52 protein-coding genes (1 of these 52 cut by a window edge) are annotated in these 55910 nt (G+C 73.0%); 16 read left to right on the top strand and 36 right to left on the bottom strand.

Annotation, left to right across the window (positions count from 1 at the left end; genetic code table 11):
- Positions 1 to 754 carry the 5' portion of a glycerate kinase gene (locus tag ABZT14_RS00970; RefSeq protein ID WP_356294960.1) on the bottom strand. The gene continues 416 nt to the left of window position 1, outside the view, so 754 of the gene's 1170 nt are visible here — the first part of the coding sequence; the start codon lies at positions 752 to 754; its stop codon lies beyond the left edge, outside the window.
- A 192-nt stretch (positions 755 to 946) separates the two neighbouring features.
- On the opposite strand from ABZT14_RS00970, the gene ABZT14_RS00965 reads away from it, so the two are divergent.
- The 3 genes from ABZT14_RS00965 (at position 947) to ABZT14_RS00955 (ending at position 4675) form a co-directional block, all read left to right on the top strand.
- Positions 947 to 1597 (top strand): GntR family transcriptional regulator, encoded by a 651-nt coding sequence (locus ABZT14_RS00965; protein WP_356294957.1) that lies wholly within the window; start codon positions 947 to 949, stop codon positions 1595 to 1597.
- A 354-nt stretch (positions 1598 to 1951) separates the two neighbouring features.
- Entirely contained in the window at positions 1952 to 3397 is a 1446-nt protein-coding gene (locus tag ABZT14_RS00960) for an MFS transporter (protein WP_356294954.1), read from the top strand.
- A gap of 447 nt (positions 3398 to 3844) precedes the next feature.
- Positions 3845 to 4675, top strand: coding sequence for an aldo/keto reductase (locus tag ABZT14_RS00955; RefSeq protein WP_356294951.1), 831 nt, complete (start codon positions 3845 to 3847; stop codon positions 4673 to 4675).
- A 65-nt stretch (positions 4676 to 4740) separates the two neighbouring features.
- On the opposite strand, the gene ABZT14_RS00950 is transcribed toward ABZT14_RS00955, so the two are convergent.
- From ABZT14_RS00950 to ABZT14_RS00910, 9 genes are all read right to left on the bottom strand, one after another.
- Positions 4741 to 5199, bottom strand: a complete 459-nt coding sequence (locus ABZT14_RS00950; RefSeq protein WP_356294948.1) for a hypothetical protein — start codon at positions 5197 to 5199, stop codon at positions 4741 to 4743.
- Entirely contained in the window at positions 5148 to 5609 is a 462-nt protein-coding gene (locus tag ABZT14_RS00945) for a 4'-phosphopantetheinyl transferase superfamily protein (protein WP_356296970.1), read from the bottom strand. Before ABZT14_RS00945 ends, ABZT14_RS00950 begins: the two co-directional genes overlap by 52 nt.
- Positions 5610 to 5652: 43 nt before the next feature.
- A complete protein-coding gene (locus ABZT14_RS00940; protein WP_356294946.1) occupies positions 5653 to 5886 on the bottom strand; it encodes an acyl carrier protein in 234 nt (77 codons plus the stop codon).
- Positions 5887 to 5923: 37 nt separating this feature from the next.
- Positions 5924 to 7162, bottom strand: coding sequence for a beta-ketoacyl-[acyl-carrier-protein] synthase family protein (locus ABZT14_RS00935; RefSeq protein ID WP_356294945.1), 1239 nt, complete (start codon positions 7160 to 7162; stop codon positions 5924 to 5926).
- A 56-nt stretch (positions 7163 to 7218) separates the two neighbouring features.
- Positions 7219 to 8094, bottom strand: a complete 876-nt coding sequence (locus ABZT14_RS00930) for an MBL fold metallo-hydrolase (protein WP_356294942.1) — start codon at positions 8092 to 8094, stop codon at positions 7219 to 7221.
- Positions 8087 to 8545 carry an SRPBCC family protein gene (locus ABZT14_RS00925; RefSeq protein WP_356294939.1) on the bottom strand — a complete coding sequence of 153 codons (459 nt, stop codon included), beginning with the start codon at positions 8543 to 8545 and terminating at the stop codon, positions 8087 to 8089. Before ABZT14_RS00925 ends, ABZT14_RS00930 begins: the two co-directional genes overlap by 8 nt.
- Before the next feature lie 77 nt (positions 8546 to 8622).
- On the bottom strand, positions 8623 to 10263 hold the full coding sequence (locus ABZT14_RS00920; RefSeq protein WP_356294936.1) for an AMP-binding protein: 1641 nt from the start codon (positions 10261 to 10263) through the stop codon (positions 8623 to 8625).
- Position 10264: 1 nt separating this feature from the next.
- Complete coding sequence (locus ABZT14_RS00915) at positions 10265 to 12331, bottom strand: alpha/beta fold hydrolase (RefSeq protein ID WP_356294933.1); 2067 nt, start codon at positions 12329 to 12331, stop codon at positions 10265 to 10267.
- The gene (locus ABZT14_RS00910; RefSeq protein ID WP_356294930.1) at positions 12328 to 13698 is read right to left on the bottom strand and encodes a salicylate synthase; all 1371 of its coding nucleotides are present in this window, start codon (positions 13696 to 13698) and stop codon (positions 12328 to 12330) included. The genes ABZT14_RS00915 and ABZT14_RS00910 overlap by 4 nt, the downstream gene beginning before the upstream one ends.
- A 486-nt stretch (positions 13699 to 14184) precedes the next feature.
- Here ABZT14_RS00910 and ABZT14_RS00905 point away from each other — a divergent pair, with 486 nt between their 5' ends.
- From ABZT14_RS00905 to ABZT14_RS00890, 4 genes are all read left to right on the top strand, one after another.
- Positions 14185 to 14802, top strand: a complete 618-nt coding sequence (locus tag ABZT14_RS00905) for a TetR/AcrR family transcriptional regulator (RefSeq protein WP_356294927.1) — start codon at positions 14185 to 14187, stop codon at positions 14800 to 14802.
- Positions 14799 to 16283 (top strand): MFS transporter, encoded by a 1485-nt coding sequence (locus tag ABZT14_RS00900; protein ID WP_356294924.1) that lies wholly within the window; start codon positions 14799 to 14801, stop codon positions 16281 to 16283. The genes ABZT14_RS00905 and ABZT14_RS00900 overlap by 4 nt, the downstream gene beginning before the upstream one ends.
- Positions 16284 to 16470: 187 nt before the next feature.
- Entirely contained in the window at positions 16471 to 17127 is a 657-nt protein-coding gene (locus tag ABZT14_RS00895; protein ID WP_356294921.1) for a response regulator transcription factor, read from the top strand.
- Between the two features lie 223 nt (positions 17128 to 17350).
- Positions 17351 to 18301 (top strand): sensor histidine kinase, encoded by a 951-nt coding sequence (locus ABZT14_RS00890; protein WP_356294919.1) that lies wholly within the window; start codon positions 17351 to 17353, stop codon positions 18299 to 18301.
- Between the two features lie 62 nt (positions 18302 to 18363).
- Here the strand turns inward: ABZT14_RS00890 and ABZT14_RS00885 are convergent, their stop codons facing one another.
- The 3 genes from ABZT14_RS00885 to ABZT14_RS00875 form a co-directional block, all read right to left on the bottom strand.
- On the bottom strand, positions 18364 to 19584 hold the full coding sequence (locus ABZT14_RS00885; RefSeq protein ID WP_356294917.1) for a cytochrome P450: 1221 nt from the start codon (positions 19582 to 19584) through the stop codon (positions 18364 to 18366).
- 128 nt (positions 19585 to 19712) lie between these two features.
- Positions 19713 to 20387: a class I SAM-dependent methyltransferase gene (locus ABZT14_RS00880; protein WP_356294914.1), complete on the bottom strand. Its 675-nt coding sequence runs from the start codon at positions 20385 to 20387 to the stop codon at positions 19713 to 19715.
- 5 nt (positions 20388 to 20392) lie between these two features.
- On the bottom strand, positions 20393 to 21421 hold the full coding sequence (locus ABZT14_RS00875) for a methyltransferase (protein WP_356294911.1): 1029 nt from the start codon (positions 21419 to 21421) through the stop codon (positions 20393 to 20395).
- Between the two features lie 249 nt (positions 21422 to 21670).
- Here ABZT14_RS00875 and ABZT14_RS00870 point away from each other — a divergent pair, with 249 nt between their 5' ends.
- The 4 genes from ABZT14_RS00870 to ABZT14_RS00855 all read left to right on the top strand — a co-directional run bounded on the left by ABZT14_RS00870 (position 21671) and on the right by ABZT14_RS00855 (position 25115).
- Complete coding sequence (locus ABZT14_RS00870; RefSeq protein WP_356294908.1) at positions 21671 to 22084, top strand: ester cyclase; 414 nt, start codon at positions 21671 to 21673, stop codon at positions 22082 to 22084.
- 228 nt (positions 22085 to 22312) lie between these two features.
- A complete protein-coding gene (locus tag ABZT14_RS00865) occupies positions 22313 to 22738 on the top strand; it encodes a YjdF family protein (RefSeq protein ID WP_356294904.1) in 426 nt (141 codons plus the stop codon).
- A gap of 1031 nt (positions 22739 to 23769) precedes the next feature.
- On the top strand, positions 23770 to 24117 hold the full coding sequence (locus tag ABZT14_RS00860) for a PadR family transcriptional regulator (protein WP_356294901.1): 348 nt from the start codon (positions 23770 to 23772) through the stop codon (positions 24115 to 24117).
- The gene (locus ABZT14_RS00855; RefSeq protein WP_356294898.1) at positions 24114 to 25115 is read left to right on the top strand and encodes a hypothetical protein; all 1002 of its coding nucleotides are present in this window, start codon (positions 24114 to 24116) and stop codon (positions 25113 to 25115) included. Before ABZT14_RS00860 ends, ABZT14_RS00855 begins: the two co-directional genes overlap by 4 nt.
- 132 nt (positions 25116 to 25247) lie before the next feature.
- Here ABZT14_RS00855 and ABZT14_RS00850 read toward each other — a convergent pair whose 3' ends face one another.
- Positions 25248 to 26429: an amidase gene (locus ABZT14_RS00850; RefSeq protein ID WP_356294895.1), complete on the bottom strand. Its 1182-nt coding sequence runs from the start codon at positions 26427 to 26429 to the stop codon at positions 25248 to 25250.
- 149 nt (positions 26430 to 26578) lie between these two features.
- On the opposite strand from ABZT14_RS00850, the gene ABZT14_RS00845 reads away from it, so the two are divergent.
- Positions 26579 to 27031: a hypothetical protein gene (locus tag ABZT14_RS00845; protein ID WP_356294892.1), complete on the top strand. Its 453-nt coding sequence runs from the start codon at positions 26579 to 26581 to the stop codon at positions 27029 to 27031.
- A 377-nt stretch (positions 27032 to 27408) separates the two neighbouring features.
- Here ABZT14_RS00845 and ABZT14_RS00840 read toward each other — a convergent pair whose 3' ends face one another.
- The 4 genes from ABZT14_RS00840 to ABZT14_RS00825 all read right to left on the bottom strand — a co-directional run bounded on the left by ABZT14_RS00840 (position 27409) and on the right by ABZT14_RS00825 (position 32458).
- Complete coding sequence (locus ABZT14_RS00840; protein WP_356294889.1) at positions 27409 to 27600, bottom strand: hypothetical protein; 192 nt, start codon at positions 27598 to 27600, stop codon at positions 27409 to 27411.
- Positions 27601 to 29560: 1960 nt separating this feature from the next.
- On the bottom strand, positions 29561 to 30217 hold the full coding sequence (locus ABZT14_RS00835) for a response regulator transcription factor (RefSeq protein ID WP_356294886.1): 657 nt from the start codon (positions 30215 to 30217) through the stop codon (positions 29561 to 29563).
- Complete coding sequence (locus ABZT14_RS00830; RefSeq protein ID WP_356294883.1) at positions 30196 to 31290, bottom strand: hypothetical protein; 1095 nt, start codon at positions 31288 to 31290, stop codon at positions 30196 to 30198. The genes ABZT14_RS00835 and ABZT14_RS00830 overlap by 22 nt, the downstream gene beginning before the upstream one ends.
- Positions 31283 to 32458, bottom strand: a complete 1176-nt coding sequence (locus tag ABZT14_RS00825; protein WP_356294880.1) for an ATP-binding protein — start codon at positions 32456 to 32458, stop codon at positions 31283 to 31285. The genes ABZT14_RS00830 and ABZT14_RS00825 overlap by 8 nt, the downstream gene beginning before the upstream one ends.
- A gap of 731 nt (positions 32459 to 33189) precedes the next feature.
- Here ABZT14_RS00825 and ABZT14_RS00820 point away from each other — a divergent pair.
- Complete coding sequence (locus tag ABZT14_RS00820) at positions 33190 to 34101, top strand: peptidoglycan-binding protein (protein WP_356294878.1); 912 nt, start codon at positions 33190 to 33192, stop codon at positions 34099 to 34101.
- 250 nt (positions 34102 to 34351) lie between these two features.
- Here ABZT14_RS00820 and ABZT14_RS00815 read toward each other — a convergent pair whose 3' ends face one another.
- From ABZT14_RS00815 to ABZT14_RS00805, 3 genes are all read right to left on the bottom strand, one after another.
- Entirely contained in the window at positions 34352 to 35803 is a 1452-nt protein-coding gene (locus ABZT14_RS00815; protein ID WP_356294875.1) for an aromatic amino acid ammonia-lyase, read from the bottom strand.
- Between the two features lie 250 nt (positions 35804 to 36053).
- A complete protein-coding gene (locus ABZT14_RS00810; RefSeq protein WP_356294872.1) occupies positions 36054 to 36362 on the bottom strand; it encodes a hypothetical protein in 309 nt (102 codons plus the stop codon).
- A gap of 851 nt (positions 36363 to 37213) precedes the next feature.
- Positions 37214 to 37909, bottom strand: coding sequence for a M24 family metallopeptidase (locus ABZT14_RS00805; RefSeq protein WP_356296967.1), 696 nt, complete (start codon positions 37907 to 37909; stop codon positions 37214 to 37216).
- Positions 37910 to 38373: 464 nt separating this feature from the next.
- Here ABZT14_RS00805 and ABZT14_RS00800 point away from each other — a divergent pair, with 464 nt between their 5' ends.
- Positions 38374 to 39558 (top strand): macrolide family glycosyltransferase, encoded by a 1185-nt coding sequence (locus ABZT14_RS00800; RefSeq protein ID WP_356294869.1) that lies wholly within the window; start codon positions 38374 to 38376, stop codon positions 39556 to 39558.
- Between the two features lie 226 nt (positions 39559 to 39784).
- Complete coding sequence (locus tag ABZT14_RS00795) at positions 39785 to 40762, top strand: UDP-glucuronic acid decarboxylase family protein (RefSeq protein ID WP_356294867.1); 978 nt, start codon at positions 39785 to 39787, stop codon at positions 40760 to 40762.
- 30 nt (positions 40763 to 40792) lie between these two features.
- Here ABZT14_RS00795 and ABZT14_RS00790 read toward each other — a convergent pair whose 3' ends face one another.
- Together ABZT14_RS00790 and ABZT14_RS00785 are read right to left on the bottom strand one after the other, a co-directional pair.
- Entirely contained in the window at positions 40793 to 41899 is a 1107-nt protein-coding gene (locus ABZT14_RS00790) for an FAD-dependent oxidoreductase (protein WP_356294865.1), read from the bottom strand.
- The gene (locus ABZT14_RS00785; protein ID WP_356294862.1) at positions 41892 to 42596 is read right to left on the bottom strand and encodes an SDR family oxidoreductase; all 705 of its coding nucleotides are present in this window, start codon (positions 42594 to 42596) and stop codon (positions 41892 to 41894) included. Before ABZT14_RS00785 ends, ABZT14_RS00790 begins: the two co-directional genes overlap by 8 nt.
- A 356-nt stretch (positions 42597 to 42952) precedes the next feature.
- Here ABZT14_RS00785 and ABZT14_RS00780 point away from each other — a divergent pair, with 356 nt between their 5' ends.
- On the top strand, positions 42953 to 43981 hold the full coding sequence (locus ABZT14_RS00780; RefSeq protein ID WP_356294859.1) for a methyltransferase domain-containing protein: 1029 nt from the start codon (positions 42953 to 42955) through the stop codon (positions 43979 to 43981).
- Here ABZT14_RS00780 and ABZT14_RS00775 read toward each other — a convergent pair.
- The 13 genes from ABZT14_RS00775 to lanL all read right to left on the bottom strand — a co-directional run bounded on the left by ABZT14_RS00775 (position 43940) and on the right by lanL (position 55828).
- Complete coding sequence (locus tag ABZT14_RS00775; protein WP_356294856.1) at positions 43940 to 45157, bottom strand: phospholipase D-like domain-containing protein; 1218 nt, start codon at positions 45155 to 45157, stop codon at positions 43940 to 43942. The two genes, ABZT14_RS00780 and ABZT14_RS00775, sit on opposite strands and share 42 nt — an antisense overlap.
- Positions 45158 to 45229: 72 nt before the next feature.
- The gene (locus ABZT14_RS00770; protein ID WP_356294853.1) at positions 45230 to 45358 is read right to left on the bottom strand and encodes an LPFR motif small protein; all 129 of its coding nucleotides are present in this window, start codon (positions 45356 to 45358) and stop codon (positions 45230 to 45232) included.
- 371 nt (positions 45359 to 45729) lie between these two features.
- Entirely contained in the window at positions 45730 to 47655 is a 1926-nt protein-coding gene (locus tag ABZT14_RS00765; RefSeq protein WP_356294850.1) for an ABC transporter ATP-binding protein, read from the bottom strand.
- Positions 47640 to 49361, bottom strand: a complete 1722-nt coding sequence (locus ABZT14_RS00760; protein ID WP_356294848.1) for an ABC transporter ATP-binding protein — start codon at positions 49359 to 49361, stop codon at positions 47640 to 47642. The genes ABZT14_RS00765 and ABZT14_RS00760 overlap by 16 nt, the downstream gene beginning before the upstream one ends.
- A gap of 256 nt (positions 49362 to 49617) precedes the next feature.
- Positions 49618 to 49734 carry an ALQxL family class IV lanthipeptide gene (locus ABZT14_RS00755; RefSeq protein WP_356294845.1) on the bottom strand — a complete coding sequence of 39 codons (117 nt, stop codon included), beginning with the start codon at positions 49732 to 49734 and terminating at the stop codon, positions 49618 to 49620.
- Between the two features lie 132 nt (positions 49735 to 49866).
- The gene (locus tag ABZT14_RS00750; RefSeq protein WP_356294842.1) at positions 49867 to 49983 is read right to left on the bottom strand and encodes an ALQxL family class IV lanthipeptide; all 117 of its coding nucleotides are present in this window, start codon (positions 49981 to 49983) and stop codon (positions 49867 to 49869) included.
- Between the two features lie 129 nt (positions 49984 to 50112).
- On the bottom strand, positions 50113 to 50232 hold the full coding sequence (locus ABZT14_RS00745; RefSeq protein ID WP_356294839.1) for an ALQxL family class IV lanthipeptide: 120 nt from the start codon (positions 50230 to 50232) through the stop codon (positions 50113 to 50115).
- A 134-nt stretch (positions 50233 to 50366) separates the two neighbouring features.
- Positions 50367 to 50483: an ALQxL family class IV lanthipeptide gene (locus ABZT14_RS00740; RefSeq protein WP_356294836.1), complete on the bottom strand. Its 117-nt coding sequence runs from the start codon at positions 50481 to 50483 to the stop codon at positions 50367 to 50369.
- Between the two features lie 62 nt (positions 50484 to 50545).
- Positions 50546 to 50662, bottom strand: coding sequence for an ALQxL family class IV lanthipeptide (locus tag ABZT14_RS00735; protein ID WP_356294834.1), 117 nt, complete (start codon positions 50660 to 50662; stop codon positions 50546 to 50548).
- Positions 50663 to 50775: 113 nt separating this feature from the next.
- Entirely contained in the window at positions 50776 to 50898 is a 123-nt protein-coding gene (locus ABZT14_RS00730; protein ID WP_356294832.1) for an ALQxL family class IV lanthipeptide, read from the bottom strand.
- Between the two features lie 75 nt (positions 50899 to 50973).
- Positions 50974 to 51090 (bottom strand): ALQxL family class IV lanthipeptide, encoded by a 117-nt coding sequence (locus tag ABZT14_RS00725; RefSeq protein WP_356294830.1) that lies wholly within the window; start codon positions 51088 to 51090, stop codon positions 50974 to 50976.
- A gap of 98 nt (positions 51091 to 51188) precedes the next feature.
- Positions 51189 to 52949, bottom strand: coding sequence for a prolyl oligopeptidase family serine peptidase (locus tag ABZT14_RS00720; RefSeq protein ID WP_356294828.1), 1761 nt, complete (start codon positions 52947 to 52949; stop codon positions 51189 to 51191).
- Positions 52946 to 55828, bottom strand: a complete 2883-nt coding sequence (gene lanL, locus ABZT14_RS00715; protein WP_356294826.1) for a class IV lanthionine synthetase LanL — start codon at positions 55826 to 55828, stop codon at positions 52946 to 52948. Before lanL ends, ABZT14_RS00720 begins: the two co-directional genes overlap by 4 nt.
- Positions 55829 to 55910: the final 82 nt, after the last annotated feature.

The raw sequence follows: 55910 nt of genomic DNA, 5'->3' as shown, positions 1-55910 counted from the left end.
CCCCGCCGGGGCTGCGCGCGGTGCCGGGGGCGGCGAAGGCGCGTTCCAGTACGGGTGCCACGTGGGCCAGTCCGGCGGAGAGGCGCGCCGTCGTCGCGTCGTCGGCGCCTTTCTGCCGCCCGAACATCTCGGCCGACCCGTCCGGCCCGACCATTGGGGTGTCCACGTCGCAGGCCAGCGTCAACCGCAGCCCCCGCACGGCCGGGTGCAGCTCCTCGGTGGTCACCCGCGTCACGTCCACCAGGGCGGCGCCGCCGGGGGCCGGGGGCCGGCCGTCGGCGGCGACCAGGCGGACGCCGAGCGCCGCCAGCATCCCGGTACCGCCGTCCGTCGAGGCGCTGCCCCCGAGGGCCAGGGTGAGGTCGTCGACCCCGTCCTCCAGCAGCGCCAGGACGACCTGGCCGACGCCGTACGTGGTGGCGGTGGCCGCCTCCACCGGGCTGGGGCGGCGGGCGCCGAGCCCGCAGACGGCGGCCACCTCGACGATCGCCCGGCCGCCCCTGCGGGCCACCGGTACGGCAAGGGGGGCGCCCCAGGCGTCCGAGGCCGGTACGGACCCGGCGGACCAGCCCGCCGACAGCGCGGCGGCGACGCTGCCGTCGCCGCCGTCCGCGACCGGCAGGGGCGTGACCGCCGTACGGCCGTCGCTCTCGGCGACCGCGGCGGCCATCAGCTCGACGAGACGCTGTGCCGTCACGGTGCCCTTGAACTTGTCGGGAGCGAGGACCACTCGCCGGAAGCCGTCTACCTGCATTTTCCCGCCTATCCCCAAAATTGTTCGTCAAGTTATCTCACCAACTTGTCCGCTTGTCCATAGTCGGCTCGCTATCCTTCTCCCGGAGCCTCACGCCGGATCGGTCACGTCGAGGAGCGGCGCACGCCGGCCGGCCCGCCCCACCGGCTGGGAGGTCCCGCTGAGGCAGCCCTACGACACGAAGGACCGCACATGCCGATCCGGCTCGCGACCCAGTCCATCGGCGACGCCCTGGTCTCGTCGCTGCGTGAACGGATACTCACCGACGAGGTCCCCGTGGGCGCTCCGCTGACCGAGGCGTCGGTCAGCGCCGAGTACGACGTGGCCCGCCAGACGGCGAAGGCCGCCATCGAACGGCTGGTCGGCGAGGGGCTGCTGGAACGCACCGCGCACCGCAGCGCGCGGGTCCCGAAGCTGGACGAGGCGCGGGTGCGGGACCTGTACTTCGCCCGGGGCGTGGTGGAGGTGCGTTCCTACCAACTGCTCGCGGAGAAGCGGCTGTTGACGGAGGGTGCCACCCAGGCACACGAGGCCTTCGGGTCAGCGGCGGCCGGTACGGACGTCGCCGCGATCGTCCAGACGGACGTGGAGTTCCACCGGGCGCTGATCGACAGCCTGGAGAGCGAGCGCCTCTCCCGGGCCCACGGGCTCATCATCAACGAGATCCGGCTCTGTCTCGCCCAGGTCCAGAACGCCCACCTGCTGGGCCCGGAGAAGATCATGCAGGAACACGAGGCCATCCTCGCCGCCATCCGCGACGGCGACGCCGGCCGCGCCGGCGACGTCGGGCAGGAACACCTGGACCACGCCGAACGGAAACTCCTCGCCCACATCGGAAGTTGACGCCCAGCCAGCCACCCCGGGGGGCCACTCCCCCGCCCGTCCCCAGGCCCCCGTTACGGGCCACCGGCGCCGGGAACCGCAGCCGCCCGGTGCCGGGGTACCGAACCGGCACGTCCGCCGGTGGAGGCGGGAACCCCCCGGTCCCCACCCTCCGCAGCGTCGGGAACGCTACCGCCCGGGTGGGCATCCCCAGCCGTGGGGAACGGCGCCGAAGCCCCGCCCCCCACCGGTCGGGCCGCACCCCCACCCCACGAGCCGCCGACGTAAGGCCGCGCCCCCGAGGCCGACCCCGGAGCACCCCCACCCCAGTGGACGGGACCGGGAGCCACGGCCCAGCTGGCCCGGACGGTACGAGTGCGCCCCAGGCGTTACGAGTGCGCCGGCGCACAGGGGACCGGGAGCCACGGCCCCCCGGGTGGACGGGAACCGTCTCGGTTGCGGGTGGCGGGCCAGTGGGGCACCGCTAGCGGCACCGGTCCCCGGTCCACGGGTGGGCGTGCACGGCGTCCCGGCGAGCGGGACGGGAATTCCGCGCGGGCCTACCGCACCCGGAAAACCGGTGTCGGCGTTCCGGGGCGGTCGGCATCCTTGGCGCCCATGCGAAAGCTGCTGCGGTACTTCGTCGCCGCTCGCGCCCTGAGCATCCTGGGCGACCGGATCGCCGATGTGGCGCTGCCGCTCGCCGTGTTGACGGTGTCGGGTTCGGCGTTCACGGCGGGGCTGGTCGGGGCGGCGGCTCAACTGCCGCAGGTACTGCTGGCACTGCCGGTCGGCGCCCTGGTGGACCGTCGGGAACGTCGGGGGCTGATGGTGACGGCGGACCTCGTCCGCGCGGTCGCCTTCGTGGCGATCGGTGCGGAGGTGGCGTTCGGCGGGGCACGGCCGGTGTCCCTGGTGCCGCTCGCGCTCCTCGTCGGCCTGGCCGACGCGGTGTTCCACACGGCGGCCGGCAGTTGTCTGCCGCACCTCGTCACCGACCGGGACCTCATGCGCGCCAACGGCTACGTGGAGGGGTCGGACGCCGCGGCGACACTCACCGGACCGGCGGCAGGCGGTTGGCTGTTGCAGTCCCTGGGGCCGCTGGCCGCCTTCGCTGTCAACGCGGCGAGCTTCCTGGGCTCGGCCCTGCTGCTCGTCCGGCTGCCGAGGAACTCCCCCACACGGGACGGTTCCGGGGCGGACCCGTCCGTACTGGCCGGTTTGCGCCTGGTGTGCCGGGACCCCGAGCAACGCGCCCTGCTGGGAGGCGCCTGCTACGCGCACCTGCTCGCGGCGACGGCCTTCCTGCCGTTGCTGGTACGCGCCGACGGCGAGTTGGGCCTGACGCCCCTGACGACCGGGCTCGTGGTGGCGGCGGCCGGCGTCGGTGGTCTGGTGAGCAGCCTGGTGCTGGCCCGGTACTGCGACACCGCCCGGTGGCCGCTCCTGCTGGCCGTCGTACTCGCCGTCAACGGGGGCGCGACCGGACTGCTGGCCCTGTTCGAGGCGCCGCTGTGGCTCGCGGGGGCCGTGCTGGTACTGGACGGCGCCTCGGCCCTGGCGTTCGTCGTCGTCGCCACGACGCGGCAGCGCGTCACACCGGACCTGGTACGGGGCCGGGTGCTCGCCGCCAGCACCGCGGTGACCGCCACCGTCCGCCTGCTCGGCATCGCCAGCGTTGGTGCGCTGATCGACTCGGCTGGCCCCCGTCCGGTACTGGTGGCCCTGGCGGTACTCGCACTGCCGTGCGTCCTCCTGCTCACCGTGTCCGGCTCCTCGCACCCGGCCGAACCACCGTCGGCCACCACGGAGACGCCGTGACCCCCGGGGGTGCCGTGACCCCGGGGGGCGTACGGGTGGGCACCCCCAGCCGTGGGGAACGGCGCCGAAACCCCGACCCCCACCGGTCGGGCCGCACCCCCACCCCACGAGCCGCCGACGTAAGGCCGCGCCCCCCGAGGCCGACCCCGGAGCACCCCCACCCCAGTGGACGGGACCGGGAGCCACGACCCAGCTGGCCCGGACGGTACGAGTGCGCCCCAGGCGTTACGAGGGCGCCGACGCACAGGGGACCGGGAGCCACGGCCCCCCGGGGGGACGGGGACCGTCTCGGTTGCGGGTGGCGGGCCGGTGGGGCACCGTCGGCATCCGGGGCGGGAACGTCCGGGTGGCCGGTCCGTACCCGCCGTCCGAGGGTCGGCGAGCCCCTGCCGCGAGCGGGCGCGCGAGCCACCGAACCACCCGGCGAAGCGCTCAAGGAGTGATCCCGTGACCAGTGTTCCCGTACATCCGCTGAACGACGGCACCGAGCTTCCCGGTGTGGGTCTGGGCACCTACCCCCTGGACGACGAGGAGGCGGAACGGGCCGTGAGCGGTGCCCTGGAGTGGGGCTACCGGCTGGTGGACACCGCCACCAACTACGGCAACGAGACCGGGGTGGGCCGGGGGCTGGCACGTTCCGGGGTGCCCCGCGAGGAGGTGGTGGTGACGACCAAGCTGCCGGGCCGCCACCAGGGGTACCAGGAGACGCTGGCCTCGTTCGAGGAGTCGCGGCGCAGGCTGGGCGTGGAGTACGTGGACCTGTACCTCATCCACTGGCCCTTGCCCCGGATCGACAGGTACGTGGACTCCTGGCGGGCGATGATCAAGCTCCGGGAGGACGGACTGGTCCGCTCGATCGGCGTCTCCAACTTCACGGCCGAGCACCTCGAACGCCTGCGGCGGGAGACCGGGGTGCTGCCGTCGGTCAACCAGATCGAACTGCACCCGCTGCTACCCCAGGACGAACTACGGGCGGTACACGCGGAGTTGGGCGTCCGTACCGAGAGCTGGAGCCCGTTGGGGCGCGGTTCCGAGGTGCTCAAGGACCCCGCCGTCGACGCGGTCGCGCGGGCCCACGAGGTCACTCCCGCCCAGGTCGTACTGCGCTGGCACACCCAGCTCGGCGCCGTACCCATCCCCAAGTCCGCCGACCCCGGACGCCAGCGCTCCAACCTGGACCTCTTCGGGTTCGAGCTGTCCGCCGAGGAGATGGACCGGGTCGCCGACCGCCCCCACGAGCGGCTGGGCGGCGACCCCGACACCCACGAGGAGTTCTGATCCCAGGACGCCCACGGTCCACGGTCCGCCACCGGACCGTGGACCGTGGGGTGCGTTCCGGGGGGTCAGTCGGACTGTGTGGCGCTGGACTCCACGAACTCCTTCGTCGCCCGCAGCGCCCGTTCGGTGCCGCGCAGGATGATCTCCTCCATCGCCCGGTCGTCGACCGCGGCGCCCTCGGCCATCTCGAAGTCCTGCACGGTACGGACCGAGGAGCCGCCCGGTTCCTCCCGGTAGACCCAGAGGGCCACGGAGTAGCGGAAGTTGGGGTTGCCCCAGCGGCGGGCGTAGGCGACCTTCTGCTCGGGCACGAGAACGCGTTCCACGTAGTACTGCCACTCGCGTCCCTGCGCGTCCGGTGGGGAGGTGACCCGCAGGGTCCGCGCGTTCCGCTCCGGGGACTCGGCCACCAGCAGGTGCCCGTCGGTGGAGTGACGGCGGTCGTTCTCCCGGGAGTTGGCCAGTTCCCAGGTCAGCTCCAGCGGAGCCGCGATGAAGATCTTGGTGTCGATGTGTCCAGACATTCCCAGCTCTTTCCTGTACGCAGGTGGTCGGCCCAGTCCAGGCCGTCGAGGGCACCCGATGTCCCGCCCGCCGCGACCACGACCAGCACCCGTTCGGTACCGCCGGCCCGCCAGCCGCCCCGCCAGCGGCGCATCCCCCGCTCGCGGGCCCTCTCCCGGGCGGCACCGGTGAGGCGGACGTGGACGGCCCGTCCGTCGGCGAGGGCCTCGATGTCCGTCCACGCCACCCCCACGAGGCCCGTGCCCAGGGCCTTTCCGCACGCCTCCTTGGTCCCGAAGCTGACGCCCAGGCGCAGCGCGGGGGCGGGGGCGCGGTGTACGGCGGCCAGTTCCCGGGGGGTGAAGACCGACCGCAGTACGGCGTCGTCGTAGCGGTCGAGCATCCGGCGCATCCGGCGCAGGTCGGCGATGTCGACCCCGGTGCCGAGTACGGCCGGTGCGCCCCGGTCGGGTTCAGCGGGCAGCGGCGACCGCCTCGTCGACCAGGGAGCACACGTCGCCGACGGTGACGTCGTCGGCCAGCTCCAGCTTCACGTCGACCTCGACCTGACGTTGGATCTCCAGGGAGACCTCGACCAGTTCGGTCGAGTCCAGTTCCAGGTCGCCACGGAGCCGGGCGGTCTCGGTGATCTCCTCGTCGGGGATGCCCAGGGCGGTGAGGGCCTTGCGGACGATGTCGATGGTCATCTCGGGTTCCTCCTGGTGTGTGGTCGGTGCTGGCCGCTCAGGGCGCGGCGACGACGGCGCAGACGTTGGTGCCCTCCCGGGAGCGGGAGTTGACGACCGCGAGGTCGACCGGGGTGGTCCTGCGGTCGGTCACCAGGTCGACGTCCAGTGCGGGGTCGACGGTGGTGGCGCCGGGGGTCGGCGGGATCACCCCGTCCCGCATGGACAGCAGGGCGCCGGCGAGTTCGGTGGCGGCGCTGGCGCCGTACTGGTGGCCGTGGCCGGCCTTGGGCACCGTGACGGCGACCCCGCCCGCCCCGAAGACCGCGCGCAGCGCGGCGGCTTCGGTGGCGTCGCCGTGGCGGGTGCCGGCTCCTTCCGCGAAGACGGCGTCGACGTCGCCGGCATCGCGGCCGGCCGTCCGCAGTGCCGCGTGCAGGGCGTCGCCGAGCCCGGTGTGGTCGTCCGGGTCGGCGGTGCGCTGTTCGACGGCGAGCAGTTCGCCGAGGACGTGGGCGCCCCGGGCGAGGGCGTGTTCCCTCTCCTCCAGGACGAGTACGCCGGCCCCCTCGCCGAGGACCAGCCCGTCGCGGTCGGGTCCGAAGGGCGCGTAGGCGTGCTCGGGGTCGGTGTCGCGGCTGAGTTCGCCCGTCGTCACGTGGGCGGCCAGGCCCAGCGGGGTGAGGGGTGCCTCGGAGCCGCCCGCCAGCACGATGTCGTTGCGGCCCCACAGGATGCTGCGCAGGGCGTGGAACAGCGCGCTGCCGCCGCTGGCGCGGTCGCAGGCGAGGCTCTTGCTGTAGCCCCGGATGCCGTAGCGGATGCTGACGAACCCTTGGGCCGCGGTGGGGAACCACGCGGTGGCCTGCCATGGGTTGATCATGGTCGGGCCCTGTTGGTAGTACTCCCGGAAGCCCCGTTCGCACAGGTCCCAGCCGCCGCTGTTGTTGCCGAAGCAGATGCCGACCCGGAACGGGTCCTCCTCGGCGAGGTCCAGGCCCGCGTCGCGCAGCGCCTCGCCGGAGGCGGCGATGGCGTAGTGGGCGAAGACGTCGCTCTTGACCGCGAGGCGGCGTGGGAGGTGCTCGCCGGGGGCGAAGTCGCGTATCTCCGCGGCGAGTCGCACCGGCAGGTCGCCGGCGTCGAAGCGGGATACGGGGCGCACGGCGCTCTCCCCGGCCACGGCGTTCTTCCAGAAGGTCTCGCGGTCGTTGCCCAGGGGATTGACGACACCGATGCCCGTGACGACGACGCGCCGGGGACCGGGCGTAGTGGCCCGGGTGGTCGGTCCCACCATGTTTCTCCTGTTCTCCTCGGCCGTCCGCCCCGCCGCGGGGCGGGGTGTGGGCGTGCTCATCTGGGTGGTCCCACGGGCAGGGGTGTCCCGGACACCTCGGCCATGGCCACCTGGAGGTTGATGCGCGTACGGTCCGGCTCCCGCCACTCCCCGACCTCGCCCGGGTCGGTCTCCGCCAGGGCGTCCTGGAGGGTGGCGCCGGCGTCGACGGCCCGTTCGGCCACCTTCAGCAGGTCGGTGAGGTAGCGGTGCAGGGCGCGCAGGGTGTCCTGGGTGGCCAGCGGTCCGTGGCCGGGGACGATGACGTCCGGGTCCAGGGCGAGCAGGTCCTCCAGGGCACCGGTCCAGCCGCTGATGCGGCCGTGCCGGGCGAGCGGGGTGACGCCGTTGAAGCACAGGTCGCCGGCGACCAACGTCCGTGAGTCGGGTATCCAGACGGCGAGGTCGGCGGGGCTGTGGGCCTGGCGGAAGGTCAGTGGCCGGGCACCGGGCGGCAGTTGGGGGTTGGGGGTGGCCGCCGGGCGGACCAGTTCCAGCCCTCGTAGTTCCTCGGCCCGGTCCGGGAAGAGGCCGGGCAGCCAGCTGAGGTCGGCGGCCATCCTGTCGATGATGTCGGCGGTGACGGGGTGGGCGACGACGGGGGCCTCCGGGAAGGCACTGTTGCCGCCGACGTGGTCGACGTGGTGGTGGGTGTTGAGCACCAGGGCGGGGGTGAGGGCGCGCTGCCGCAGGGCGTGCCGGATGCCCTCGGCCATGGCGGGCGTCAGCATGGTGTCGACGACCACGGCCGAGCGGCCCCGGACGATCACGGAGGTGTTGGACAGCCCCATGGAGCCGTCGCCGTTGAGTACGGCGAGGACGTCCGGGGCGACCTCCACGGTCCGTTGGTCCACGGCGGTCGGTCCGGCGCGGTGCGTACCGTGGTCAGCCATGGTGGGCTGCCGCCTCGATGACCGCCTTGTGCCGGGCCAGCTGGACCTGGGAGTTGGCGTTGATCCGGTCCGCCATCTGCTGCTCGGTGAAGGGTGCTTCGGGCAGGACCTCGAAGTCCTGTACCCAGCGCAGCCGGGTGCCGCCGGGCACCTTCTCGAAGGACTGGAAGATGTGCATGTACAGGAAGGGGCCGGTCTCCAGACGGCGGGCGTGTACGGTCCCGGCCTCCTGGTCCATCACCCGTTCGGAGACCCAGCTGCGTTGCACCCCGTTGCGGTCGGGCACCGTCGTCAGCCGGAACACCACCCGGTCCGGCTCCTCGCGGAGGATCTCGGAGTCGGCGTACTCGCCCTCGAAGAGCCGGGGCCACTCCCGTACGTTGTTGGCCGTTCGCCACACCTCCTCCGGCGCGGCCTCGATGACGATCTCGTTGTCGGTGTGCATCGCCATGCCACCCTCCTTCTGTACGGTTCTCTGGTTCTGCGGTGTCCGGGGCTACCGGCCTTCCGGGGCCGGGCCGCGTGGGCTCACCGGGCTTCGGCCATCCGTGCCAGCTCCGCGCGGTCGAACTTGCCGACGGCGGTGAGCGGCAGCCGGTCCATCAGCCGCAACCGCTCGGGGAGTCCGTAGGGGGCCAGCCCCCGTGCGCGGAGGTAGTCGCGCAGTTCGTGCAGCGAGAGGTCTTGGTGGTCCCTCGGTACGGCGAACAGGCACACGGTCTCGCCGAGGAACTCGTGCGGGGCGGCCACCGCCACGCACTGGGCGACGCCGGGGTGGCCGGCGAGCAGGGCCTCGATGTCGGCCGCCGCGATCTTCTCGCCCGCCCGGTTGATGAACTCGGTGCGCCGGCCGACCACGACGAGGTTCCCCGAGGGGTCGAGTCGCACCACGTCTCCGGTGCGGTAGTGGCCGTCCTCGGTGAAGGAGGCCGCGTTGACCTCGGGCGGTGCCAGGTAGCCCCGGATGGTGTACGGGCCGCGTACCTGTAGCTCGCCGCTCTCGCCGGGCGGGACCTCCCGGCCCCGTTGGTCGACGATCCGCCACTCGTCGCCCTCGGACGCGGGGCGTCCCTGGGTGCGGGCCACCACGTCGTCCGGGTCGTCGAGCCGGGTGAAGTTGAGGAGTCCCTCGGCCATGCCGAACACCTGCTGGATCCGGCCGGGGAGGTTCTCCTGCAGCTTCCGCGCGTCCGCCTCGTACAGCTTGGCGCCGCCGACCTGGAGGACGTCGAGGCTGGAGAGGTCTTCGGTGGCGTCGGCCAGCGAGCCGGCGAGGCCGGGTACCAGCGCGGTGACGGTGATCCGTTCGGCACTGACGCTCCGGGCGAGGGCCCGAGGGGTGGCCTCGCCCAGCACGACGGTGCCGCCGACGGCCAGGGTGCCGAGGACGCCGGGGCAGCCCAGGGCGAAGTTGTGGGTGACCGGCAGTGCCGCGAGATAGCGGGAGTCGGGCCCCAGGGCCGCGAGTGCACAGCTGATCTCGATGTTGTGGACGTAGTCCCGGTGGGTTCGCGGGATGGCCTTGGGCATCCCGGTGGAGCCGCCGGACAGCAGGTAGAGGGCGACGTCCGCGCTGTCTTGGGCGCTGTCATGGGCGCCGTCATGGGCGCCGTCACCTGTGCCGCCCGGTACCTCCGGGTGCTCCCCGTCGAGCAGGGCGGCCAGGTCGTACGTGCCCTCGGGCGCCCGCCGTCCCCGGCGCGGGACGAGGAAGACACCGAGGAGGTCCGGGCGTTCGGCGCGGACCCGCTCGAACACCGCCCGGCTCCGGCCGGTGAGCTGGTCGGCCAGGACGGCTCCGCGCGCCTCGGTGCTGGCCAGGACGTGCCGTAGCTCGCGCTCGCCGAGCGCGGGCGGGGTGAGGACGGGGCGTACCCCGTGACGGACGAGGCCGAGCACGGTGGTGAGGAACTCGGCCACGTTGGGCAGTTGGACCACGACGCGGTCGCCGGGTTCCAGGCCCACGGACGCGAGGGCGGCGGCGGCCCGGTCCACGCCCTCGGCCAGTTGCCGGTAGGTCAGCCGGCGTTCGCCGTCGACCACGGCGACCCGGTCGGGGTCGGTGGCGGAGTGCCGCAGCACGAACTCGTCCAGGAGGACGTCCCGCCAGTAGCCCCGCTCCAGGTACAGCCGCTCGAACTCGGCGGGGACCCGTGGTTCTTCCAGCACCTCAGACCTCCGTGCGTGGTGAGGCGGCGGTCAGGAAGTCGCGCAGGCGCTCCCACACCTGCCGTGGACGCTCGACCAGGACGTAGTGGTCGGCCTCCGGCAGCACCTCGGCCCGCCCCTGTGGCAGCTGTTCCGCCAGGGCACGGCTGCGGCGTGGGGAGACCACCCGGTCGTCGGCGGCGATCAGGACCAGTGCCGGCACGTCGGGGTGGGTCGGGTGTGCGTCGACGTTCTGGCGTACGCCCCACACGTCGGCGTCCGCCGAGGGCAGCCGCAGCGCGCGGAAGCCGTCCACCAGCAGCCGTACGGTGTCGTGGTCCTCGGGCTGGCGCAGTCCGGCGGCGAGGAAGTCCTCGTCGATCTCGCCGGCCAGCACCTGGTCCACCAGCAAGGGGTGCAGCCGGACGCGGGTGGCGGAGCCGACCACGGCCACCCGCCGGATCCGCTCGGGGGTGGTGGCGGCGAGGTCGAGGGCGACCAGCCCGCCCAGTGAGTGGCCGACCACGGTGACCTCGGGTGGGCAGCCCAGCTGCCGGAGCGCGTCCAGGAGGAAGGCCCGTACCCGGTCGCGTCCGCAGTCGACGGCCAGGGAGTTGGTGCCGTGACCGGGCAGGTCCAGCGCCACCGCCCGGGCGTCCGGGTCCCGGACGGCCATGGACCGCAGTACCGGCCCCCAGTGGGCGGCGCTCCCGCCGAAGCCGTGCAGGAACAGCGTCACCGGGCCGGGGGCGGCGGCCTCTCCGAGGACCAGCGCGGTGGCCCCGGAACCGCTGAGGGTGCGGGTGCGCACCGTCCCGGGCGGCTCCTCGACGCGGCGCAGTACGGCGCAGGAGTGGATGCCGCCGAAGCCGCTGGCGCTGACCAGCGCGGTACGGGTGTCGTGGGCCCGGGCCTGGTTGGGCACGTAGTCCAGGTCGCAGTCGGGGTCGGGGACGGCGTAGTTCATCGTGGGCGGTACGACGCCGCCGCGCAGCGCGCCCATCGCGGCGACCGCGCCGACCATGCTCGCCGAGGACAGCGAGTGCCCGATCATCGACTTGGTGGAGCTGACCGGGGTGCGGTGGGCGTGCTCCGTACCCAGGACCCGCTTGAGGGCCTGCGTTTCGAACAGGTCGTTCTGCGGCGTGGAGCTGCCGTGGGCGTTGACGTAGTCGATCTCGGTGCCGTCGATGCCGGCGTCGCGCAGCACGTCCTCGATGACGACGGACATCGACAGTCCGTCCTGGGCGAGGTCGCTCATGTGGAAGGCGTTGTTGGAGCTGGCGAAGCCGAGGACCTCGGCGTGGACGTCCGCGCCTCGGGCCAGCGCGTGCTCGTACTCCTCCAGGACCAGCGCCGCCGCGCCCTCGCCGAGGACGAAGCCGCCGCGTGTGGCGTCGAAGGGGCGGGAGGCGGTCTCCGGGGGGCCGTCCACGACGGCGAGCGAGCCGATGACGTCGAGGGTGGAGTAGGCCAGGCCGGACAACGGGGCCTCGCCCGCGCCCGCCACGGCCAGGTCGAGTTCGCCCTGTCGGATCTGCTCGAAGGCCAGGCCCAGGGCGTCCAGTCCGGCGGTGCATCCGGTGGTGAGGGTGCCGCTGGGGCCGCGCAGGCCGAACCTGCGGGCCAGCCAGCTGGGGGTGTAGTTGAGGAACACCGAGTCGTAGAAGGGGTGGTCCTCGGGGAAGGGGCGGAGCGGGGAACGGCCGTGGTCGGTCTGTTCCTCGTAGGCGGTCTGGAACTCCGGGGTGCCGCCGATGGCGGAGGACAGCACCGTACCGGCGCGGCCGGGGTCGAAGCCCCCACGGTCCAGCCGGGCGTCACGGCAGGCCAACAGGCCGGCGGTGACGGAGAGTTGGACGAAGCGGCTGTACTTCTCCAGTTCGGCCGCGTCCCGCGCGCTGTGGTGGTCGGCCAGGTCGAAGCCCTCGATGGAGGCGACGGTGCTCGACTTCATGCCGATCTCCCGCATGAGGGGTTCGTAGCGCAGGTGGGTGCGGCCCTCGGCGTTGCTGCGCCAGAACTCCTCCGGGGTGGCTCCGCTGGGGGCCAGGATCCCGATTCCGGTGACGACCACGCGCTTGCTCATGCGGCACCCGCCTCGGCGTACACGTCCGCACGGGCACCGGACCGGCCACCGGGGGCGGCCGGGACGAGGTAGCGGGAGACGGACTCCAGCTTCTCGCGGGTCTCCTCGTACTCGCGCTCGGGATCGGACTGTTCGACGATCCCGGCTCCGGCGCGCAGCCAGGTGCGGTCGCCGGACTGGTAGACGGTACGGAGCACCAGCGCGGCGTCCATGGCGCCGTCGCTGTCCACGGTGAGTACGGCTCCGGCGTACAGGCCCCGGGGTTCGGTCTCCAGGCGGCGCAGGCACTCGTAGGCGGCGGCCTTGGGGATGCCGGAGGCGGTGACGGCGGGGAAGGTCGCGGCGAACGCGTCCCAGACGTCGCTGCCGGGCGCCAGGTCGCCGCTGACCCGGGAGGCGAGGTGCTGGACGCTGCCACGCTCGCGGATGCCCATGAAGTCGGCGACCCGTACCGAGCCGGGCCGGCAGACCGTGCCGAGTTCCTCCACGGAGGTCTTCACGGACACCGCGTGCTCCAGGATCTCCTTGTCGCTGGCGTACAGCTCGGCGCGCAGACGCCGGGTCTCGGCCGGGTCGGCGGAACGGCGCCGGGTGCCGGCCAGCGGCTGGGTGGTGACGTGGCCGCCCTCCGTCTCCAGGACGGTCTCGGGGCTGAACCCGGCGGCGGTGGTGCCGTCGAGGTCCAGCAGGAAGGAGCGGGCCGGGGTGTTGTTCTCCCGGCCGTGCACATAGGTGGCGACCAGGTCGACGTCGAAATCCACCGGTACCGTCCGGGAGAGGATCACCTTCTGGAGCCGGCCGGCGCGGATGTCCTCGACGGCCAGACGGACGGCGGCCTGGTAGGTCTGCGCCCCCGACTGGTCCGTGTCCACCCGGCGCGGGGTCGCGGCGGGGGCCGGCGTCTCGGAGGCGGTCAGCAGTCCGGTGACGGTGTCCAGCGCCTGGGCGGTGAGCGCGCGCACCCGGGCGTGGCCCTCCGTCAGCTCGACCTCCACCCGTGGCACCACCAGGTGGGCCAACCGCTGTTCGCCGACCGGGACTCCGGCGAGGGCGCAGCCGAGTTCGAACGCGGTCCAGCCGTACGCCCGCCAGGACTCCACGGGGAGCGCGTCCAGGCACCGGCCGATACGGCGCAGGGGGTCGGCGGTGCGCTCGTCGGTGACGGACTCACCGTCGTACCAGGCCCGCAACCGGTCGCCGTCTAGGCGGATCTCGGCGAGCGGGTCCGCGCAGACCTGGTACCGGCCGTGCTTCTCGAAGACCACGTAACCACCGAGCACTCCTGACGAGGCCAGCCTGGCGACGTTCCGCAGTGGCCCACAGGAAACGGCCAGCTCACGCTCCAGGTATCTGCGCCGATGCGACATTCCCGCTTCTCCTTGGCGTACGACTGCTCCCGACGTGTGGGTCCACGGTCGTCCGGGCGGGGTGGGGCCCGGTACCAGCGAAGTCCGCACGAACTGCCGGAGGGGCCGCAGGAGTTGTGCGGGACTTCCGCAATCCGGGGGCGCGCGGTGCGCCCGGCCCCGGCGGGCCGACACGACTCCTGGGCGTCCGCGCCGGTCGGCCCACGCGCGCCCAGGCCGGGTTCCCGAAGCCCGGCTCCGGCGCCTGGTGGGGGTGTCCCCCGGACGTTGCCGGGGTCCGTGGCCACGGCCGGGCCCCGCTGGTGGCCCTGCCCAGCCGGCGTACCGGGGTTCCCCCTCGCCTCGGCCACCCGCCGAGGAGGGCCGCGTGGTCGCGGAGTACGGGACAACGCCGGCGTCGGTTGCGGAGCGTTGCCCCGACAGTTACAGTACCGAACGTTTCGAAACGGCTGGTGCCGTAACTCCGAACCCACAGGCGAGGACCCGATGTCCAAGGGAGCAGGCGGTCGACCCCGTGACGCCGCCCGTGAGGAGGCGCTGCTCAGCGCCGTGATCGAGCTTCTGGACGAGGTCGGCTACGAGGGGCTCACGATCGACGCCGTCGCCCGTCGGGCACAGGCCAGCAAGGCCACCGTCTACCGCCGCTGGCCCTCCAAGGAGGCACTGATCTGCGCGGCGCTGCTCAACGTCACCAGCAGCGTGGTGCCCGTGCCGGACACCGGCGAACTGGTCGAGGACCTGCGGCTGATGCTGCGGCACAGCGCCCGCGCCCTGAAGCGCAACCGTTCCCGGATCGCCGCCATCGTCGCGGCGGTGGCCACCCGCCCCGAACTCACCGAGTCCTTCGACCGGTTGTTCCTGGCAGGCCGCCGGGCCGCCGCCCGAGGTGTCTACGAACGCGCCCTGGAACGTGGGGAACTGGCCCCCGGCCCGGACATCGACCTGCTGATCGACGCCGCGCCCGCCCTGCTGCTCCAACGCGTCCTGTACCAGCCGGACGAACCCCTCGACGACGCCTTCGTCGACCGGGTCGTCAACGGCCTGATCCTCCCCGCGCTCGGCGAACCGCGCGGCGCGGGGCAACAGCGAAGGAAGACCCCATGACCACGTTCGCCGAACAGCGCGACGCGGCGACCCCGCCCGGGGGAAGCCTCGGAGACCGCCACCCGTTCCTGGTGGTCTCCGTCGTCCTGGTCGCCGCCTTCGTGCAGATGGTCGACGTCAGCATCATCAACGTCGCCGTCCCCGCCATCCGGGACGAACTGCACGCCACCTCCGCCCACACCCAGCTGATCGTGGCCGGGTACCAACTCGCCTTCGCCTGCGTGCTGCTGGTCTCCGGCCGCCTGGGCGACCTCATCGGCAGCCGACGCGTCTTCCTGCTCGGCATGTCCCTGTTCGGCGCCTCCAGCGCGTTGTGCGGAGCCGCCGGCTCCCCCGCCGCGCTGGTGGCCTTCCGCATCCTCCAGGGGCTCGGCAGCGGGCTGATGTACCCGCAGGCCTACTCCGTCGTCCAGCTGCGGGTCCCGGCCGAGAAACGGCAGCAGGCCTTCGGCATGGTGGCCGCCTGCCTCGGCCTCGCGACCATCCTCGGCCCGCTCCTCGGAGGCCTCCTCATCGACTGGGACCTGGCGGGCCTGGGCTGGCGGACCATCTTCTACGTGAACGTCCCGATCGCGGTCGCCGCCGTCGTCGGCGCCGTGGTGCTCCTGGACAACCGCCGGCCACGGGTCACCGAGCGCGTCGACCTGCTGTCCGTTCCGCTGGTCGTGCTCGGCATGTTCCTGCTGCTCTTTCCCCTGGTGCAGGGCCGCGAAATGGGCTGGCCCGCCTGGATGTTCGCCATGCTGGCCGCCGCCTGCGCCCTGCTCGTGGCGTTCGCCCTGCGGCAGCGGTCGGTCGAGCGCCGGGGGATCATGCCGCTGCTCCAGATCGGCCTCTTCCGGCACCGCGCGTTCACCGTGGGCCTGCTCGTGATCACCGTCTTCTTCACCGGACTGCCCGTCTACGCCCTGGTGTTCACCCTCTACCTCCAGGTCGGCTTCGGGATGAGCGCGCTGGCGGCGGGCGTCGCCACCCTGCCGTTCGCCCTGGGCACCGTGGTGGCCTCGGCGGTCTCCGACAAGGTCTCGGCACGGTTGGACCGCTGGTCGCTGTGCGTGCCGAACCTCGTGATGGCGCTGGGCATGTCGGCCCTGGCCTGGCAGGTCCATCGCACCGGGCACGAGGTGAACGCCTGGAGCTTCGTTCCGATGCTTTTCGTGATCGGTGTGGGCCTCGGACTGTTCGCACCGGTGGCCGTGGACCGGGTCCTGGAGGGCATCACCGGACACCAGATCGGTTCGGCCTCCGGCGCCCTGGCCACCACCCAGCAGCTCGGCGGCGCCTTCGGTGTCGCGCTCATCGGCATGGCGTTCTTCGGTTTCGTGGGTGACCTCCAGGGCGCGAACCCCGCCTCGTTCCCCGACACCTTCGGCGATGCGCTGTTCGGCACCCTGCTCATCGAGGTGGGCGTGTACCTCCTGGCGGCCCTGCTGGCCGTGTTCCTGCCGAAGCGCGGGAGGCCGGGCACCGAGCGGGCGTGAACACCGCCCGGGCGGTGTTCATTTCACCGTCGTGGCTGGTTGAACATTCAGTTTCCACCGCCCGGGCAGCGGAAGAACCCATACCTTTGCCCGCTAAACCCGATGCCCGTGGCACACTTGCCAGGGCCGGCGTAGCATTCACCGGCAGTGAGTCGTTCGCCTAGGGTATGGGGGTGCCTTGTCCGCGATGGTTCAGCCCACAAACACAGTGACCCGTCAGGGAATATGCCGAGTCGTCATCGCCGATGACCACACGCTGTTCCGCCACGGAATACGTCTACTTCTCGACGACCCGTTCTTCGACGTCGTGGCGGAAACCGGGAGTTACGCGGACGCGGTCCACCAGATTCGCCGCCACCGCCCGGACCTGCTCATTCTGGATCTCAACCTCGGGAACCGGAACGTCCTTTCCGATATTCCGCACCTGGCAGCCGAGTCACCCGGCACCGGAATCCTGGTGCTGACCATGCACGACGATCCGTCGTACGCCCAGGAGGCCCTGCGCTCCGGCGCCCGGGGTTACCTCTGCAAAGAGGCCACCGCCGACGAACTGGAGTCCGCCGCCCGGGCCCTGCACTCCGGCGGCACCTACCTGGACACCTCCCTCGGCGCCCGGCTCGCCACCCTGCCGGACAACGCGCCGCCGGACGGTATGACCGAGCGTGAACAGGAGGTTCTCTCCAAGATCGCGGCCGGCCTGACCAACCAGGAAATCGCCCGCTCGCTCTTCGTCAGTCTGCGGACGGTGGAATCGCTACGCGCTTCCCTCCGCATGAAACTGGACCTGCGCACACGCGCCGAACTCAGTGAATACGCGCGCACAAAGGGCCTGCTGGTCGGCTGAACCGCGACCGTAACCGCCACAATCGTACATTCGGGCCGAACGGGCCCACGGGGGAACTATGCGGAGAGCAGGACGTGCCGCACGTATCGTGATGGGCCTTCTGGTCGTCGTCTGCGGAATGGACCTCATAGCGCGGGACCTACTGAAGCCATGGCTGACCTCATGGCTTCTCCTGTGCGCTTTCGTCGCTGCCGCCAGCGTATTCGGGCCACTTCGCCAGGGAATGGCGAAACGTCTCGCCGACGGAATGCTGGCCGGGGGTGCGGTGACCGTCATCGTGCTCGCCAACCCGGAGTCACTCTATTCGGCGTACGGCCACCTCGCGGTGGTCTGCTGTATAGGTATCTCCTTTGTCGCCGGCGCCCGTTACCGACATGGAATCGTTCAACAGGTGTGGAGTTCGGCGTATATCCAGGGCGAGGAGAACGCCCGCTCCCGGATCGCCCGGGACCTGCACGACGACACCCTCCAGAACCTGGCCACGGCGCGGATGAGCCTGCGGATGGCGCTCCGCGACGAGCGGCCCGAGACCCTGGCCGAGTCCGCGGCCGTCGCCTCCCGGCTGCTGGACGAGCAGATCAGGGCCATCCGCAGCCTGAGCCACGACCTCATGCCCAGCCACCTCGCGGAGAAGGGGCTCGCCGCGGCCGTGGAACACCTGGCCCAACAGGTGGGCAGCACCTGGCAGATCGCCGTACCGGTGACCGTCCAGGCCGGCGCCAGAGGCCGGCGCGCCAGCCCGGCCGCCGAACTCACCGCCTACCGGGTCCTCCAGGAGGCGCTGAACAACGCGGTGCGCCACAGCGGGGCGACCGAGGTCCGCATCCGCGTACGGCTCCACCGCTACTGCGTGCTGGGCGAAGTGACCGACGACGGGCGGGGGTTCGACCCCTCCACGGCCACCTCGGGCATCGGGATCTCGGGTATGCGCGAGCGCGTCGGCCAGTGCGAGGGCAGTCTGACCATCCGTTCACGGACCGCCTCGGACCGGGAGCGGGACCGGGACACCCCGCACGGCACCACCGTCCGCTTCCTGCTTCCCGCGCGGCCCGGGGGGCAGCTCGCGGCGCGCAGCCCCCGGGAGGCGGCCCCGGTGGAGGGCCCGGACGGGGGTCGGAGGGGCCACCCCGAGGGGCGCCCGGAGGACGAGCACACGGCGTCGTTCAGCGTGTGAGGGCCTACCCGGGGTGACCACGACCCGCCCGGTCGCGGTCACCCCGGAGTCTCTCCCGACCGCTACCAGCACACCGCCAACTCCCGCACCCCGCGCACGATCATCCCGGTCTTCCACATCCCCTCGTGGACCTCCTGGGCCAGCCGCAGCCCCGGGAACCGGGTGAGGATGCCGGTCAGCGCCTCCTGGAGTTCCACCCGCGCCAGCTGTGCCCCCACACACCGGTGGGGGCCGTGGCCGAAGGCGATGTGGGGGTTGTGGTCCCGGTCCAGGCGTACGCGCTCCGGCTCCTCGAAGACCTCCTCGTCGTGGTTGGCCGAGCCCAGCAGCGGCACCACGGTCTCCCCCGCGCGGATCAGGGTCCCGCTCAGTTCCACGTCCTCGGTGGCCACCCGGGTGAAGCCACCGGTGACCAGTGAGGGCACGTACCGCAGCATCTCCTCCACCGCGTCCGGCACCCGCTCCGGGTGGGCGAGCAACTCCCGCCACAGTTCGGGCTGTTGGGTCAGCAGGAAGGTGAAGTTCGCCAACTGGCTGGCCGTGGTCTCGTAGCCGGCCACCAGCAGGCCACCGGCGAACACCACCAGCTCCTGTTCGCCCAGCCGCTCACCGTCGTCACGAGCCTGCACCAGCCCGCCCAGCAGGTCGTCCGTCGGCTCGCGGCGACGGGCCGCGACCTGGTCGGCCAGGTACTCCGACAGCGCCCGGCGCGACGCCCCGATCTCCTCCCGTGTCAGCGCGGTGGTGGACAGCAGGGCGTCGCACCAGGTGCGGAACCGTTCCCGGTCCCCCTCCGGGATGCCGAGGAGTTCGCAGATGACCGTGACCGGGAGGGGCAGGGCGAAGTGCTCCACGAAGTCGACCGGGCCGTTCTCCCCCTCGGTACGCATCCGTTCCAGGAGCTGGTCCACGCGCTCGCGCACCCGTGGTCGCAGCGCCTCGACGCGGCGGGCGGTGAACGCCTGGGCGACCAGCTTCCGCAGCCGGTTGTGCTCCGGCGGGTCGGAGACGAAGATCCCCACCGGGGGTGGGGGCACCGGCTCGAAACGGGCCCGGTCGGGCTCGGTGGTGGCGGCACGGCTGAACCGTGGGTCGGCCATGACCGTCCGTACGTCGCGGTACCGGGCGACCAACCAGGCCTCGCCCCCGTAGGGCAGGGTGGCCCGGTAGACGGGGCGGTCCCGCCGCATCGCGCGGAACTCCGGGTCGGGCGCGAGGCCGACAGCGGTGCGGAAGGGGTACGCCGGGGCCTCGCCCGGCCGCGTGTCGGGAGCCAGGGACATGCGGTGCTCCAGTCTGGCCGGGACGGCTCTGGCCGTACCGGCCCGTCGGGAAGGAGGGGAGGAGTCGTACGGGCCCGGCCCGCCCCGGCCGGATCGCGAGGGAGGTGGGCCGGGGGTACGGAACCGGATCAGGCGTCCACCGTGGCCTCGAAGAGGGCGAAGCAGCCCCGGGTCCACACGGTGTGGTCCGTGAAGTGATCGGCCATGACCTCGTGGAGGTCCTCCAGGCGGTCGCCGGCGTTGTTGAGGATGCCGCGCTCGTTGTGGTTGCGCAGCATGGCCCGGGCGGCCGGGTTCACCTCGACCCCGTGCGCGAGGATCGTGCTGCCGAAGACCCTCCCCCCGGGGCGCACGGTGGCGGCGACGTGGGCGAGGGCCTTCGCCTTGCCCCGCAGGTCGCCCCCGGGGAGGCAGTGCAGGACCATGTTCACGCCGGCCGAGTCGTAGCGGCGTTCGCTGACCGGCAGCGGTTCCAGGATGTTCGCCTGCCGGGTGGTCGGCTGGTACCGGGCCAGCCGCCGCGAGGCGTACCGCAGGGTGGCGACGTTGAGGTCGACCAGGTGGATGTCCGGGTCGGGGACCGGGAAGCGGCAGCGGTGCAGGAAGTACCCGGTGCCGACGCCGACCTCCAGGTGCCGGGCGCCGACGTTGCGCTGGTACATCCCCCGCATCACCCGACGCGGACAGCGCCACACCGCGCTGTTGGTGAGCCAGAGCACCAGTGGGTCGTAGATCCTCAACACCCGGTCCGAGTAGACCTCCTGGCCCGCGTCGACCCCCGGGTCACGTTCCTGTGCGGCCATCGTGGTCAGGCCGGCTTGCGGGCCACGACGAGCGTGTCGGTGGCTCCCAGCGGCTCGACCGACACCGTCTCGAACCCGGCCGCGTCCAGCCACGACCGGCACGTTCCCGGCGTGTACTCGCTGCCGATCTTCGAGACCAGCGCCATCCCGAGGCTGCCGAGCAGGCTCAGGTGCCTCTCGTTGCGCGCGTCGTCGATCATGCGGTCGAAGACGAACAGGCAGCCGCCCGGCCGCAGTCCGGCGTAGGCCCGGTTGACCAGGCCCTGCCGCTGGTCGAGGTCCCGGCCGTGGAGGATGTGGCCGAAGACGTAGACGTCGGCCGGCGGCAGTTCGTCGGTGACGAAGTCACCGCCGTGGAGGGTCACCCGGTCCTCGACCCCGCTGTCCGCCACCCGCTCCTTGAACAGCGGCTCGATCTGCGGCAGGTCGAAGCAGACCGCCGACAGACCCGGGTGCCGCTCCACCAGCCGTACCGACAGGTCACCGCGGGCGCCGCCGACGTCGACCAGGCGCTCGAACCCGCTCCAGTCGGCCGCCGCGCTGAGCTTGGCCGCGATCTCGTCGTTGAAGGTGTCCATGGCGTCCATGAACTTCCGGGCGGCCTCGGGGCGTTGGTAGAGGCCCTGGAAGAAGTTGCCGCCCGGCGGGATCTGCGGTTCGCCGGTACGCAGCAGGTCGGTGAGCTTCATCCACAGCGGGTACAGCGAGGCGCCGCCCATCTCGGCGAAGCCCCCGACGTACGTGTCACGGCCCTTCACCAGGAAACGGTCGGCCAGCTCGCTGTTGGCGTACCCGGACTCGCCACGGGCCAGCAGCCCCAGGGCCACCAGCGCGTCCAGGAAGTCCTCCGAGACCCGGCTGTGTAGTCCGACCCGCTCCTCCAACGCCGGCCGCGCCAGCGGACCGTCGGCGAGCGCGCCGAACACGTCGAGTTCCAGGGCGCTCATCAGAACCCGGGACTGGTAGAAGGACATGGCCATTTCGATGACCGGAAGCGCGGCAATGCTGTCGTGGTCCGTACTGGGATTGCTCATGAATTTCCTCATTCCTCCGTTGCCCACGAGAAAGGCGTGGCAGAGCGCCGCCATGACCCTCCGGCCAGCGACGACGCACCGTCAAGTCCCGTACCGGGAAATGCGGTTCACAGGTCTTCGTCGTACGGAAGTGCCACGCACCGGTTGCGGAAGAACCGCAGCCGCGTGCGGGCAATCCCGATTCCGCCACGAGTGGCCACCGAGTCCAATCGGGAACAAGGGAAATCACCTACGAGGAGGGGAATACGGATGGCGAGCGCCAGGGAATTGTGGAACGCGGTCTGGAACGCGGTGGAGTCCGAGGACCTGGCGGCACTCGACCGCCTCTTCGCCGAGGACGTCGTCTTCCGCACCTCCAGCGCCCAGGGCACCGGCCGCGAGTACGCCACAGGCGTGCTCGGTCGGCATCTCAAGTCCTACCCGGACCTGCGTCGTGAGGTGGTGGACGCCGTCGAGTCGGCGGACGGCTCCAAGATCTGCGTGGAGGTGCTTTTCACCGGCACCCACTCCGGCGCCCTGGTCCACCCGCAGGGCGGGCGCATCGAGCCGACCGGCCGGACCCTGCGCTGGACGGCCGTCGACAAGGTCACCGTGACGGACGGGAGGATCACGTCCTGGAGCGCGGTCTTCGACCGGCTCTCCATGCTGGAGCAGGTCACCTGAGGTCCCCCGCGCCGTGCCGTCGCCGGAGCGTCCGGATTCCCCCTGGGAGCCCGAGTGCCCGGCCGATACCCTGGGCGGTGGAGCGGGAGCGTACGAAAACACGGTCCGGTAGGTAGTCCGGGCGCCGCGCTGTCAGCGGTCAGTAACCTCCCTCCCAGGGTGTCCGGTCCGCTTCCCGCTCCCCGTGCCAGGTGGCACGTCGAGGCGGAACAACTATGGGAGGCCCCTATGGCGAGCACGTTCACCGTGTTCTTCGAGGATCCGTTCTGGGTCGGTGTCCTGGAGATCGACGACCCGGACGGGGTGCGTGCCGCGCGGCACGTCTTCGGTGCCGAGCCCACCGGGCCGGAACTGCTGGACTTCGCCTGCCGCGACTACGGCCGCCTGCTGGAGCAGGCGCTCGCGTCCCCGCCCGTGGAGTCGCACCGGGTCAGCCGCCCGCGTCCGGTGAACCCCAAGCGCCTCGCCCGGGCCGCCGCGCGCCAGCAGGGCGCCCGCCCGGTGAGTACGGCGGCGCAGGAGGCGTTGGCCCGCAGCTTCGAGGAGTCCAAGGTCGAGAGCAAGGCCGCAGCCAAGCGCCGTCGGATGGCCGAGGACGAACACCGCCGTGCCCTGGCCCGGGAGAAGGCCAAGGCGCGCCACCGGGGGCGCTGACCCCCGCCGGGCCCGGAGGGGTACGCCCGCCCCGCCCGGCCCCCAGTCACCGGGCGACGCCTCACCCCCCGGGAGACGGCGCCCGGCCCACCAGGGGCGGGAGTGGACGGGTACGGCGCCCAACCGGCTGACCACCGGGGGGAGATGACGCCCGCCCGGCCCACTCCCGCCCCGTCGGGGCACCCCCACGCCCGACCGCCCGGCGGCCTCCCCACCATGTCTCCCCCGTATGACGGACACGGCCGCCGCGTTCGTCCGGCCGCGACCTTTCGGCGGGTGCCCCCGCGCCCCGCTGTGGCTGGTGTCGTCACGAACCCCTGGCGTCCGTCTTGGTCACGAGACAGCGAGCGGGCCTGCCGTCGTGCACGGGCTCGTCGCCCAGCTCGCTCGCGCGCGCTGCAACCTGGAGAGGGACCTGGCCCACCCGCCATCCACACGGCGTCAGCTGACGCCCCGACAGCGTCGAAGTCGCACCGGCTCCCCACACCGGCGAGCCCCGACCCGCCCGCGATGCCGAGCCCACCGGTCGGCGCACACCGGTCGGCCCACCTCCCCAGCCACCCGCCCGAAGCGGACCACGAGACCGCAAGGCCGGTCCCCCAAGTCCCCACATGGTGGCCGACCTCGCCGGACCAGCCTCCGGGGCGTACCCCGAGCCCGCCCCCGTACCCGAAGGGTGGCCCCACCCGTACGGCCCTCCGCCCCTGTCAGAGGAGAGCCCCGCCGGGCTGGGCGCGTACCCCGGTACCCCGCGCACCCCCACCCCCACCCCGGCCGGCGCCCCATGTCCGAGGGCCCGGGGTTGGGCACCCTCCGCCCCTGGTGACCGACCGTTCGCGGACGCCCTGCCACTGCGCCCCGCCCCCGTACCGCCAACTGCCGCCCGACCCACGCCAGTTGGTCGTGCCCCGACTCGGGCGGGGTCGCCGGTGAGACGGGAGGGACGGGGTCGACGGGAGCGCTCCGACTACAGTAGTCTGAAAAAGAACTAGTCAACTTGCACGACTAGAAAGCAGAGAGGTCTACGGAACATGCCCCCCGTCGAACCGTCGTCGAGTTGGTTGCGCGGCGTACTGCCACTGGCGCTGGCCGCCGTCCTGGACCAGGGCGACCAACACGGTTACGCCCTGGTCCAGGAGTTGAAGGCGCACGGGTTCGGCGCCATCCGGGGCGGCGCCCTCTACCCGGTGCTCGGCCGGATGGAGAACGACGGACTGGTCGAGGCCCACTGGGAACCGGGCGAGGGCGGGCCGGGCCGCAAGGTCTACCGGCTCACCGACCTGGGACGTTCCCAACTGCGGGCGCAGACGACGAGTTGGCGGCAGTTCGCCGAGGCCATGAACCAGTTGCTCGACGGAGTCAAGAAGGAGTCGTCATGACGGACACGTTCACCAGGTGGGACGCTCGGCTCCGACTGGAGCTGGCGGCACGTTCCGTGGACCGGGCCACCGCCGACACCGTGCTGGAGGAGGTCACCCAGCACTGCGCGGAGAGCGGCGAGACCCCCGAGGAGGCGTTCGGTACCCCGGAGGAGTACGCCGACCTCGTGGCCACGGAGCGCATACCCACCGAGGTACGCGCCGGCCGCGACCGGGACGGCTCCACCCGCGCGGACGACGTGTTCGCCGCGTTCACCGTCACCGGAGTGATGGCCGTTCTGGCGGGCGGCTACCTCTGGCTGGACGGCGGACTGACGCGCACCGTGACCACCGCCGGGCTGGTGGGCACCCTCTGCCTCGCCGTCGCCCTGGTGACCGGCTCCCTGGCGTACACCGTCTCCCGCCACCGCGACCGGGCGGCCCTCTGGTGGGGGCTGGGCGCCCTCGTGGCCACGGTGCTCGCCGCCACCGCCTTCACCACCCTTCCCACCGGCGGGTGGGGCCGGTTCCCGGCCCCCGTCCTCTGCCTGGTCGGCGTCCTGACGATCTGGTTGACGGCACGCTACGAGCCGGGGTCCCGCCCCGGGGGCGAGCCCGCCACCGAGGAACCGGCCACCGACGAGGCCTGGTTGGAGCGGCTCTCCACCCTGCTCCGGCGGCGGCACGCCCTGCCGTCCTCCCGCGCCGCCGCACTCGTCCAGGACGCCGCCCGACACCTGGAGGCCAGCGGTACCCCGGCGCGGGAGGAGTTCGGCCCGGTCGAGTCGTACGCCCTGCGGCTGGCCGACCAGGAACGCGCTCCCCGTACCCCCTGGTGGCTGCGCAGCGCGGTGCAGGAGACCGTCATCGCCGTGATCCTCGCCGGCTACCTGGCGCACAACATCGTCTCCGACGGTCCGCTGTGGCTGATCCTGCTCACCGGTGGGGCGCTCGCCCTGGACGTGGTGCCCCTCGTGCTGGGCCTGCTGGGCCGGCGCTCCGCCCACCGCGCGGGCTGACCCTTCCGCACGCACCTGGCACCAGCCGGGCCAACCAGGTGGCCGGAGCCCAACTCGCCCACCAGCGTGGGGAGATGACCCACCCCCGGGACGAACCCACGACGCGGTGGTCGACGGCCCATACCACGACCGTCACCGCCCCGGGGTGAGCGTCTCCGTCGCCGCCGCGACGGCCAACAGGTCGGCCTCCCGGTGCCGTCGGGCGACCAGGTGCAGTCCGACCGGCTCCCCGGCCGGGGTGGTCCCGGCGGGAAGGCTGACCGCCGGGTGGCCGCTGATGTTGAAGGCCCAGGTCAGGGCGACGCTCAGGGTGGTGCCGGGCCCCTGGTGACCGTGCGGCGGGTTGGGCGTGGTCGGGGTGGCGATCAGGTCGACCCGGGCGAAGGTCCGTGCCAGTCGCGCCCGTAGTTCCGCGACCCCGCGTTCCACGCCGTCCGGGGGCATGGCGCCCGCCCCGCGCAGCGCGGACCAGTACGGGGCGGGGTCGGGCAGCCGTACCGGGACCTCGCGTACGGCGACAGCCCCGGCGCCGGCCAGGTCGTCCAGGAGGGACCGGGCGACGTGGGCGATCCGGTCCTGGGTGTCGGCGAAGTCCAGGGTGGCCGACCAGGCGACCCGTGGTGGCCGCTCGGGGAAGGCCGGGCGGGGCGACACGGGGGTGCCGGTGAGCGCCTGGAGGTAGGTGGCGGCGTCGGCCGCCGTACGGGCGAGGGGGCCGGCGATGTTCAGTCCCGCCCGATCGCGGGCGGGCACCAGGCCGTTGGTGGGCTTCAGGCCGATCACCGAGCACCAGGCGGCCGGGACGCGCACCGACCCGGCGCCGTCGCTGCCGGTGGCCAGCGGCACGAGCCGGGTCGCCACGGCGGCGGCCGAGCCCGCCGAGGAACCGCCCGGACTCCAGCGGGGGTCGTACGGGTTGAGCGTGGGGCCCCGCGCGGTGGAGCCCCAGGTGCGCCAACCGGTACCCGGACCGGGGGTGGAGGTCGCCCCCACCGGAACGCAACCGGCCTCCAGCAGCCGACGGGTCTGAGGGGAGCCCAGGCCCTCGGTGGCCTTGACCGCGAGGGGCACCCCGGCCAGCGGCAGCCACGCGCCCGCCCGCAGACGGCGGTCGACCCGGGCGGCGTAGTCGGCGGCCCGCCCCGGCCAGGCTTCGGTGAAGGCCCTCGCGGTGTCGTGGTCGATGACCCGGTGCAGGGCCGCCGCCGTGGTCTCGTACGCCGACAGGGCACGGGACCGCACCGAGGTCGCGATCTGGTGGGCGGTCAACTCGGGGTACTCGGGGAGAGTTTCCCGTGGCGGGCGGGAGGCCATGCGCGGTACTCCTCTGCGAGGGGCTGGCCGGCCGTACGGTCCGGCTGGTGTGGCCGTACGACCCACGGGGGCGTGACTCCAGGGCGGCGTCCCCCCGGTGGGCTGACCGTCTCCCCCGGTCGCCGGACGCCTGGGTTATCTTGCCGGCCATGGAGTACTGGTACATGGTGGCCGCGAATGACGAGGGCGCCGCGAAGACGGTCGACTGGCGGTACGGGCCCTTCGGCGAACTGGACCCCGAACGGGCCGCGATCGTGCTCGCCCAACCGGTGCGTGGCCCCCAGTTCTCCCAGGACCTCGCCCAGTTGGGCAAGATGCTGCTGGGCTGGCGGCGCGACCTTGAGAGCCGGGGCCATCGGGTGGCCGCGAGACGTTCCGGCCAGCTCGCGGTCGTCAACCGGGTCCCCTCCGACCTGGTGGCCGCACTCGCCACCCTCCCGGAGACGGTCCCGGACCTCGACGAGCTGGCCGGCCGCTGGTCCGCCGCGTCCCACGGGGTCGAGACCCCCGCCTACGCGCGGAGGTACCTCGACGGGCTGCACTCCCTGGCCTCGACCGCCACCGAAGCGGGGGCCGGCCTGTACAGCTACGCCCACACCTGAGGCCTAGGCGGACCGAAGCCCCGGACCACACCCCCAGGGCGGGCTGACCCTGCCGCACGCACCTGGCACCGACCGGGCCGACCAAGTGGCCGGAGCCCAACTCGCCCACCAGCGCGGGGAGATGACCCGCCCCCGGGACGAACCCACGACGCGGTGGTCGACGGCCCGTACCACGACCGTCACCGCCCCGGGGTGAGGCCCCGGGGCGAGCGTCTTCGTCGCCGCCGCGACGACACGTACACCGTCCGCGCGCCCACTTCGAGGAGCACGACCCGTTGCCGAATCCGGGCCGTTGGCTCACCGGCATGGACCGTGATCATCCTCCTCACCAGAGATTCCACGTCGGAACTCGCCGTCTCCGTCGGGCCGGGTACGCCTCAGCCCTTCCTGGCCCCGTCGACAGGCAGACGCACCAGGAAGACACCGGAGTCAACCTCCAGGGAGGAAGCACGTATCCGGTCAGCGACACCGAAAGGCCAGATGGTGTCGGGTGACCAGATGACCTGAACCCCGGACAGCCATTCAAGTCGGATACCCGTGAGATCGGCGGCAGTCAGATCGAACGCCATTCTCTCGAACGCACCTTGAAACACCTGACAGATTCTCTCCATGCGAGACGCGGTGCCCTGTCCCGAGTGATCGCGTACCACCATGGACACTCCCGAACCGGGCCCGTTCTTCCCCAACACCCGTGCGATGCGAGTGAGATCCCGGGACATGCCCCTCAGACCGCCATCGTCGAGAGCATGACGACCACGGGTGCTGACGTATCCCCTGAGTTGTTTGTGCCTTCGGGCACGCCTGCATGACCCGGTATAGAAACGGCGGCTGATGCGCCTCAGTTCACGTGCGAGCATCCTTGTTTGGCTGCGGGTTTCGTCGGCCCTCCTGCCGTTGATGTAGGTCCGGGAGTCACCCAGCGCTCGGAAGAGGTCGTGGACGGCTGCCTGGACCCGTGCGAGATCGCATACGAGGGAGGCGGGATCGCGACGCGCCAGGACGATCGTCACGGGTGCGGGATAGTGCCCGACGCCTGTCGTGAAGCCCGGAGGAGGGCTCGTCAGCTCGGGAGACCAGCCCAAAAGGCCTGAAGAGTCCCATGGTTCGGGGCAGGTGAGCGGGCTCAGCGCCGGCGACCCCAGAGCCGTCCTCTGCTGAACAAGACCAGGCGGTACGTGCCGCGTCCGCGAGGAGCGCGCTTCCCCGACGAGGCGTTCGGATCTCCACGCCTCCTGCCGCGGTCGAACTCCGTCGACTCTCGCCTTCACCTTCGCCCTGACCTTCGCTTTGGCCCGTGCTTTCGCTTTCGTTTTCGCGATGGCCTTCGCTTTCCCCTTGGATTTCGCCATCACCTTCCCCCTTGTAATTCCTTTGCCTTGGCGTATGCGCCGAACGCGTAGGCGGCCACCAGTTCTCCTACGGCTACCGTCGGAATGGCGTCTCCTCCATCACCACAGGAACGCCGTTCGCTCCTTCTCCCGTAAGAACGCGCGGCCAGCTCCTCGCCCCATCGCTGTCGACGCTTTCGCGAGACGGCGAAGCCACCGCGCAAGTCCGGGGGGCGATTCGGTTCTCCCCTCCGGCCCCTGCCCGCCGCTCAGCAGCGACCGGGTCCACCACCGGTCCGCAGCCAAGCGCCAGCACGGATCCACATCCACCTGGACGGCTTCTCGTGAGACATCTCGGCCGGTGCTTCCGGCCACGGCCCAGCCCGGCGCCAACTCACGCCGGTGACGTCATGATCTGGATGAAGGCCACCAGCAGTACGGCGACCAGGCCAACGGTCTTGACGCCCTTCGCCCAGGGCGGAACCTCCCTACCTGGCTTCGGCCGTGACGCCACAAAACCGACCGTCAGAGCGATCAGAGCGACAGGAGCCAATACCAGGGTGAGCCAAGCCCCCTGTACCGGAGTCATGGGACTCCACATCCTTTCTCGTTACGGAACAACAGGTCGGGCGACGAGGAGCGGTCGTCAGGCGAGCCGTGCGGCTACCCGTACGAGCCACCAGCGCTCCCGCCCGCCCAAGCGGTCGGACTCTCCGCCACGGCCGAATCAAGCTCCCCTCCACGGAAGGGATCACGAGTGAAGGGGATCCACGACTTCCACGGATCTCCGCATACGGATCTCCGCGTGTGGCGGGTTGGTAGGCCCAGTTGACTATGTGGCTCGCCTGTTCAACAGGTCATCGCTGGGGCCTGAACACGGAGCGCCTCCCACGGGGGCGGGCCTCCGCTCATGCGCGGAGGTACCTCGACAGTCCGCGCCCCCTCGCCTCGGCCGCCACCGAAGCGGGGCCGGCCTGTACGGCTTCGCCCACACCTGAGGCCCGGGCAGGCCGACGCCCCCCGCACAAGGCACCCCCGTCAACAGCCCCCGGGCCACGGGTGGTTGACGTACAGACCCGGGCAACGGACTCGAGAGGCGACCCAGGCAACGAACCCCGGACGAACCCGGAAAACCCCCGGGCCACGGGCAGCCGGCGGGAAGGCACCGGGGCCACTGCGCAGACGCCCACCAGCCCACCACTCACAGGTCGTCGAGCCGCACCAGCCCGTCCTGGATGGCGCGGGCCAGGAGGGCGGCCTTGGTGGGCGCCTCCCTTCCGCTCATGGCGTACTTGACGCGGATGTGTTCCAGGTGGGTGTTGACCGTACGGGGCGAGATGCCCAGGCGTTGGCCCACGAAGTCCTTGGACTCGGACTGGAACCACTCGACCAGTACCTCGGTCTCCCGCGCCGACAGGGTCGGGCGGTTCGCGGAACGGTCACCGGCCAGCGCGCCCGCCAGGGACGGCGGGGTGTAGGCGCGGCCCTCGGCCGCCGTGACGGTGGCCTCCAGGATGTGTTCGGCCCCCTCGGCCTTGGTCAGGTAGCTCAGCGCCCCCAACTCCAGGCACTGGAGGGCGATGTCGTCGTCGGCGCGCATCGAGTAGACGACCACCCGCCGGCCGGCCTCCGTCAGCTTGCGCAGCTCTCCCATGACCGGGGCCGGCCCGCCCAGGTGCAGGTCGAGGATCACCACGTCGGCGGTGGCCCCCTCGCCGGTCCACGCGATCCGTACGTCGTCGCCGGAGGCGGCGACCCGGATCGGGGGGTCGCCGGCGGACAGCCACTGGGCCACCCCGGCGCGTACCGCCGGGTGGTCGTCGACGATGACCGTGCTCAGCTGTGTGGCGTGCGCCATCTGGCCTCCGTCCGCTGGTACTCACCGTAGACACCGCACTCGACCTCGACCCGCCCCGTGGACGCGGTGGACGGCTCGACTCCGGCGTCGGTCAACACCGCGATGCGCACCTCCTCGTCGGTGCGCAGCACGCTCACCCTGGCACGACTCCGTGCCGCCGACAATGCCGTGATCACCGGTCCGGTCAGCTCCCGGCGTACGGCCGGGGGTACCGGCACGGCCGTACCGCTGACCGCGAACGACACCTCCACTCCCCGGCGTTCGGCCACGTCGACGCAGGCGGCCACCTCGTGCGCCAACGGGTCGGGCACCTCGTCGTTCTCCGCGAACAGTCGCCGCAGTTGGGTCGCGGCCAGCGCGCAGCGCCGCCGGGTGTCCCGGTCCCGTGGGTCCAGTTCCCCGTCGGCCAGGCCCGCCAGCAGGGGCAGCACCACGCCCAACTGGCCGGCGAAGGCGCTCCGTTGCCCCTTCTCCCACTGCTCCGCCGTGAGCACCCTGGTGACCAGCCGGTCCCGTTCCTCGGCCACCGCGACCGCCTCCCGGGTCTGCCGGCGCAGCACCCCCGTGATCACCAGGACCGCGAGCTGCACGGTGAGGGCGCCGAACGCGGTGGCTCCGGCCGCGCCGAAGGCGGTACGTTCCGGCACCGCCGCCAGGAACAGCCCCAGGCTGGTCACCAGGTGCGCGGCCAGTACCGTCACCAGCACCCTGACCCGGTCCAGCAGCAGCAACAGCAGGAACCACCCCACCAGGCCGAACGACCAGTCCGGTTCCTGGAAGCGCCGCTGCGGGTCGACCGCGACCGTGGCGCAGAACGAGGCGGCCAGTACGACGACGGTGCCCGCCACCACCAGGGCGCCCGGCAGTGGTCTGCGCCGTAGCACCCATCCCCCGCAGACGACGGTGACGCAGGTCAGGGCGACGAAGGCGGCGAGGGCCAGGTCCCGGTGGCGGTAGTCCTGTTCCAACACGGGGCGCAGGCTCAGCCCGTACTGGAGCAGGCCCGTGGCCCACAGCAGGATGATCCGCATGGTGGCGTGCACGTGGTCGACGGCCACGCGGTCCTCACTCACCGGACCCACCGGATCCACCGAGCCCCCCGGACTCGCCGGGCCACACCAGCCGTACGACGGTCCCCGCGCCGGGACGTGAGGTGACCGTGGCGTCCCCGCCGACGGCGGCCATACGTTCCACCACCGAGCCCCGGATGCCGCGCCGGGAGCGGGGCACCGCCTCCGGGTCGAAGCCCACCCCGCTGTCGGTCACCACCACGACGACCCGGCCGTCCTCGTCGTGGACGTCGAGGGTGGCGGTGTCGGTGGCGGCGTGCCGTTCGACGTTCACCAGGGCCTCCCCCACCGCCCGGACGAAGGCGAGCGCCACCGAGGCGGGCACCGGGGAGTCGGTGTCCGAGCGGACGTCCACGGCCAGTTGGCCCCGGCCGACGACCGCGCGCAGCGAGGTCGTCAGGTCCACCGGGCTGTCCTGTGCGGTCGCCCCTCCGGCGGCGCCGGTGAGTACCGACAGGTCACGCCGGGCGTACTCGGCGACCCGCTCCGGGTCGTTGTCCTTCCCCTGTACCGCCACCAGCAGGAAGGTGGAGGCCGCCGTGTCGTGGAGCAGGGCGAGGTACTCCCGTTCCTGGCGGTGCCGGGCCAGCGACATCGCCTCCGCACGCGCCAACGCCGAGCGGCGCTCGCGCAGTTGGTCCACGCTCCGGGCCGACCTCCGCAGCAGGACGAACCCCAGCCGGGCCAGCAGGCACTCGAACACCAGGCGCGGGGCCACGGTGCCGGCGGCGTCGAGCCCGACCACGGCCAGGTGGGCGGCGAGCAGTCCGGCGGTGACGGGTACGGCGACGCGGGGCGGCCTCTCCCACTGGAGGGTGATCGCGGTCGTGGTCATGACGTTCAGCGCCCACAGGTTGGGGGTCTCGCCGGTCCACTGCTGGGTGGCGCAGATCGCCACGACCCGCAGTACGGCGCAGGCCAGCGCCGTGGTCGTACCCCGGCCGGTGAGGCCCGACCAGCAGTCGACGGCTGTTCCCGCCAGCACGAGTCCGAACAGCGCGAAGCCCAGGGGCAGCGCCTCGTCCGGTACCGCGAGCAGGCCGAAGACGCTGATGACGGCCACCGTGATCCCGCGTACCGGGCCGGCCAACCGGTGGGCGGAGGACAGGAACCGCCCCTCGACCCCGTCCCCCGGCACACCCGACGCCACGCCGGTCGCAGAGTCGGTCACGGGACCGGTCGCAGAGTCGGTCGCAGCACCGGAGGGGGCGGACGCAGGCCCGGTACGCCGCTGTTGACGGTGACCGCACGGATCGGCCCGGGGCGGGGGTACGCCGGTCGGGCCGGCGTGACGTCACGGGCTACCGGCAGGGGCATCGGACCACCGTCCTCGAAACGTCTCGGGTGGATGCGGGGAACGCGGGGAACGCAGAGCGTGGGCGACTCGGGGGAACGCGCGGTGGGTGGACGACGCGACGTACGTCTTCCGGTGCCGTGGAGCGGTGGCGAAGGGGTCCGGTACGGGGAGTTGGTGGCGGTGACCCCGGCGGCGACGGCGGAGCCGACGGCCCCGGTGGAGGTGACCGTCGCGGTGCCCGCGACGACGGCGAGGTGCGGTTGCGGTGACCGAGCACGCGAGCCCCTCCGTGGTCCGAACGACGCGCCCCGGGGGGTCGGGCCGGCCGCCTGGTGCCGGCCGCGCGCTCCGACGTCCCGGGACTATACCGAAGCCGGATGACGGGCCAGGCTGTCGGAAGTGGCCCGCCCGCGACCCGTTCTTCCGGTCCCGTCCGAAGGTCCGCCCAGGGGCGCGAGTACCCCTTTCCGCCCGGCACTTCGGGACAAGCGCGGCGTTAAGGACACTCGATTACCCATAGTCGGTCGAACATCCGATGACTCCGGGCCCGCGCGTTGCTATCTTCGGCGCCCCCTGTACCCCCCACTGCATGGGAGCCGAGTTACATGACGAAGAAGAGAGTCCGCCGCGCGTTGATCGCGGTGACCGCGATATGCGCGGCCCTGCTGGTCTCCCTGGGGCTCGTGCAGTCCGCCTCCGCCGCGCCGTCCTGGCCCGGGCTGAGCAACGGTTCCAGCGGAGCGAACGTCACCACCGCCCAGTACCTGCTGCGCCACCAGGGCTACGACATCGCCGTGGACGGCGACTTCGGCCCGGCCACCGAGAACACCGTGATCGCCTTCCAGAAGAAGAAGGGCTACTCGGCCGACGGCGCCATCGGCTCCGAGACCTGGCCCGGCCTGGTCACCACGGTCCGCGAGGGCGACGACAACGACGCGGTCGCCGCCGCCCAGACCGCCCTGAACAAGCACGGCTACGGACTGGCCGTGGACGGCAAGTTCGGCCCGGGAACCGCCTCCGCCGTCACCAAGTTCCAGAACGCCAAGGGCATCAGCGCGGACGGCATCGTCGGCCCGCAGACCTGGCAGTACCTGGTCGGCGAGGGTGGCGGCGACGGGGGCGGCGGCTGCACCATCCCGTCCCAGGCGGACGACGCCGTGCTCAAGAAGGTCTACCAGAAGGCCGTCGAACTCGGCGCCGACGACCGGGTGTTGCTGTCCGCCTTCGAGGCCGGCTGGGTCGAGTCCCACATGAACAACCTCGACTGCGGCGACCGTGACTCCCTCGGCGTCTTCCAGCAGCGTCCCTCCCAGGGCTGGGGCACCCCGGAGCAGATCCTGGACGTCTCCTTCGCTTCCAACTCGTACCTGACCCGCGCCATCGACGTGGCCGCCAACAACCCGGGCCTGTCGGCCGGCCAGGTGGCCCAGAAGGTGCAGGTCTCGGCCTACCCCGACCGCTACGACGAGGTGGAGGGCACCGCCCGTGACCTGATCGCCAGGGCCAAGGGCCTCTGAGCGACACGGACACGACCACCCGACGGGGGTGGGTCCGGGCCAACACGGCCCGGACCCACCCCCGTCCTCGCGTCCGGCCGGAGGGCCGTGGCGCGGCGGTACGGGGAGCGGGGTGCCGTCGACGGCACCAGCGGCGACCGTACGACCGTGCCGCCGCGCCCTTCCGACGGCCCGACCTCCACCCGGGCACCCGCATCCGTGCCGGACGCCCAGGTCCGTGCGGCGGGCCCGGACCGCCGTGAAGGCACGGTCACAGGGTCGCGAGGCGGTCCAGGAGGTGTTCCGCCCGCTGGATCTCCGAGCTGAGGGGGTGGTCCTCGACCAGGTGCGGCAGGCCCTCGTCGGCCAGCCGGAAGGCCTCCCGCAGCGGGGTGGCGGGGAGTTCGGCGCCGGACATCCGCAGGGCGCGGACCGCTCCGAGCAGTTCACAGGCCAGGACGGTGCGGTAGGAGGCGGTCGCCGTCACCGTGCTGCGTACCGCGTGGGTGGAGAAGCTCGCGTGGTCCTCCAGGCCCCGGGAGATCACGGCGGTGCCGAGGGTGACCGGGGCCGCCGCGTGGCGGAGGGTGCCGAGGGCGTCGTGGGCGACGTACTCCAGGATCATGATGCCGGAGCTGCCGGCGGGCCCCTCGGCGAGGAAGGGGGAAAGCCCGGTCAGTTCCGGTTCCACCAGGTCGCTCAGTCGGGCGGCCGACAGTTCCGCGATGTGGTGCAGCGCGGCACGGAGGTAGTCGAAGGCGAGGGCGACCTGGGCGGTGGAGAACTGGCCGTGGTGGTAGGCCGCCCGGGTCTCGACGTCGATCAGGGGGTTCTCCCCGGCCGCGTTGACGTCCACCTCCAGGACCCGTTCGACGTGGGTGGCCGCGTCGAGTACCGCGCCCTGCACCTGCGGGAAGGCCCGCAGCCCGAACGGGTCCTGCAACCGTCGCCCGGCCGGCAGGTCGCCGCCGGCCGTCAGCAGCCGCCGCAGTTCGGCGGCGCACCGTACCGCGCCGGGGTGGGGCCGGGAGGCGTGCACCCGCTCGTCGTAGGCCTCGGCGGAGCCGCCCAGGGCGCGGAAGGTCAGCGCGGTGACCACGTGGCTGGCGGACAGCAGGCGGGTCAGGTCGTGCCAGGCGAGTACGGCCTCGGCCAGGGTGGCGGCGTTGCTGGAGATGAACGCCAGCGCGTCCCCCGGGCTGATGGCGACCGGTTCGATGGCCCCGGACGCCCAGGGCAGCTCGCCCGCCAGGGTCAGGCCGATCTCGGCGAGGGCGGTCAGGTCACCCGTACCGATGGCGCCCCGGGTGTGCACCAGCGGCAGCGCCCCGACCCGCAGCGCGGTCTCCAGTGCCCGCAGCAGCCGGGGGTGCACCCCGCTGCCGGCGGCGGACAGTTGGTTGAGGCGGATCGCCATCACCGCGCGCACCGCGTCGTCGGACAGCGGCTCGCCGGTCCCCCCGGCGTGGCTGCGCAGCAACCGCAGTCCGTGGAGGTCGGCGGAGCCGGGGTCGACGACGATGTGCCGGTTGGCGCCCACCCCGGTGGTACGGCCGTAGACCGCGCCCTTGGCCCCGAGTTCCACGGCCAGTTCGTAGCTCCGCTCGGCCCTGGTCAGGGCGTCGGGGGCCAGCTCCACCCAGGCGCTGCGCCGGGCCACCCGTACGGCGTCCGCACAGCGCAGCCCGGTACCGCTGATCACGATGCGGCTGGTGTCGGTCATCACCCTCCTTCCACGGGACCCGGCGTGGTCCCACCGTGCCCTGACCTCGGGGAGCCGGCCGGAGTACGGGGCGCTCCCCCGGGTGCCGGCCCACGTGGCACTCCCATGGAACGACGGCGCCCCGGCCCGGGGGTACCCCGCCCTACCGCCGCCGGCCATCGGCCACCGCCCGCGGGGTGGCCCGTGCGGGGTACCCGGGCTCCGAGGCGTACCGGTGCTCAACTCCCCCGAGGCACGGCGGTGTCGGGGTTCAGGCCGCCTGGCCGTAGTACGCCGTACCGGGCCGGAAGGAGGGGCCCGACCCCGGCGGCCCCTCGTCGGCGGCGCGATGCCGTGCGTACCGGGCCTTCTCGGCCGCGCGCAGACCGGCCCAGACGGGGAACAGCGCCCCGGTGAGGATCCACAGGCCGAGCCAGAGGGTGGAGAACCAGGGCAGGTCAGGGCGTACGAAGGCCTGGAGGGCGTTGACGGCCATCGCGGTGCCGAGGCTGCCGCAGAGCAGTCGTTCGGTGGCGCGGGTGAGACGCACCAGGGGAGGAGTGGTCGGTGGTGACGCCATCGGGTGCCCTCTGGTTTCCGTGAGCGGTGTCGTGGGTGGGGAGCGCTCAACGGCCCGCCAGGGGGCCGGAGTCGAGCGGTTCCTCCCTGACAACTCGGTGGGATGGTGTTTGGCCACGCGCTGCCCGGTCGTTCGATGGCGTCGGAGAGGGGATTCACCCTGGGGGTGGAACGTCGGGCTGCCCTCCGAGGGGGCCGGCGCTGGCGGGTACGGGTCCGAGGAGTACAGCTATAGAGGAATTCTTGCTGTTCAGCAAGAATTTCCGTGCTTCACGTGTACGGCGGACCACGGTCCCGGTTCCGCCGGTCACCGCCCCCGTCGCGGTACCTCGCCCCCGCACCCCGACGGGGCACCCCCGGCCGCCAACTCCCGCCCCACGACGCCCCGTCGGAGCCACCCCGAGCCCCGGCCCCCTCACACACGGGCCTCACCCCTCAGGCCAAGCCGGACACCTCGCTCGAACCCCCAGAGGCTCACCTGCCCCGGCACCGCGCCCCGCCGCCCTGTCGCCGCTCTGTCTCCGCCCTGTCGCTGCGGCGGTCGGGCCACCGACGCACCGCACCGGACCCCTCCTCCACCGTGCGCTGTCCCACGGCACCCGGCCCCCGGACACCCGGACGCGCTCACCGGCCCCCCGGGAGCCGAACGGCACACCCCGCCCCGCCGCCCCGGGGCGGCCGGCCCGTCGATGACCGAACCGCGACCACGGGTGGGCCCACCCCCGGCACGGCCGACCCTCACCGACAGGCACCCCGAGCCCCACCGACAGGGGCCAGCGCCCCGGCTTCCGCACCCCTCCACCTCGCCCGACACGTACGGCCACCCACGCCCCGCCCCCCGGCCGGGTGCCGTCAGGCCAGGTCGAGCAACTGCTCGTAGAAGCCGCCGAACTCCCGCTCCCGGTCCACGAAGTGCAGTTCCAGGATCCAGTGGCGCACCCGTCCCGCCCGGTCCACGCCCCGCAGCCGGGTGTCGTTGTCCGGGGTGACGTACGACCTGACCCGGGCGCCCTCGTTGGTCTCGTGGGGGAACTCGCCCACCAGGTGGCCGGTGTGCCAGGTACCGATCTCCCAGCCCGCCTCGGCCGCCAGCCGGCTCACCTCGGCGTGCAGGCGGCGACCGGTGATGTCGGGGTCGGCGGCGAAGACCTCCCGGCCGGCGTCGAAGACCGACGGCAGGTCGTCCAACAGCCGGCGCTTGTCGGGGTCGTCGCCGAACACGTAGGTGCGGCCGAAGTCCGCCTCGTACTCCTCGAAGATCGGGCCGAAGTCCACGAAGGCCACGTCGTCCTCGTCGATGACCCGGTCCGGCGGGTTGTCCCGGTACGGGAACAGGGTGTTGGGGCCGGAGCGGACGATCCGCTTGTGCCAGTGCCTGGTGGTGCCGAACATCTCGTTCGCCAGGTCGCGGATCCGGTCGCTGACCTCCCGTTCGCCGGCCCCGGGCGCCACCAGCCCCCGGGCCTCCACCTCGGCGAACAGTTCCACCGCCTTCCCCTGCGCGGACACCAGCCCCTCGACGCGCCGGGCCTCCTCGGCGTCGCTCACCGTCATGCCAGCTTCCCCCCTCCGTCACACCGACTGTGTCGGTCCAGTCGATCACATGCCCCGGGGCCGTGCCCCGGCGCGCCCCGGCCTTCCGCCACCGGTCATCCCGAGCGCGGACACGGGCCCGGAACCGGGTCGCCGTACCTCGGTCGCCCACGCCCCGACGCCATGGCGTACGGCCGTCGCGAGGCCCTGACCTGGGCTTTCGAGGGGCGCGCGGGCGACGGGCGGACGAACCGGAGGCTGCCCGCCGCAGTCCCCGGCGTGCCCGCCACGGACACTAGGCGTTCACTCAGAACCGCGCCGCGCCCCGTCGCGTGACACCACGCAGACCACATGCTGGAGGTGCCCGCGACACAGGAGGGCAGCACAGATGGCTGGACACCAAAGGGAGCCGTCAGCGCTACGGCGAGCCATTCGGGGACCCGGTACGCCCGTTCCCCCGCCCGTCCCGACGCCCATGAATGAGTGATCTCCCCGTGACACGCCGCGCCCACATCGCCATGATCGGGACCCCCGATCCCGGCCACATCATCCCCACCCTTGAAGTCATCCACGAACTGGTCACCCGGGGCCACCGGGTCACCACCGCCAACGAGCCGGCCGTGTCCCACCTGGCCACCTGTACCGGCGCGGAGTTCGTGCCCTGCTCGCGCCGACTGCCGGAGGCGGTGGGCGACTGGACGCGGGACCCGGTCGCCGCCCTGAAGGTGTTCCTGGAGGGCAACGTCCAGGCCCTGCCCCAGTTGCAGTCCGCGTACGGCGACGACCCCGCCGACCTCTACCTCTACGACACCGGCTCCTACGTCGGCCGCGTCCTGGCCGAGTCACAGGGCCGGCCCTGCGTACAGCTGTCCCCGACCATCGTCGGCCAGGACCGGGTGGGGGACGCCAGCGCCCAGGCCACCGACCTGCCGGGGGCCGACGAGTACCGGGCCCGGTTCGCCAAGTGGCTCGCCCAGAGCGGCGCCACCACCACGGACGTGGACGAGTTCGCGGACCGCCCGCCACGGGTGGTGGCCCTGATCGCCGAGGCGCTGCAACCCCGGGTGGAGAGCTTCGACCCGGAGCGGGTGACCTTCGTCGGCCCCTGCCTCGGTGGGCGGGAGGCACAGGGCAGTTGGACGCGCCCCGCCGACGCCGAGCGGGTGTTGCTGGTGTCGCTGGGTTCCTCGTACACCCGGCAGCCCGAGTTCTACCGCCAGTGCGTGGCGGCCTTCGGCGACCTGCCGGGCTGGCACGTCGTGCTGCACATCGGCTGGCACGTCGACCCGGCCGAACTCGGCCCCGTCCCCCCGAACATCGAACCGCACGCCTGGATGCCGCAGATGTCGGTGCTGGAGCAGGCCGACGTGTTCCTCACCCACGCCGGTACCGGTGGATGCGGTGAGGCCCTCCACCACGCGGTGCCGATGGTGGCCGTGCCCCAGGGCTCGGACCAGTTCAGCAACGCCGACCAGTTGGTCGCTCTCGGGGTGGCCCGCCGCGTCGACCCCACCGCCGTCACCCCCGAGGCGCTGCGGGAGGCGGTGCTCCAGATCGCCGACGACCCCGAGGTCCCGCCCCGACTGGAGCGGCTGCGCGCCCGGGTGCGGTCCGAGGGGGGCGCGGCACAGGCCGCCGACATCATCGAGGGATTGCTCGGCTGAGCCTCCCCTCGGTGAGGTGGTGCACGCCGTCGGTCCCGGCACCCGCCCGGGGCCGACGGTCCCCCGCCCGACCGTGACCCTCCCGCCCCCGGCGGGCGGCCCGGGTGCGGTACCGGCCCAGGGCCACACCCGGGCGCGGCCCCGTCCGCCGTACGACGACCCGAAACGCGCTCCGGGCACCGCCGAGGTCCCGGGCCCGTCCCGGTGAGCCGGTAAGGAGTTGACGATGAGCCAGGAAGCAGGTCCCCCGACGGAGGCGGGACGGACGGTGAGACGTGCCGTCGTGACCGGCGGCGCGGGGTTCCTCGGCTCCCACCTGTGCCGCTCCCTGGTCGGGGAGGGGGCCGAGGTGGTCTGTGTGGACAACCTGAGCACCGGCCGACTGCGGAACGTCGCCGACCTGCGGGAGAACCCCCGCTTCACCTTCGTCGAGGCGGACGTGGTCGAACCGCTGGACGTGCCCGGCCCGGTCGACCTGGTGCTGCACCTGGCGTGCCCCGCCTCTCCCCTGGACTACTTCACCATGCCGGTGGCCACGCTCCGGGCCGGCGGCCAGGGCACGTACCACGTGCTGTGCCTGGCGCGGGAGAAGGGCGCCCGGTTCGTCCTGACCTCCACCTCGGAGGTCTACGGCAACCCGCTGGAGCACCCGCAGCGCGAGGACTACTGGGGCAACGTCAACCCGGTGGGCCCGCGCGCCGTCTACGACGAGTCGAAGAGGTTCTCCGAGGCGATGGCCGTCGCCTTCCGCGAGCAGTACGGGGTGGACACCGGCATCGTGCGGCTGTTCAACGCGTACGGGCCGGCCATGCGCGACGACGACGGCCGGGTGGTGCCCACCTTCATCAAGCAGGCCCTCGCCGGGGAACCGTTCTCCGTCATGGGCGACGGCAACCAGACCCGGTCCCTGTGCTACGTCGAGGACACGGTGCGGGGCATCCTCGCGCTGGCCCGCAGCCGCGAGGGCACCCCGGTCAACATCGGCAACCCGCAGGAGATCACCATGCGGGAACTGGCCGGGCACATCCTCGAACTGACCGGCGGCACCTCGACGTTCACCTACGTCGACGCGCACCCCGACGACCCCCAGCGCCGTCGACCGGACATCACCAAGGCGCGGACCGTACTGGGCTGGGAGCCCCGGGTGTCCCTGCTGGACGGGCTGAAGCGGACCATCGGCGCGTTCGCGGCGGAACGGGCCTGACCCAGGCCACCGGCCTCGGGGGCCCGCCCCTCAGGCCGCGCGCTCACGCACCCGTCGGACCACCTCGTCGGCCGCCCACACGGAGTGGTCGAGCTTGCCGGAGAAGACCGTGACGTAGCCCGGGCCCGGGGTGTTGACCATGGACGGGCGGGCGTCGGTGTCGTCCCGGTGGGCCAGCACCACCCGGGGCCCGTGCAGGACGTCCCGCAACCGGGCCGTACCCAGCGAGGGCACGAACCGGGTCGCCTCCCCCAGCATCCGCCGAAACCGCCCCTCCAGGTCCTCGCGCACCAGGTCCTCCGGCTCCCTGCCCCGCCACCGGGTGGGGGCGACCCGGGCGGTGACCCGGTCCAGCACGCTGTGCTCGACGTGGTACAGCAGGAAATGGCCGGAGCGGCCGAAGGGCAGCAGGGTGGTGAACCGCCCGTCCATCACCGTCACGCCCACCGGAGGGTGGTCCCACTCGACGACCAGCACCGCCGTGTACTCGTACTGCCGCTCCGGCGCCGGGTGCCCCAACTGCCGGTTGAGGCGGTTGATGTCGGCGAAGCCGCAGTTGACGACGGAGTCGAAGGTGCCGGCGTCCCCCTCGTCGGTACGCAGCAGGTAGCGGTCGCCCCGTTCGACGACCTCCCGTACGTCGGTGCCGAGCCGCACCGTGACGGTGGAGTCGGCCAGCCGCGCGGTCAGCAGGTCGCGCAGCTGGCCGCAGTCGATGACGGCCTCCTCGGTGAGCAGGCCCAGCGCCACCCCGGTCACCGGGGGGCGGTAGTCGGCCGGTTCGACGCGCTGGTAGCGCAGCCCCACGGCGTCGCAGAAGTCGAGGTACTGCCGTGGGGTGACCGCCGAGCCCTCCTCGGCGACGAAGTAGCCGTTGGGGAAGTCGGTCACCACACAGGGGGCGAACTCCTCGCGGAACCGCTGGTAGCCCCGGACGCACTGCTCCGCCGTCGTACGGTCCCGGGGGTAGTGGAACCCCAGGTGCAGGCGGTTCTGGTTGTTGAACGAGGCCTGGGAGAGCGGGCGTCGGGCACGCTCGAAGACCGTGACCCGGTGTCCCTCCTCGGCCAGCCGCAGCGCGGTGACGGCGCCGAACACCCCACAGCCGACCACGGCCACCCGGTGGGCCTCAGACATGGGCGCCTCCGTTCACCCCGATGACCTGCCCGTTGAGGCCGGCCCAGGCGGGTTCGCAGATGTCGGCCATCACCCGGGCGACCTCCTCGGGAGTCACCAGCCGTCCGGTCGGGGTGCGTTCCCGGTGGGTGGCCCGGCGTTCCGGCGCCATCTCCCGGTACATCCCGCTGCCCTCGACCAGGGCCGGCGACACCGCGTTCACCCGCACCCCGGGGGCCAGCCAGGTCGCCAGCGACTTCACCAGTCCGATCACGGCGGCCTTGGAGGCGGCGTACACCGGGTCGAAGCTGCCGCGCTCCCCCGAGACGGAGGCGGTCATCACCACCCGGGCGCCGTCCGTCAGCAGGGGCAGCAGCCGGCGCAGCAACGCGGCCTGGGCCCCGACGTTGACGGTCAGCACCTCGGCGATCCGCTCGTCGGTGTACGCGCTCAACGGGTCACCGGGCAGTACCCCCGCGAGGAACACCACCACGTCCAACCGCCCGACCCGTTCCCGGCAGGCGGCCACCGCCCCGTCCAGCGAGGCCGGGTCCAGCAGGTCGAGGGAGAGCGTACGGTCCGGGGGCAGCCCCGGCGCCGAGCCCGAGCGCACCGTGCCGAGCACCCGGTCGCCCCGCTCCGCGAAGGCGTCGACCACCGCCGGCCCGAGGGAGGAGCCGGCTCCGACGATGAGCGTGGTACGTGGTGTGGAGGTCACGGTCCCCCGTCCTCTCGCGGCGTTCCCGGGGTGCCCCGGCGTACGGGCCCGGCCGGTGAGTACGGCGGCCCCTCCGACCAGGGGGCCAGCGTGTCACAGCCCCCCGCGCCCACCCCCCGACCGGGTAACCGAAAAGCTCTGGGCACCTCATCAGTTGTCCCCTGGCCCGGGCCGCCCGAAGACGCCGCCCCTCGAAACGGTGACGGCGGAGGCGACCGGCGCCGCGCCCGGTCCCCCGGCACTACGGTGGTCCGGCCGGGGCCGGCGCCCGACGTACGGGCTGGCCCACGTGGTCGTGGCGTACCGGATCGGCAGGCACACCACCGTCCGTACGTGAACCGAACCCCGAGGACCTGATGACGCTCGCCCCTGACGACCCGTACGCCGCCGTGCCCGTCGACCGCTTTCACGGGGTCGACGGCCGGGCGGTCCGTCCGTGCACTCCGGCCGAGGTGACCAGGAGGCACCTGCGGATGCTCGACGTACGCCCGGGTGCCCGCGTCCTGGAGATCGGTACCGGCTCGGGGTACTCGGCCGCCCTGCTGGCCCACCTGGCCGGACCCACCGGGGAGGTGACCACCGTGGACGACGATCCCGCCCTCGCCGAGCGCGCCGCCGGCCTCTTCGCCGCGTACGGGTACCGCGTGCGCGTGCACCTCGGTGACGGCACCGGGGGGTACCCGGACCGGGCGCCCTACGACCGTGTGCTGGCCGGTACCACCCCCGCCGCCGTACCGGACCAGTGGTTGCGGCAACTCCTGCCCGGGGGGCGGATGTTGACCGGGGTACGGCTCTCCCCTTTGCCGGGCTCCTACGCCGTCGCCACCCTGTCGGTGGACCGGGAGCACCGGCCGGTGGACGTCACCGTGCACCACGGCGGCTACACCCCCATGACGGGGGTCGCCCCACCCGGGCCGGCGCGTGCGGCCACCGCCCCGGACGAACCGGACCACACCCTGGCCACCCTCGCGCCCACCGGGGACGCCCCGGCGTTCCTTCACGCGCTGCGTACGGAGCCCCACACCGAACCGGCACCCGTCACCGGGGAGGAGTACCCGCACTGGAGGAACTGGCTCTGGGGCACCCGCCCGGAGGGGCTCCTCCAGGCCACCCTGGACCAGGGGGCGGGGGTGGGCGTGGGGCTCTGTTACGGGGCCTCGCCGCATGTCGCGGTGCTCACCGACAGCTGTCTGGTCGCGGACCGTCCCGCCTCCCCCGCCCTGGCGGTGTTGCGTTCCCTGGTGGACCGGTGGCGGGAGGAGGGGGCGCCGCGTACCCACCGGCTCTCCGTGAGCCTGGTACGGCGTCGGGAGGGTTGGCTGCCTCGGGTGGGGGCGGGCGGTTCAGAGGTAGCGGCGGATGGTGGAGACGGCGGTCTCCCGTAGGCGCTGGGTGGGGGCGCGGCGCTTCCAGCGGTCGCGTTCCATGCGGGTGCTGACGGTGAGGTCCTGGTCGAAGTGGCCGTCCAGGCGGGCGGCGAAGTCCTCGTCCAGGACGGCCAGCATGACCTCCTCGTCGTGGTCCAGGGAGCGCCGGTTGAAGTTGGTGGAGCCTATGAGGGAGAGCACCTCGTCGACGGTGACGACCTTGGCGTGCATCATCGTGGGCTGGTACTGCCAGATGCGTATCCCGCAGTCGAGCAGTTCCTCGTAGTGCTGCTGGCCGGCCAGTTGGCAGACGCGCTTGTCGGTGTACGGGCCGGGGAGCAGGATCTCCACCTCCACCCCTCTTCGGGCCGTACGGCAGAGCGTCTGGACGAAGTACGGGTCGGGGGCGAAGTAGGCGGTGGCGATCCGTACCCGGCTCTGCGCGGACTCCAGGCAGACCCGGATCAGGGTCTGCATGTCCTGCCAGCCGAAGCTGGCCGAACCACGGACCACCTGGACCACGGAGTCGCCCTGCGGGTCGGGGGCCAGGAAGCGGTCGCGGTCGTCGAAGAGTTCGTCGTGGCACTCGGCCCAGTTCTGCGCGAAGGCGGCGGCGATGCCGTCCACCGCCGGGCCCCGGACCTCGACGTGGGTGTCCCGCCACTCGCCGGGGTGGCGGGCGTCCCCGCACCACTCCTCCGCGATGCCCACGCCCCCGGTGAAGGCCACCCGTTCGTCGACGACCAGCACCTTGCGGTGGCAGCGGTGGTTCTGCTTGAACGGGGAGAGCCACAACGGCTTGCGGAACCAGGCCACCTGGGCGCCGGCCCGCTCCATCTCGTCCAGCAGGCTCTGTTCGATGAGGCGGCTGCCGAAGCCGTCGAGCAGCAGCCGTACGCGTACCCCGTTCCGGGCGCGGTCGGCCAGGGCCTCGGCGAACTCGCGGGCGATGTCGCCGCGCCAGTAGACGAAGGTCATCATGTCCACCGTGTGCTCCGCCGCCCGTACGCGGTCCAGCATGGCGGCGAAAATCTCGTCCCCGTTCCGCAGCGGGGTGAGGGCGTTGCCGTCGGTGGCGGCGATGCCGATGAGGCGTTCCAGCCGTCGCCGGAACCGTTGTTTCCGCTCGGTGAGGTCCCCGGCGGACTCCGGTGGGCGCGCGTCGGACGGGGGGTCCTGACGAACGAGCGTCATCTTCACCTGCCGGTCTGGTGGCGTACCGGAGCGCCCGGACCGCCTGGAGTGGGGGTGACCCGCGCCGGCCGCTCAGTGGCGGCCACGGGCCGAGTCGGAGGCGCCGCCCAGCAGCCGGGCGAGGGCGCGGAAGGGCAGCGTGACGACGGTGACGATAGCACCGAGGATTTTGCGCAGTACGTCGACGATCGCGGTAAGCATGGGCTTCTCCGTTCCGCGAGGGCCAACCACGGCCTCCCGCAAGGGGGTTGTGGCCCCCGGGTGCCCTCGGCCGGGGCCCGGAAACGCCCGGCCGCCGACCGGTGGAGGGCGGCCGGGCCGACCTCCGCACCGCCGCGTGCGGTGAGGCCTGGCCGTACCCCCGGCCGGGGCGCCCTCCGGGGCCCGTGCACCGGGCGGCACCGCCCGAGGCACCAGGGTCGGCGGGGCCCGACGGCCTCGACTCCCCGACACCTCGCGTCGGCGGTCGTGACCGCTACGACGAGGACCCGGCGAGGGGCGGTACGCCGCAGGGGCGGTACGCGCGGACCTCCCGGTGCGCCGCGAACGGCGCCCCGGCCCCGCCTGGGCGCTCAGCCGGTGGGGTCGGCGACCGGGCCGGCGGGGGTGAGGGGGCGGAGGTCGGCGTCGTCCACGGTGTCGGGGTCGGAGTCGCCCGGGGGCCCAGCGAGCTCGCCGGGCTCCTCGGGGCGCCGGGTCCAGTGCCCGAACAGGTCGGCGTACAGCGGGGAACGGTCCAACAGCTCCTCGTGGGTGCCCACGGTGGTGCGCTCCCCGTCCATGACCAGGATGCGCTGGGCGCGCAGGGCGGAGCTGACCCGGTGGGCGATCACCAGCAGGGTGCCGCCCCGTGCGGCGAAGGCCCGTTCGGCCCGGGCCTCGGCGGCCTGGTCGAGGTGGCAGCAGGCCTCGTCCAGTACCACCACCGGGGTGTCGGCGGCGTACGCGCGGGCCAGGGCCACCAACTGCCGCTGCCCGGAGGACAGTTCGGGCCCGTCCAGGCCGAGGGGGGCGTCCAGGCCTCCCAGGTTCCGCAGCAGGGGGCCGGCGCCGACCTCGTGGGCGGCGTCGAGCAGTTCGGCGTCGGTGGCCTCCGGGCGCAGGTAGCGGAGGTTGTCCCGGACGGTGCCGGTGAACACGTACGCCTCCTGAGGGATCAGCGCCAGGTGGCGCCCCAGCCAGTCCCGGTCGAGCTGGTGCGGGGGTACGCCGGGCTGGTGTGGGGGTACGCCGAGCTGGTGCGGGGGTGCGCAGCCCCACAGCAGCCGCCCCCCGGTCGGTTCGGCCAGCCCGGCCACCAGGGAGGCCAGCGTGGACTTGCCGACACCGCTGGGGCCGACCACCGCCAGGTGGGTGCCGGCCGGTACGTCGAGGTCGAGGGAGTCGATCACCGGTACCGCGTGCGGGCCGTAGGAGAAGGTGAGCCCCTCGAAGGTCAGCCCGTGGTCGCCGGGCTCGCCGGCAGGGGTGACGGGCTTCCCCCCGGTGCCGCTCCCGGCGTCCCCCGAGGGACCCCCCGGGGTGCCGTCCGGGGGGAGCGAGGTCAGCGTCAGGTGCCGTAGCACGATGTGCAGTTGGACACCCCAGGAGCCCAGCAGGGACACCAGGGCGGACACCGCCGGCGCCACGTGGCTGGCCAGGTAGGTGACCGCGCCGACCAGTCCGCCCACGGTCAGCGCCCCACTGCCCAGCAGGGCGGGCGCCGCCAGCAGGACGGCCAGTGCCGGGGCCCAGCCCCCGGTGGCGACCAGCAGGTGGTTCATCGCGGTGGTACGGCTGGTGGCCCGGGTGGCCGCCTGGTGGGCCGCGATCGTGGCGTCCAGGTCCCGGCCCGCGCGGTCCCGCGCCCCTCCGGCCACCAGGTCGCGGACGCCCAGGAAGGTGTCGCCGGCCAGGGCGGACATCCGTTCCTGTGCGACCAGTTCGGCCTGCTCCCGTCGGGCCAGCCGGCGCAGCACCGGTACCGACAGCAACGCGGTCAGCACCAGGGGCGGGGCCACCAGCAGACCCAGCGAGGGGGACAGCGCGGTGATGCCGATCAGGGCCATCACCAGGGTCGCCCCGATGTGCCGAGCGGAGCGCAGCAGTGCCGACACCAGGGCCCGTACCGTCTCCACCTGGCCGGTGATCCGGGCGACCCCGGCGCCGTCGGCGCCCCGTACCTCGGTGAGCGAACGGCGCAGGGTGCTGTCCACCACCTCGGTCACCAACTCGTCGCGCAACGGCTCGACCAGGGCGCCGAGTCGGGGGGTGAGCACCCGGGTCACCAGCGCGCCCAGGGCGGTGACCACGGCGAGGGCGGCCAGCAGGCCCAGCCCCAGGGCGGTACGGCCGGCGAGGAAGCCGTGGTCGACGGCCCGGGCGACGAGCAGCCCGGACAGCAGGGCGGGTACCGCCTCCAGGGCGGACAGTCCGACCACGACGAGGGTGGCCGCGCGGTGGCGGGCGAGGAAGCCCGCCAGCCGGCGCCAGGGCCGGGGGGTCACGGCGTCGGGCACGGTGCCTCCGGTTCGGTACGGTCCGTGACCTCGAACAGGGCACGGTAGTCGGGGTTCTCCCACAGTCGCCGGTGCGGGGCGAGGCCGCGCAGCCGGCCGTCCTCCAGCCAGCCGACCAGGTCGGCGCGGGCGGCGGTGGAGGCGCGGTGGGCCACCACCACCCGGGTACGGCCGGCCCAGGCGGCGGTCATGGCCGCGTCCACCTCGGCCTCGGTGGCCATGTCCAGGCTGGAGGTGGCGTCGTCGAGGACCACCACGGCCGCGTCCTGCACCAACGCCCGGGCCAGGCCCAGCCGTTGGATCTCCCCGCCGGAGAGCCGCACTTCGGACAGGGGGGTGTGGTAGCCCTCCGGGAGTCCTCGGACGAAGCCGTCCACGCGGGCGGCCCGCGCGGCGGCGGTGAGGCGGGCGTCCGGGGCGTCGGGGTCGGCGAGCAGGAGGGTGTCGCGCAGGGTCTCGCCCAGCAGGGCGGGTTTCTCGAAGGCGTACCCGACGGTGCGCCGCAGGGCCCGGGGGCTGAGGTCCTCGACCGGGTGTCCCGCGATGAGGACCTGGCCCCGGTCGGGGTCGCGGAGCCGGCCGAACAGGGCGGCCAGGGTGCTCTTGCCGGCTCCCGAGCGGCCGACGAGGGCGAGGGTGTCGCCGGCCGGCAGGTGCAGGTCGATGTCGTGGAGCACCGGGCCGTCGTCGCCCTGGACGGTGACCTGGCGCAGGGTGACCGAGGCGGCCTGGGGGGACGGTGTCCGGTCCAGGTGGCCGGGGGTGGGCACGGGCTGGTCGATGACCTCGGCGACCCGGCGTGCTCCGGCCGCCGCCATGCTGAGGACGAACAGGGACTCGACCTGGTCGATCAGGCCGAGGGCGAGCGAGGTGTAGCCGACGACGGCGGTCAGTTCGCCGGCGGTGAGGTCGCCCTGGACGAGGGCGTAGCCGCCGACGGCGAGGACCAGCACCTGGACCTCGGGCAGCAGCAGGTTGAGCTGCCAGGCGGTGTCGCGTTGCAGCATCCAGGTGCGGTGGCCGGTGCGGGCGAGGTCGGGCAGGGGCTTCAGCACCCGGCCGATCTCGTCGCGTACGGTGCCGGCGGCGCCGATGGTGCGGGAGCCGGTGGTGGCCTCCAGCAGCAGCGCGGAGATGCGGGCCTGGGTCTCCTGGTACTCGCCGAACACCTTGGTGCCCCGGTTCATGAACACCCGGATGACCAGTACGGCCGGGGGGACGCCGAGGACGAAGGCCGTGCCCAGCCGCCAGTCCACCAGCCACAGCGCCACCAGGGCGCCCAGGGAGGTGAGGAGGGACAGGGCCATGGAGACGATGGCGAACCCGGCCTGCCCGGCCTGGGCGCAACTGCCGACCATCCGGCTGCCCAGGTCGCCGGCGGGGAACCGTCGTTGTCCGGGTACCCCGGCGGCCAGTGCCCGGGTGGCCAGGCCTCGGCGCAGCCAGGCGACGGTGACCGCGTCGTAGGCGCCGGCCGCCCAGGCCCGTACCGCTCCGCTGACCGCGAGGACCACGACCACCAGGGCCAGCCAGGTCACCGGGGGTCGCGTCGAACGGTCCTGGACCACCGCGTCCAGGGCGTCGGCCAGTGCCGTCGGGAGGGCGAGGGTGGCCGCCGCCGCGCTGACCGCCGCGACCGTGGCCAGCGCGAACCAGCCACCGGCGCGTGCGGTGGCGGTGGCGAGCAGTCGGGGTGGTGAGGTCATGTCTCCCTCGGGGTTCTGCCGGGCCGGTGGTGTCCGGCCGTTGGTGCTCGGGGTGCGTACGGGGGTGCCGGGAGCACCCCCGTACGCGGGGGCCGTCACCTCGGTGGCGGGTGGTCCGGTCAGCGCCCTCGGGCGCCGCCGGTGGGTGTCAGCCGCTCGCGCCCGGGGGCCAGGCCGTCGGGACCTCCACCCCGTGGACGGCCCAACTCCCCGGTGGGTACGAGTGGTTGACCGGCCACCACCGGGTGACCTGCCGTCACTGCGGGCGGATGCTGGTGACGTGACAGGTGATGGTGCACGTGATGGTGCACGCGCCCAGCTCCACGTTCTCCTCGCCGTCCAACTCCTGCAGAGCGTCCACGTCAAGAGTCATGTCGTCGTCCTTCCTCGAAAGTGCCTCGGAGTTACCGATGGTGATGCGCCGACCAGTGGGGCGGGGATTCGCCGGTTCTCCGGTTCCCGGTGGGTGGGGGAACGGAACGAGACCCTCGCCCCAACCCGGCCGCTACTGCTGCTGCTGGCTGGTGATGGTGCAGGTGATCGTGCACGTGATGGTGCACGCGCCCAGCTCCACGTTCTCCTCGCCGTCCAACTCCTGCAGAGCGTCCACGTCAAAAGTCATGTCGTCGTCCTTCCTCGAAAGTGCCTCGGAGTTACCGATGGTGGTGCGCCGACCAGTGGGGCGGAGATTCGCCGGTTCTCCGGTTCCCGGTGGGTGAGGGAACGGAGTGAAGTCCCCGCGCCGGCCGGACTACTGAAGGGTCTGCTGGCTGGTGACGCGGCAGGTGGCGACGCACGTGTAGAGGCAGCCCCCCAGCTCCACGTTCTCCTCGCCGTCCAACTCCTGCAGAGCGTCCACGTCAAAGGTCATGTCCTGTGTCCTTCCACGAAAAGTGCCGGAGAGTTGCCGATGGTGATGCGCCGACCAGTGGGGCGGGGATTCGCCGGTTCTCCGGTTCCCGGTGGGTGGGGGAACGGAGCGAAACCCTCGCCCCAACCCGGCCGCTACTGCTGCTGCTGGCTGGTGACGCGGCAGGTGACGAGACAGGTGAAGGTGCAGGCCGCCAGCTCCACGTTCTCCTCGCCGTCCAACTCCTGCAGAGCGTCCACGTCAATAGTCATGTCCTGTGTCCTTCCACGAAAAGTGCCGGAGAGTTGCCGATGGTGATGCGCCGACCGGATGACTACTGCTGCTGCCAGCTGGTGATGGTGCAGGTGATCGTGCACGTGATGGTGCAGGCACCCAGCTCCACGTTCTCCTCGCCGTCCAACTCCTGCAGCGCGTCCACGTCAAAGGTCATGTCGTCGTCCTTCCTGGATGGGTGTCCGGGCCCGGCCCGGCTCACCACGAAACGGGGTGGTGCTCGGGGTGTCCGTCAGCGCGCGGCCCGTTGACCGGGCGCTGACGGCGCTGTCACCGGTCCTGGAGAGCGGAGACCGTCGCGGCACAGGTGAACGCGCAGCTGATGGTGCAGCCGCCCAACTCGGCGTTCTCCTCACCGTCCAGCTCCTGGAGAGCGTCGACATCGATGAGCATGTCCTTCTCCTTTCCGGTGTCGCGGTGTGACGGTTCGTCGGTCGGGGAGGCCGGTTTCCCGACCCCCGACCGGACCTACTGCTGCTGCTGGCTGGTGACCCGGCAGGTGACGAGACAGGTGAAGGTGCAGGCCGCCAGCTCCACGTTCTCCTCGCCGTCCAGCTCCTGCAGGGCGTCGACGTCAAAGGTCATGTCATCCACTTCCTTCCGGTATGTGCTCTCGCCACCGACAGGTGGCGCCGCGCGGTCGGGGTGACCGCGAGTTCTCGGGGTGGGGTCGGGCGGTGAACTCAGCCCGTGGGTGCGGGAGTACGGGCACGGAGGAAGTCCGTGACCCGGTCCGCGAGGGCGGCCCCTCCGGGTTCCCTCAGGGGGTCGTGGCCGGCGTCGGGCACCTCGACGTAGTCGAAGTCGGTGCCCTCCCTGCGGCCCAGGTCGGTGAGCCGGCGCCGCAGTTGGCGGGACTGGTCCACCGGCACGGTCGGGTCGTCGGCGCCGTGCACCAGCAGCAGCGGGGTACGGATACGGGCCGACAGCCGCCACAGGTCCCGCTCCCCCCACTCGTCGGTGGGCGTCGGGGCGTGCGGGCCCTCCCGGTGGCGGTCGACCAGCGCGCGGACCTGCGCCCCGGCCGTGCCGTACAGCCGGCGGGCGGACAGGAAGGGGGCCACCGCCACACACCGCGACCAGCTGGAGGGGTCGGCGGCCACCGTCAGCAGGCCGAGGAAGGCGCCGTAGCTGATGCCGTACAGCGCCGGGGCCATGGCGCGGGAGGCCCGCTCGGCCCTCAACTGCCGTACCAGGGCGCGGATGTCGGCCAGGTCCGGGCCGCCCCAGGCGCCGTGGATGGCCCGGGCGTGCGGCTGTCCGTAGCCGAGGCTGCCGCGCTGGTTGGGGGCGACCACGGCGAGGCCGCTACGGGAGAGCCGGTCCAGCAGGGAGTCGTGGCCCAGGGTCCAGGCGGCCTCCGGGCCGCCGTGCAGGGCGACCACCACCCCCTCGCTACGCCGCCAGTCCCCCAGGCACACCGCCTCGAAGTCGTCCGGCCCCTCCCCGAAGCGCTCCACCCGGGGGTCGCCGGGCCCGGACGGTACCGGGCGGGTACGGCGCGGCTGGTCGGAGACCCGTTCCACCCGGGTGGGGACGCCCGGGCGGGAGTGGGCCACCCACAGTCCGCCCTCGCCCCAGCAGGCGGCCGGATACACCATGCCGCCCGGCAGTTCGGTGCCGCTGATCCGGTCGGTGGCCAGGTCGTACCGCACGGCCTCGGCGACCGCACCCCGGGTCACCCGCAGGGCCAGCCGACTTCCGGTGGGGTCGAAGGCGAGCGGCAGTACCGCGCCCCGCACGCTGTTCAGCCCCCTGGGCAGCCGTGGCTCGGTGGGCTCCTCGGCGCTGGCCCAGCCCAGGCGCGGTGCCCCGCCCCGGTCGGTGGCCAGCAGGAGCCGCCCGGACCGGGGGTCGGCGAGCACCACCCGGTGGGTGTCCGTGCCCTCCGGGTGGGGCAGCGGGGTCCAGGTGCCGGCCCGCAGGTCGACCAGGGCGGTGACCACCCGGGGGCCCTGCCGCAGGTCGATCGCCAGCCGGTCCCCGGCGAGGTCCAGCCAGTGCACCCGCCCGGTACGGCCGGGGAGGGTGAGCGCCCGTTCCGCGCGCAGGGGTTTCTCCAGGACGCGCCACAGCACGGTCTGGTCGTCGTGGTCGGTCTCCAGGGCCAGTGCCAGTCCGGCGCCCGAGGGGGCGGCGACCAGGCGCAGGCCCCGGGCGGACAGGTTCAGCGACAGCACGCGGCCCTCGGGGCGGTGGGGGTCGCTGAGCGAGATCCGGTGCCGCTTGGTGCCGTTGACCAGGATGAGCAGCCGGCCGTCGTCGGTGGGTACCGGCTGGGCCTGCGGGGTGACGGGGACCTGGGAGAGGACCTGGTCCGCCTGGGGGCCGCGCAGCGTCCACAGTTCGGCCGCGAAGCCGCCGTCGGCGGTGCCGGTCAGACAGGCCGCGTGCTCCGCCGCCACCGAGAAGTGGAAGCTGACGCGGTCCGGGGCGGCGGTCATGCCGCACCGCTTCCGGCCAGGTCGGCCTGTCGGCCGTCGGCCGGGGTGTCCTGTCGGCCGTCGCCGGGGTCGTGCTCGCGGTGGCCCTCGGGGGCGGTCAGGGCCAGGTCGTCGGGCATCCACATCCGGGTGCCGCCGTGGCCGAGCCGCACCAGGGAGGTGAGCGCCCCGGCGAGTCCGGTGCCGTAGCAGGCGGTGACGGCGCCGAGGGTCTCGTCGGGGAGGACCAGCAGCCCGTCCCGCAGTACCGCCCTGCTGTGGGCGTGGGCGGCCAACTCCCCGGCCGAGCGCCGGTAGTGGTCCTCGCCCAGGGCGGCGGCCATGTCCAGCAGGAAGTCCATCTGTCCGGTCAGCCCGTGGCAGGCCACGGGTGCGGAGCGCCAGGCGGTGCGGCGTACCGCCCGGGCCGCGAGTTCGGCCAGTTCCCGGTACGGGGCGTGCCCGGTCGTACGCCACAGCCGCACCAGGAAGGTGCCGATGCCTGAGGCGCCGTCGCACCAGTGCACGGCCTGGGCGGCTCCGTCGGCGGCACGGTCCCCGCCCGGCCAGGTGGCCTGGTCGCCGTCGACCTGGGCGAGGCGGACCAGGGTGTCGCCGGCCGCGCGGGCCCGGTCGAGCAGGTCCTCGCGGTCGCCGGCCTCCGCCGCCGCCAGCAGCAGGGCGCCGACTCCGGCGGTGCCGTGGGCGAAGCCGTACGAGCGGTTGCCGGCCAGTGCGGAGTCGAAGTCGGCCGGGATGGGCCAGATGACGCCCGCGGGGTGTTCCTCGGTCACCGCGACGATGGCCTCGGCGGTGTCCAACGCCCGCTGGAGGAAGTCCGGTTCGCCGGTGGTCCGCCAGAAGGCGAGTTGGGTCATGCCGGCGCCGCTGGCGCCGTGGCAGATGTCCCGGTTGGGCCAGTCCGTGGGGACGGCGCGGGCCAGTCGGGCGGCGGTGTCGGCCAGGGTGTCGTCGTCCAGCAGTCGTGCCGCGTCCAGCAGGGCCCAGGCGGTACCGGACCTGCCGAAGTACAACCCGGGCAGGGTGGGGCTGCCCGGGGGCAGACACTCCTCCTCGGGGGTGAGCCGGCGGGCGATCCAGTCGGCGGTCTCGGTGACCGTCTCCCGCAGCTTCCGGTGTTCCGGCAGCACCGTCGCGGCGCGTACCAGGGCGCCCAGGGTTCCGCCCGCCCCGTGCTGGACGTTGAGGGGGTCGTTGGTGGCGGCGAACCCCTCCTGCGGCCACAGGTGGGGCTTGTCCCCGGTGCCGTGGGTGCGTATCAGGTGCTCCACGGCGTCCCGGGTGAGCCGGTCCAGGGCCTCGCCGGCCAGCGGGGCGGGCCCGTCAGCCGTCGCGGTGGCCCCCGTGGTGGCCCCCGTGGTGGATGCCGTTCCCCCGGTCGCCGGGGCCAGCGCGGTGAGGTGGGCGCGGGTGCGCTCCAGGGACCAGCGGGCGGCCGGGTCGGCGACGGTCAGCCCCAGCAACAGGGGCCTGAGCGGGGCGGCTTCGGGGTGCTCGGCCAGGGCGAGGTCCACCAGGGCGTGGATCCGCTCGTCGGCCGTACGGTCCCGGGGGAGGTCGGTGAGCAGCACGGTGTCCACGCCGGTGGCCAGGTGCAGCAGCACCATGCCCAGGCCGTACAGGTCGGCCTCCGGGTCCATGGTCGTCATCCGCTCGGTGGCGTCGGTGACCTCGGGGGCCGCGTACCCGGGGGTGTAGCGGCGGACGGCCGGCTCGGTGCGGTGGCGGACGCTCTCCACGTCGATCAGCCGTACGCCGCCGTCGGGCCGCACCATCACGTTGTTGGGGCTCAGGTCGCGGATGACCTGGTCCTGGCCGTGCAGCAGCGCGACCGTCTCCACCAGGGCGAGCGCCACGTCCACGGTCTCCGACAGTTCGCGCCGGCGTCGCTCGGCGGCCCAGTCCCGCAGGGTGAGCCCGGGCACCAACTCCTGTACCAGGAACAGGTTTCCGCCCTGGGTGAAGGTCTCCACGGCGGCGGGGGTGACGCCCAGCGGGCGGAGCGTCTCCATGACCTGGGCCTCGTGGCGCAGGGCGCCCTGTTCGTCGCTGCCGTCGAGTTCGCCCCCGACGTGCGGACGGGCCTCCTTGATGACCACCTCGGCCCCGGTGTGCTGGTCCTCGGCGCGGTACACCCCGCCCCGGTAGGCGTGCCGGATGGCCTTGCGCACCACGTAGCGGTCGTTGAGCAGTACGGCCGTGGGCTTCTGCCCGGGCTTGCGGGCCGGCCGGGGCGCCGTCTCGGGTTCGGGCAGGGCGGAGGTCGCCCAGCTGGGGGTGGTGACCCAGGCCTCGCGGCGGTCGGGTTCCGGGGTGCCGTCGGGCGCGCGGAGCATGGGCTCGACGGTGCCGTCCCTGGTCAGGGTCGGTACGCCGAGGAAGGCGCCGTACCGGTAGTGGACCAGGCTGTTCGGGCGGTAGCGGCGGTCGGAGAGGATGCCGGGGCCGGGCAGGCCCTCGGTCTCCTGGTGGAGCCGTTCGGCCAGGCGCAGGAAGTGCTGGTCGTCGTCCGGGTAGACGGTGAGGAACTTGCCTCCCCCGCCTCGGCGGACCCGCGCGTTGGTCAGGGACCGCACCCGGTCCAGGGTGCCGGCGAACTTGAACGTGGCCCGCTCGGCGACCAGGACCCGGGCGGCGGCGGCCAGTACCAGGGTGGCCGACAGCGGAGTCGCGGCGACGTGCAGCTTCCAGCCCTGCTCCCGACGGGAACCCTCGCCGGGTGAGACCGAGCACCAGAAGTCGCCCTGGCGGACGGACCAGTCGGTCTCGCCCCGCCGTTGGAGGACTCCGCGCACCACGTCGGGCAGCAGGTCCAGGTCGGCGGCGAAGGCGGTCCCGGGTCTGTCGCCGGGTCTGTCGCCGGACTCGTTCTTGGTCACGGAAGTCCCTTTCGAGAGCGTGGCCAGGCATGGCGCGAGTGTGGTATGCGGACCGCGCCGCCCGACGTACCGGAGGGAGCGG

The organism is Streptomyces sp. NPDC005438, from assembly GCF_040606315.1.
In the GTDB taxonomy this organism is placed as follows: Bacteria; Actinomycetota; Actinomycetes; order Streptomycetales; family Streptomycetaceae; genus Streptomyces.
The sequence above is the reverse complement of the archived record's forward strand: the minus strand, read 5'-3'. Positions and strand labels throughout refer to the sequence as shown.

Bases quoted from the DNA above. Each gene is read 5' to 3' on its own strand.
- ABZT14_RS00930 (WP_356294942.1), bottom strand. From the start codon at position 8,094: ATGGCTGACCACGGTACGCACCGCGCCGGACCGACCGCCGTGGACCAA.
- ABZT14_RS00810 (WP_356294872.1), bottom strand. From the start codon at position 36,362: ATGGCGTCACCACCGACCACTCCTCCCCTGGTGCGTCTCACCCGCGCC.
- ABZT14_RS00850 (WP_356294895.1), bottom strand. From the start codon at position 26,429: ATGGCCTCCCGCCCGCCACGGGAAACTCTCCCCGAGTACCCCGAGTTG.
- ABZT14_RS00855 (WP_356294898.1), top strand. From the start codon at position 24,114: ATGACGGACACGTTCACCAGGTGGGACGCTCGGCTCCGACTGGAGCTG.
- ABZT14_RS00780 (WP_356294859.1), top strand. From the start codon at position 42,953: ATGACGCTCGCCCCTGACGACCCGTACGCCGCCGTGCCCGTCGACCGC.
- ABZT14_RS00895 (WP_356294921.1), top strand. From the start codon at position 16,471: ATGGTTCAGCCCACAAACACAGTGACCCGTCAGGGAATATGCCGAGTC.
- ABZT14_RS00800 (WP_356294869.1), top strand. From the start codon at position 38,374: ATGAGTGATCTCCCCGTGACACGCCGCGCCCACATCGCCATGATCGGG.
- ABZT14_RS00910 (WP_356294930.1), bottom strand. From the start codon at position 13,698: ATGTCGCATCGGCGCAGATACCTGGAGCGTGAGCTGGCCGTTTCCTGT.
- ABZT14_RS00755 (WP_356294845.1), bottom strand. From the start codon at position 49,734: ATGACTCTTGACGTGGACGCTCTGCAGGAGTTGGACGGCGAGGAGAAC.
- ABZT14_RS00745 (WP_356294839.1), bottom strand. From the start codon at position 50,232: ATGACCTTTGACGTGGACGCTCTGCAGGAGTTGGACGGCGAGGAGAAC.
- ABZT14_RS00935 (WP_356294945.1), bottom strand. From the start codon at position 7,162: ATGGTGGGACCGACCACCCGGGCCACTACGCCCGGTCCCCGGCGCGTC.
- ABZT14_RS00875 (WP_356294911.1), bottom strand. From the start codon at position 21,421: ATGAGCAATCCCAGTACGGACCACGACAGCATTGCCGCGCTTCCGGTC.
- ABZT14_RS00890 (WP_356294919.1), top strand. From the start codon at position 17,351: ATGGCGAAACGTCTCGCCGACGGAATGCTGGCCGGGGGTGCGGTGACC.
- ABZT14_RS00965 (WP_356294957.1), top strand. From the start codon at position 947: ATGCCGATCCGGCTCGCGACCCAGTCCATCGGCGACGCCCTGGTCTCG.
- ABZT14_RS00900 (WP_356294924.1), top strand. From the start codon at position 14,799: ATGACCACGTTCGCCGAACAGCGCGACGCGGCGACCCCGCCCGGGGGA.
- ABZT14_RS00840 (WP_356294889.1), bottom strand. From the start codon at position 27,600: ATGGCGTTCGATCTGACTGCCGCCGATCTCACGGGTATCCGACTTGAA.
- ABZT14_RS00735 (WP_356294834.1), bottom strand. From the start codon at position 50,662: ATGACCTTTGACGTGGACGCGCTGCAGGAGTTGGACGGCGAGGAGAAC.
- ABZT14_RS00860 (WP_356294901.1), top strand. From the start codon at position 23,770: ATGCCCCCCGTCGAACCGTCGTCGAGTTGGTTGCGCGGCGTACTGCCA.
- ABZT14_RS00815 (WP_356294875.1), bottom strand. From the start codon at position 35,803: ATGACCGACACCAGCCGCATCGTGATCAGCGGTACCGGGCTGCGCTGT.
- ABZT14_RS00865 (WP_356294904.1), top strand. From the start codon at position 22,313: ATGGCGAGCACGTTCACCGTGTTCTTCGAGGATCCGTTCTGGGTCGGT.
- ABZT14_RS00845 (WP_356294892.1), top strand. From the start codon at position 26,579: ATGGAGTACTGGTACATGGTGGCCGCGAATGACGAGGGCGCCGCGAAG.
- ABZT14_RS00835 (WP_356294886.1), bottom strand. From the start codon at position 30,217: ATGGCGCACGCCACACAGCTGAGCACGGTCATCGTCGACGACCACCCG.
- ABZT14_RS00760 (WP_356294848.1), bottom strand. From the start codon at position 49,361: ATGACCTCACCACCCCGACTGCTCGCCACCGCCACCGCACGCGCCGGT.
- ABZT14_RS00720 (WP_356294828.1), bottom strand. From the start codon at position 52,949: ATGACCGCCGCCCCGGACCGCGTCAGCTTCCACTTCTCGGTGGCGGCG.
- ABZT14_RS00915 (WP_356294933.1), bottom strand. From the start codon at position 12,331: ATGAGCAAGCGCGTGGTCGTCACCGGAATCGGGATCCTGGCCCCCAGC.
- ABZT14_RS00795 (WP_356294867.1), top strand. From the start codon at position 39,785: ATGAGCCAGGAAGCAGGTCCCCCGACGGAGGCGGGACGGACGGTGAGA.
- ABZT14_RS00770 (WP_356294853.1), bottom strand. From the start codon at position 45,358: ATGCTTACCGCGATCGTCGACGTACTGCGCAAAATCCTCGGTGCTATC.
- ABZT14_RS00940 (WP_356294946.1), bottom strand. From the start codon at position 5,886: ATGACCATCGACATCGTCCGCAAGGCCCTCACCGCCCTGGGCATCCCC.
- ABZT14_RS00790 (WP_356294865.1), bottom strand. From the start codon at position 41,899: ATGTCTGAGGCCCACCGGGTGGCCGTGGTCGGCTGTGGGGTGTTCGGC.
- ABZT14_RS00905 (WP_356294927.1), top strand. From the start codon at position 14,185: ATGTCCAAGGGAGCAGGCGGTCGACCCCGTGACGCCGCCCGTGAGGAG.
- ABZT14_RS00725 (WP_356294830.1), bottom strand. From the start codon at position 51,090: ATGACCTTTGACGTCGACGCCCTGCAGGAGCTGGACGGCGAGGAGAAC.
- ABZT14_RS00730 (WP_356294832.1), bottom strand. From the start codon at position 50,898: ATGCTCATCGATGTCGACGCTCTCCAGGAGCTGGACGGTGAGGAGAAC.
- ABZT14_RS00740 (WP_356294836.1), bottom strand. From the start codon at position 50,483: ATGACTATTGACGTGGACGCTCTGCAGGAGTTGGACGGCGAGGAGAAC.
- ABZT14_RS00820 (WP_356294878.1), top strand. From the start codon at position 33,190: ATGACGAAGAAGAGAGTCCGCCGCGCGTTGATCGCGGTGACCGCGATA.
- ABZT14_RS00925 (WP_356294939.1), bottom strand. From the start codon at position 8,545: ATGGCGATGCACACCGACAACGAGATCGTCATCGAGGCCGCGCCGGAG.
- ABZT14_RS00775 (WP_356294856.1), bottom strand. From the start codon at position 45,157: ATGACGCTCGTTCGTCAGGACCCCCCGTCCGACGCGCGCCCACCGGAG.
- ABZT14_RS00950 (WP_356294948.1), bottom strand. From the start codon at position 5,199: ATGTCTGGACACATCGACACCAAGATCTTCATCGCGGCTCCGCTGGAG.
- ABZT14_RS00885 (WP_356294917.1), bottom strand. From the start codon at position 19,584: ATGTCCCTGGCTCCCGACACGCGGCCGGGCGAGGCCCCGGCGTACCCC.
- ABZT14_RS00880 (WP_356294914.1), bottom strand. From the start codon at position 20,387: ATGGCCGCACAGGAACGTGACCCGGGGGTCGACGCGGGCCAGGAGGTC.
- ABZT14_RS00750 (WP_356294842.1), bottom strand. From the start codon at position 49,983: ATGACTTTTGACGTGGACGCTCTGCAGGAGTTGGACGGCGAGGAGAAC.
- ABZT14_RS00870 (WP_356294908.1), top strand. From the start codon at position 21,671: ATGGCGAGCGCCAGGGAATTGTGGAACGCGGTCTGGAACGCGGTGGAG.